A 57,671-nucleotide genomic window follows, 5' to 3' on the forward strand; every position below is an offset into this window, starting at 1 on the left:
GCCGAAACCAGGTTCTTCTTCAGGAAGGCTGTTCCAAGTCCGCATACGTTGTTGATCACCGGGATGCGCAGCATGGCAGCGGCAAGGGTACCGTATACATTGGGCTTGATGGTGTAGTGGAGGATAACATCGGGCCTTACTTTCCGGTAGACGGAGAACAGCTCCAGGATCAGCCCGGAGTCTTTGATGGGGTTGGCGCCGCGGCTATCCATCTTGATGGGATGATGAATGAATCCCGCTTCGGTCAGGTACCGGGTATAATTGTCCAGGGGCGCAATGGTATGGATCTCATGGCCCTGCGCCTGCAACTCACTCAACAGGTTCATCCGGAAATTATAGATATTCCAGGACGTGTTCAAAACAACTGCAATTTTCATAAGGTCTCCTCCTTAGATTGTCAGTTGTTCAAAAAGACAACCATTTCCAATAAATGGTCATTTTTATGGTATAAGCCGACAATAGCAGGCATAAAAGTATCCAAACGATTCTAATATTGGAAACCTTATCCCAATTTTGTACGTTACCTAAGCCACTTTTAAAGAATTCGTATCTTAGACGCACTGAATGCAGGATAATCAACACAAAGCAGTTCTCGTAGCATTGGGCAGCCCGCGGGGAGCCACAGAAACCCAGGAACACCTGGATGAGCTGGCGTTTCTGGCTGAAACCGCAGGTATTGTCACGGCTGGCCAGTTCGTTCAGAACCTGCCGCACCCTGATTCCCGGTCGTTTGTTGGTAAAGGCAAGCTGGAGGAGGTCAAGCAGTTTGTAGTGGCTAACAAGATCACCCATGTGATCTTCGATGAAGACCTGACCCCATCGCAGCTGCGCAACCTGGAACGCGAGTTCAACCCCAAAGAACAGGAAAACGCTGTGGTGAAGGTTTATGACCGGAGCTTGCTGATACTCGATATCTTTTTATGGCGGGCGCAAACAGCACAGGCGCGGACCCAGGTGGAGCTGGCCCGCAATCAGTATCTTTTACCCCGCCTTACCCGCATGTGGACTCACCTTGAACGGCAGCGCGGTGGAACAGGCACACGGGGTGGAGCCGGTGAACGCGAAATCGAGACTGACCGCCGCAACATCCGCCACCAGATCTCTATCCTGAAGGAAAAGCTCGAAAAAATAGAAAAACAGCGTGAAACGCAGCGAAAATCAAGGAGTAACGTTGTGCGGGTGGCGTTGGTGGGATACACCAACGTAGGTAAATCCACCCTCATGAACCTGCTCTCGAAGTCAGAGGTGCTGGCCGAAAATAAACTTTTTGCTACCGTGGATGCTACGGTGCGCAAGGTTTCGCTGAACGATATTCCCTTCCTGCTTTCCGATACGGTTGGTTTTATCCGCAAGCTGCCCCACCACCTTATCGAGTCGTTCAAGTCGACCCTTGACGAGGTGCGCGAAGCCGATGTGCTGCTGCACGTGGTGGATGTAGGCCATCCTTTTCACGACAACCAGATAGAAGTGGTGAACAAGACCTTGGCCGATATAGGCGCCAACCACATCCCTACCATCCTTGTACTCAACAAGATAGACCTGTATAAACAGCAGCATCCCGACGCCAACCTTGATGAAATGAAGGGATATTACCGGCAGCATGGATTTGAAAAGATCGTTTTTGTTTCGGCTACCGCGCGCGAGAATATAGACCAGCTGAAGAACATGCTTTTTGACGAGGTGAGAACAAAACACCTGATGATCTACCCGCACTACCTTCAGAACGGATATTCGTTGCCTTCTCCTGAGTGGGAAGAGAACTCTTCAATTGAATCATAAAAGTATTTTTTTAACTTTGCAGCCCTGCATCCTAACCCATTTTGGGAAAAGACGCATGGTCCCGTAGTTCAATGGATAGAATAGAAGTTTCCTAAACTTTTGATACAGGTTCGATTCCTGTCGGGACTACTTGCAAATTTTAACCCTTTGTAATCCAATTGATTGCAAAGGTTTTTTCTTTTTTTACGGACGTATTTGCGTACAGTTTTCCTGCCTTCCTGTCTTTTTCATTCTTCAATCTTTAATAGACCATTACAACTATGAAAATGACAAGAAGTCAATCCATTCAACGCAAACTTCCAGGCGCGTCTTCTCAGGAGTGAGCTTTATTTAAAACCTTTACAATTTCTAGCCAGGAAGCCCGGACATCCAAAACTTCTTTCCAGACCCAAAATTAATATTATGACAATTTTAAGACGCGGTTTTGAGTTGCTTAAAACGAGGCCATTATCTGATGCATTGAATATTGAAGCGCTCGAATCAGCGCATAGAATTAATGTTCCTTTAAAATATAAACTCTTTTCGCAACTTTTCTATCTCCAGTTAACCGACAAAGGCGACATGCTGGATGGAGGGAGGCTAATATCGAGAATTCTATACATGCCTGAGAAGAATCCAGTTGGAGATGAGATCTTTTTTGATGAATTGTTTCCACTGGACTTTAGCCTCACGACCTATCGGGAGAATGAATTTTGGGCTTCAAAAGGCTTAACACAAATCGGTGGCGGTCCACCGGATGGGGGAATTTTGCTGCGCGCGGAGGGAAAAGATCGTGATGCCATTTTCTATAACTATGGTCATAAGTATGTTAAGCTAGCCAATGATGTGTTTGATTTTTTCAGGGACGTTGTCGTTTATTATTCGGAAGATGATCATATTACGAAAAAGGTCAACACTGAAGATCTCTTCAAAAAATGGGGCGAGGATTTTTGGCGACTTGGAAATAGTAAAATTCACAGTCGTCATGAAAGGTACAATCAAGATTGGTCACAGAATGAATTGCTTTGATTCGATTGCGTCATATCGAATGTAGACTTCAGTATATGAAAAAGGCTCATACTTTTTTTACTATTCACGGCCCCTCACAACAGGCACCCATGCGCAGTGGCTGCTTGGTGTGAACGTTTCAGGCCAACCTTCTTGTAACGCCAATCTTAAAAACAACTCAATACGGATGTGGTTGATGGCGATTTTATTGTGAACACGATCATAATACATTAGCGATGAATTTTTACAGTCTTAAGTTAAAACTATGGGATGACTCGGAAATTGATCGTAAGTCAGAGAGCCCGCGCGTTTACCCTCAGGCTAATGGTGGGAAGATATTCAATGCGCGAGGTTTTCTAGGCATTAACGGTAAAATCCACATGACAGATTATGTTGACGAGACACCTGTGTTTGATTATTTTTATCTCTATAACTTAAGCAGTCAACGGGAAGACGACTGGATTTTACTGGATGCATACGCCTTCGCGGGACAGAACTACCCTCTTATACGAGGTTTTCTAATATCGGAAAAGTTCAGGCAGGTGCTTCTTAGTTGCAAGATTGCCGACCCTTCTCGGTTTTATAAATCTAAACTAATGTACAAGGGAGAGAAGATTGATTATTACATTTTTCATTTGGCTCAGGACGAATGGATGAATTTCCACTCTCATGAATCTGCTTTTTATTTTGACGACAAAAGAATAGATGTTCTCATCGACAGCAATGCAAGTTTAAAAAACCTAATAAGTGATGCTAAAAATCAGCAAAAAGACTTGTCTATGAACTTGGTACTGAAAGACTATGCAGATATTTTCTTTTTTTCACAGTTTAACTACGTGGTGTCTGAAATGTTGAAACAAAAGATGGAAAGTGAGGGGCTAAAAGGCATCTCATTTACATATCTCGAGAATGTAAATTTCCAGTTTAAATTCTCTGCGTAAAAGCAATTTTACTTTATGAGTTGGATAAATCCTGATAGTGGCAGTTTAATCAATACGGACGATGCTATTTCATTCGCCGAAAAAAACCATCTGGCGAGCGTTGGCAACTCGGATGGAGCATACTTCACTAATGGGAAGATTTTAATCCATCTTTACGAGGAGAAAAGCTACCTTCATGCGGACTATTATGATCTTAAAAATTCCCGGTGGCAACGAGAATTGCAAACGGAGATCGTCGAATTGGAAATTCCCAATATTGAGAAAAGAAGAGAGCTTGTCGCGAGTTTTGCCTCGCCCGGTGGCGTTCTGTCACGGAGTTCAATGCAACGATTTCGATTTATTCTTTACGCAATAGATAGATTTATGCAAGACTTTTTGTCGGGTGACTTCACACGTTATGAAAGTTTTTTCAAATCGCTAAAAGGGAAACAGAAAGAGCAAATTGAAAAAATTGCAGCAAATACACGGTATGCATAATTCATTTTCGCTGTGGATACGAGTTCACGCCATTGACTGACAGACCCTTTGGTACTAAGAACAAGCGAATAAACACATGACCCTCTCTTGTCGAAGCTTCGTTAATTTCCCGCGCATTCTTGTAACGAACCTTCTATAAAAAGGCCCATTACCCTGATCCCGGTCACCTTAGCGATTGCCCTCTCAACCGCCACAGCTCAGCATTACACCCTCGAAGGTGAAATGCATTGCTTGAACAACGTTGGAATTGTGTCTAAAGGGGGGACTGTCAGAGATGACGCCAACCGTGTCAATGGAAAATGTCTGCCGGGGCCGTATTTCATTTCGCTGAGTTTAATAATCACTCAAGCGTTGAGACATTGGGCACTCATTCCTTTAGCTCACCCGGGCGTCTGTATTTGTTTTCTATCAAATTCAACACTCTCTTCAGCTCCACGCACAGGTCATCAAAACTATTAGGCTTCGTCATGAAATGGTCCGCTCCCAGCATGAGGGTAACATTTTTGTCCTCTGCATCACCTGATGTTGTGTACATCACAACAGGTATCGATCTTGTTTTTTCCCGGCCTTTTAATGCGCGCAGACAATCAACCCCTGTCATTCGCGGCATATTATAATCGAGAAAGATCACATCCGGGTTTCGAGTATTTGTTTTTAGTATTCGGAGTGCCTCGTCTCCGTCCGTTGCAAAATTAAGTTCCACATGTGGATAACACTTTAAAATTGCTTCTTGAAAAATTTCTCGATCGTCCTGATCGTCATCGATCATAAAAATGATTCTGACCATGCTAATGCATTTAGTTTCAGCTTAATCTAAAGCTATTGGCCAGAATGGAATATCACGGGACGAATTGGCAACTCAAATGGACTATGGTGTTGCCACTAGGTAGAATAAGATTCGTTGAGGCATGTCAAATTTACAAAAAAGATCCGACAATTCTTACCGGGAGACGGCAAATCTTGGCGCGGTCAAATGCAACACTATTCAGCAACAGTCCATGTTGATAGTGCTTATTGAAAATTTCCTGACAGCGATGGATATAGAATGATGATGCTTGTTGGGGAAAACGAACGCGACAGCAATCCTGGAATTTTATCCATGGTGGAAGCGTAAGAGACTGTGTGCCTCCGTGCTTGAACCACTAGCAGCAGATCATCTTTTTGAATTTTTTCTTTGAGTGAAAACAAGTCCGTACGGTTTTCCAATTGCGAGTAACTAATTTGTCGCGGTTTATCTGCATATAATTGATTTAGTGACGCCAGTGTTTTAGAAGATGTGAAGATTTCTAGATCAGCGCCTGCAAACCCGGCAAATTGAACTATGGAATCCATCCACTTCTGGAATCCTTTTTCCCTCTCTGCATTGGACCAAGCAATACACCCGATAGGATAAGTCCTACGATGCCGGGTATTTTTATTTTCGAAAAGAGAATAGGACTTATTAAGATGACCAGAAGAACTACAGAAAAGACAAGTACCGGATCAGTTAAGGGGATCTTAAAGAAATGCATATCAGTTCATGTTTAATTATACTTTAATTACACGGCTTGGCAGCTATCGTGACTTTGACTGGCGCATGTCAATATATGGCTCACTCGGGACGCGTATTTTTCTCTGGCGTAGAAGGATCAATCTGTTTATTTTGATATTCTTCGAATTTGGGACTGACGCGATCTTGCTTCTCGAATAACAATGAAGACGTAAGAATAAAATCCGCTGTTGTACGGTTGCAGGCCATCGGGATATTCCAAACTGCTGCAATGCGGAGCAATGCCTTCACATCCGGGTCGTGAGGCATTGGCTCCAGCGGATCCCAGAAGAAAATCAAAATATCTATTTTCCCTTCCGCTATCAGGGCGCCAATTTGTTGATCGCCACCAAGCGGACCACTTTGCAGTTTCACGACCTTCTGCTTAAGTCTCTCTTCTACACTTTCGCCAGTTGTGCCTGTGGCGTATAATTCGAATTGAGCCATCTTTTTCTTGTTACTTGTTACCCATTCGAGAAGCTCTTCCTTCTTATTGTCATGGGCTATCAGTGCTATTTTCTTTTCCATAATGGTGATGTTTGCGTTAGATATCTGGCGGGCAGCCGCTCTTCTCTCAAGCCTGTGATATCGTAGTTGCTAATTGCATACCGATTTATGAATGTTATCAATTGAAAGAACAGTAGAATTTTGTTCCTCATCACGAGAAACTGCTTCCCCGAAAAAGGGGCCTTACTGTAAGGCATGATTTGAGATGACTTTGAGAATTCAATTAGTCATTCGGTAAGATTTTACCGACCGGACTTACAATCAATCACAATTAACATGGATGCTACTGAAATTCTTGGCCTAGCGGCAGGTGCGCTTACGACTTTCTCTTTGTTACCTCAGGTCATCAAAATATATAAAAGCAGTTCGGCTAAAGACCTCTCTCTAAAAACGTTTCTCTTATTATGGTCAGGCGCGTTGCTCTGGACTATCTATGGTACCATTGAAAAAGATATTCCCGTAATGGTAGCAAACGTATTGACATTGATACTGGCAAGTACCCTTTTGTTTTTTAAGTTTAGATATAGAAACCAATGAGGCAACAAACTAACGGGCAGGCTAACAAGGAACGGACTGGCTGGTGTTCATGACGATAAATATCTCAGCAAGGGATCAACGCCAGAAATTTTCCTCCCTCATCAAAGCGGGGATTGCTAATGCCTGCACTCGATAGTGCGGTCAAACGCTTTATTGCCGAACGGGAGCAAAAAAATGTTATGACATCTCTCTTATAAGAGTAAATGCCAACATAACTATTCTCTATACAAAGCCGGTTGTTTCAACGTGTATCAATTAGTTAAAAGATTGCCTGAATTCCAGCGGCGATAGTCTGGTTTTAATTTTGAACAGTTTGCTGAATGATTGTGAATGCTCGAATCCCAGTTCATACGCTATTTCGCTTACCGATAAGCTAGTGGTTGATAACATCTCTTTTGCCTTTTCAATAAGCTTATCGTGGATGTGCTGTTGTGCATTTTTGCCTGTAAGAACGCGCAGCAAATCACTGAGATAGCTGGGGGAGATGTTCAGTTGATCTGCAAGGTATTGAACGGTGGGTATCCCATGACTTGCCGATTTTTCACTGTCGAAATGTTGATTGAGGAGATCTTCGAGCTTTTGAAGCAGATCGTTGCTGGCTGCCTTTCGCGTAATGAACTGGCGTTTATAAAAACGGTTTGCGTAGTTCAGCAATAGCTCAAGCTGTGAAACAACAACGTCCTGGCTGAAATCATCGATCCTGCTGTTCAGCTCCGATTCAATCATCTCAAAAATTGAAATGATGATCTCCTTCTCCTCTTCAGAAAGATATAAGGCCTCATTAGCCGAATAGGAGAAGAATCCATATTGTTTGATTCTTTTGGCTAAAGAATGACCCAACAGAAAATCCGGGTGGATGAGCACCGTGTACAAGGAACATGTTCCAGTTACTTCTCCTCCCTCGTTATGATTGCCGATGACCTGGTTCGGGGCAGCGAACAACAAACCGCCTTCATCAAAATCATAGTAACCCTGGCCATATTTCAATTTGCCGGTCCGTTTCGGTTTGTATGAGATCTTATAAAAGTTCAGAACGTGCGAGCCAGAAGGACGCATGATCTGGGTTGGCGTTTTGGTGTTATTTATTAAACTGATCAGCGGATGCTTCGGCGCAGGCAGGCCAAGCGACCGATGCGCTTCTGATAATGAGGCGAATGTTAGGGGAGTATTCGCAGTTTGTTTCATATTCGGCGGTTGGGATAAGATAATTGATTTCGCAGGTTCCGAAATCAATTATCCAGTGTAAACCAATTTTAACTGTTGCCGGTTCCAGATCCGGCCTACCCCTGTGCGGCGTTAGAGGCTTCCTGCCACAACTCCCAGGTAGCTAATCGTTCGGCATAAGCTGCACGCACCCATAGTAAGCTTTGGTTTCCAAGGAAGAAACGAAGCGGTGGCTGGGCGGAATCCACTATCTTGAATATAGCAGCCGGTGTTGCTTTCGGATCGCCTCTCTCGAGCGTGCTTACGCCTTGCATAACCTGTGCTTTAAAATCACTGTAGATATCGAGGCCTTGTGCAAATTTCAGGGAACCCTGGCTTCCAAACTCGGTGGCGTAGGCGCCTGGTTCGACAATGGTCACGTTGATCCCGAACGGCTTAACTTCTGCAGCCAGACTTTCATGGATAGCCTCAAAAGCCCACTTGGAGGAGCAGTAGTAACCGATGACAGGCATGGTTACATGACCGAGACTGCTCGACACTCCGAGTATGTGTCCGCCACCCTGCGTTCTCAGCAGTGGCAACGCGGCCTTGATCACGGAAAGGGTACCAAATATATTGGTGTCATACAATGCCCGGACATCGTCAGCACTGGCTTCTTCAATCGTTCCCACCAATGAATAGCCCGCATTGTTCACGATCACATCGATCCTGCCGAAGTGCGCATGCGCTTGCTGCACGGCTTTCACTGCCTGCTCAGGTTGGGTCACGTCCAACTCCAGGGTTAGAACCTGTGAGCCATACTTTTCACTGAGGTCAGCGATGCTTGACAGGCTTCGCGCTGTAGCTGCAACTTTGTCGCCACGCTCAAGTGCCGCATTTGCCCAAATGCGCCCGAAGCCTCGTGAACTTCCGGTAATAAACCATACCTTATTTGCCTTCGCTGTAGTTGAGGCTGTTTGATTCGTTGATTTTTCATTCTGGTCTGTCGTCATGATCTTGATATTTATTGAGATCAAAGGTCATGCGTGATGAAAATCCTCCTGTAGTCTAATTGAGGGTTGTTGTATCCAAAATGAGTTTTATGGGCTTATCATTTCGGAGGAACAATGGGCATAGTCAGGCAATTCCGTCATCACACCCGTAAGATTATGATGATGAGCTTCTCCGAAAATAGGAATGACACTTTTGCCTCACGTTTAAACTTTTACGCGGATGCTGTTTGCCTGTGTTGCACTGTTGCATAGGCTACGCCGAAGTTGTCGTTCACTATATCAAGCTGCATTTCTTTCAAGGCTACCCGTATCAAAGCCATGTGATGGATGGCATGTTCGGTGTTGTAAAAAACTTCCCTGTGAAACCAGGTTTCCAGTGTATGCGTGCCCTGGCTTGTGGCTACCTGTAGCTGTAATTTTTTTTCTGGTTTATTAATGGATTGAAAGAGATCATTCAGCTGCTGCAGCGCAAAGCTTCTGCTGTTTTCCATTCGCTCATCCCTCTTACGTTTATCATAGTTCAACACACCTGTTTGGTAGGCGAGTATCAAACATTGCCCCAGCTCTATCACGTGCCTTACGTGTTGCCCGATGGTGGCGTGGTTCAACATGGACGACCTACAGGTGTACTGTTCGTCATTCAACCGGTAAAGCAGGTCTCGCAGACAGCACAATTGTTCTGTTAATGAATGTATCATAAGAAATATAGGCGTACTATTTGGGGAAAAGTTTGGCTTTTAAAACCGATAGCTGGTGCCTGTGCATGATCAGGAGTAGTATCGACGCAAGGAATATGACTGTAGCATAAGCGAATAACAAACCGCCGTCACCCTGTACTTCTATGCCGAGCACGAAGGCGTGCGTTGCTATCGCGCCTGCCATCATGCAGGTTGCCATCAATGCGCCCAGGGCTACCGTAGCCGGCAGCAGCAATAATACCGACGAGATCAGCTCTGCTACACCCGTTCCTATTCTGCCCCATGGTTCCGCTCCCACCTGGCTGAAGATAAACACTGACTCAGGCTGTGCGGTGAATTTGAAATATAAGGTTTGCAGCATGAGTATCGCTGCGATAAGCCTGAGTGCAATTGAAATGATTGAATTCATACGCATAAAAGATCATTGTATTACTTAAAAATAGTAGCCCAGTTTTTTTCGGCTTTTGCCTTCAGAGCAAGCTCGTCTTTGTTCCATTTAGGCAGTGTGTTGTTGAAAAGACTGTTATAAAACAGATACAGCTTGCCATTGACGATCTTAAAGGTTTCAGGATCGATTTCTACCTTCTCGCCGGTTGCTCCCATGGCATAGGCGCACCAGCCACCATACTGCGGTTCGTATTTTTGAGGCTCTTTTTCGAACAACGCTTTGTTGGCAGCAGAGGAAAAATAATAAACCACATTATTAGTACTGGCGGCAAACTCCTTCTTGCCTTTCACAGCTTCGCTTTTCGTGAAATACGCCACAGGATCATAACCCTGTATGGCAAGCCCTTCGTCAAGGTTGAAGTGTTTGCCGGGAAGCGAAGGTTGCGCCCAGGCACTGGTGGAAAATAATAGTAAGGCGATACACAGCTTGGTTTTCATTTTCGACTGGATTTTGATAGAAATAATTTGATTTCGGTGGACAAAGAGACAGGCGTAATGTTAAGATCTACCCGTCTGGTATCATTGTGAATTTTTCAGTGCTGGCCAGTATTGGTTGGCAAGGTTGATGTGTTTGGCGGTGTCACGGCGCCACAGTTGCATCACCTTCGTATTGTAGTTGAGGTACAACTTATCACCCGAGATCGTAAAGGCTTTTGGATCTGTAGGCGATTTATGATTTTCACTTGCACCATAGGCGCACCAGCCTCCGTATTGTGGTGCGTATTTTTCCGGATCTTTTTTAAAGAGGTCCAGGTGCGACTGCGAGCTGAAAAGCCATTGCGCATTGTTCCATTGATAGGAGAAGGCTTCACTGCCTTTCACCGCACTGTTCTGCATAAAATAGGCTACCGCATCATAGCCACTGATGGCTGTCCCTTGCTCACAGTAGTAGGGGGAAGTTTGTGCCTTCGCCAGGGAGGAGATCAGGAACAGCACTGCAATACCGATTGTCTTCTTCATAAGATGGATTACGATTGTTTCCCTCTTAGACGGGCAGTAATGGAGTCCTTACAAAATTTTTGAAAATTATTTTCTGTGCTGATCGATTTGCGCCTGCAGGTTATTTTTTACCTGGTCAGGCAGGGTATGGGTCGGATTTTCATGCTCCTGCCCGGTGATATTTGCCAGGAGGATGTCTATTTCTTTCGATTGCTTTATAAAGCGTCTGCAGGAATTGCAATAGAGGTTATGATAGAAGAGCTGCAGCTCCTCCCACAACGAGGCTGTGCCGTCATTTTTCTTCAAGCCAAGCAGCGTAGCTTTTTTGCAGTTGAAGACAACCTTCCTAAACAGATAGATACCCATTATCGCTCTTCCAAAAACCAGTTCTTTTCCAGGCAACTGCGCATCAGCACCTTGGCCCGGTGCACCATTACCCAATAGTTAGACGATGAGAGATCCAATTCCTTACAAATTTTCTCAGTATCTTCTTCGTCTATATATTTTGCCACAAAAGCCGGTATCAGCCTGGGTGGCATTTTATCGATGCAATACTGCAAGATCTTATAAAACTCTTTTCTCTTCATAGCCGCATCGGCGCTTTCGGCCCATGCCCGGGGAGCAGTATCCTGCCGCCAATGTCCGTAACTATCAACCGCTGAGTCGAAGAAAGCCGCGTGAAACGACGCCTCTGTATCAGCCAGGTAATCGCTGGCGTTTTTTAATACATCTTTCTTCCTATAAAAATCAATTACCTTGTTTCGAAGTATGGCTGTCAGCCAGGTCTTTTCCGAAGAAAGTCCATTGAAGGTGTCCTTCGCTTTGACGGCCGAAAGAAATGTTTCCTGTACCAGGTCTTGCGATGTTTCACGGCTGCCTGTCTTCATCATCGCCAGTGAATAAAGGTAGTCGCCATATAAGATGACCCATTTTTCGGGTTGTAGAGAAAATGCTTCCATGCAGGTAAGGGACTCGGGGATTGTTTCTCCTAACGATCAGAAATATAAATCATTTTCGAGATAGCATACAAAACAATCCGGCGAGCCTGATACGAGAGGCCAAACAGGATACTTTCTCTGTGTCATTTTATTTTTTCTTCCAGCCAGCCTTTTATATCGATATAATCCTGTGTTTGCCTGGAATCCGGTGGGCAAATATCAGCAAATGCTTTTTTGAAAATTGCCCGATATTCATCCGGATAAGCGTGGCTAAGCTTTGCAAACAAATTCAGCAACTTTTCACCGGCACCGATCGCTGCGTTTTTTTTCTTGAGAAACCTGCGGCAACTATCTACGGCATACCTGAGCACAATAATGTTGTTAAGCTCAAAATGTACGATAAGATTAAGAATGCGGGCGTAGGATTGAATATCCTCTCTTATACTGCCAAAGTTGGAGTTTATTATTTCATTTAACCAGCGCAGCGACTTTGTGTAATCCTTTTTCAGGAAGAATATATTCGCAAATTGATAGTAGAATAACAGGATATAGTCAGCGGGTATCGCCTTGCGTCGTTTTTCAATGAATTGCTGAATTTCATCCATCAACGCAATTCCCTTTTCCAGTTGCCTCGAATCGCGATACATTTCAAGCTCCACATTGAATGTTCTCAGCCAGAGACGCACGGTAAACCTGCTTTCATTTTTCAGCTTGTACTTCGATGGCACTTCACGGATCTTATAAATTAACGCCCCGATCTCATCCCATTTTTTACCTGAAAGAAGCAATCCTATCTTATTGCCGATGGCCGTCACAAAAGAGTGAGGATCTTCCCTGATGCGGTCGGGCTCCTTTTCCAGGAGCTTGATGAGTGCGGAAATGTGCTTTTCTGCTTTTTTAATGTCTCCCTTAATAAAATGGCGCGCATACAATATATGGTAGTGTAGTACCTGCGACTGAAGTGCATAAACATTGCTTTTTGTTTGGGCAAGCTCGTTTATGAAATTATCGTCATTAACAAGGTTGCCGATAGAAATGGTATGTTGCCAGTAAGTATTAAGCACTTTCATTTGTTCAATCGCTTCCTTCTCTTTTACCAGCAAAGCCTGAATGTCTTTTCGGCCACCCGTAACAGCAAGGGCCAGTTTTCTTTTCCAGAAGAAGACCTCGGTCAGCAGCGATAGCTTTTCGTATTTACTTGCGAGCGCTTCTGCTTTTTGTATTTTATAATAGCAGAGATCATAGAGCTCTTTGTCGAAGAGCAGCTCAATGTCTTTTAACAGGTCGAGGAGTTTGGAATGAACAGAAGCATCTGAATGATAATTTTTCAGCGCCTTGAGGATAAGCTCTGTCAGGTAGATCTTGGTAACGTGAAGCTGCGATAGGAATTTTTTTTCTTTGAATTTTTTCCGGATCTCCGCTTCATCATATTCTTCTTGCGCCTCGATCGCGTCAAACAGCTGGAGATAATTGGCATCCCTGCCGCTGATGCCTGCATAGATCCTCAGATACCGTTTTTCGCTCTTTGAAAGTGATTTAATGAGCAAAAACAGGTTGCCTTTTTTGACCATTGAATTTTACGTATTTATTGTAAAAACATCAAAATTTATGTCTAAGCTAATCATTCTGAATTTTAGAAGTCTACGTTTTTAAAAATTTTAAGATAGGATACCACGGTTCGTGCTGATACTTTTGTTCAGGCACAAGAAATCATTCACCTTAAAAATTACGATTATGGCTAACGTGATCACCTGGTTTGAAATACCAGCAAAAAATTTCGAGCGAGCCTGCACATTTTACAGCCAGGTATTGGGAGGAGACATACACAAAATGGATTCTCCGAGAGGTCTTAACTACGGTTTCCTTCCCGGCTTTGCGCAGAATGAGGTGGGAGGAGCAATAGTGCAAGGCGAAGGATATGAGCCTTCCGGCAAAGGAAGTGTAGTCTATCTGAATGGAGGAAAGGATCTAAGCATCGCCCTGGCGAAGGTAGAGAAAGCCGGCGGAAAAATTCTGATGCCGAAAACTTCCATCGGTGAGAACGGATTTATGGCTCATTTTACCGACACCGAAGGCAACCGGGTGGCGCTGCATTCGATGAGTTAAGATCTTGGCGGGGGAAGAAATTTCTCCCGCTTTTTTTCTGAGCAATGAACTTCTTATTTACTTTGATCTCTATGGCGTACGATGAGCATCTTGCCGCGCGTGTAAAGAAAGTCCTCAAAGAAAAACGCGTCCGCTTTGAAGAAAAGAAGATGATGGGAGGCCTTTGTTTTATGGTGGCGGATAAGATGTGCATGGGCGTTGAAAAAGACAAGCTCATGGCCCGTATCGATCCGGATATTTATGAGAAGGCATTAAAGAAAAAAGGCTGTCGCGAAATGGACTTCACCGGTCGCCCGATGAAGGGATATGTCTTTGTTGATCCGGCCGGTATTGACATGGACAAAGACCTTGAATACTGGATCCAGTTGTGTCTTGACTTCAACCCGAAGGCAAAATCAAGCAAGAAAAAATAAGTGAATGCAAATAGGACCCTTCAATTCTGAAAGGTCCTGTTGTTACTGGTAAAAGCTTATTTCCCTTTCTTGGGGACCTGGGATTATTTCGTAGTCGCCTCAATTTGTGCGATCTTTTTCCAGCAGATCCTTCAGGCGTTTAAGGTCTTTCCGGTTTGCGGTTTTCATGGCAAGCTCCATGATAGGTGTAATCCATTTTGCAAAGCCTGAAGGTGTTCCCCGGTTACGGAGCACCATGCGCGTTTGGCTGTCAGAGATCTTTTGCCAATGATAGGTAGTCTCCATCGGAAAGGGACCGTTGGCTGTGCGCATGACAAAGTTTTTATTAGGACTGAATTCCGTGACCTCGTACGTATACACCAGCTTTTTTCCGAGAAATGCAGCCATAAACTCCACTTGTGTGCCCACTACTAACGGTTTGGGTGTTTTCCACGCAACTGATTTTATATTCACATACCACTTTGTAGCATTGTCCGGGTCCGAAGCGAATGCTGCCACTGCTTCAACCGGACGGTTGATGATAATTTCAGTGGAAACGTCTACGGATCTCATGAATGTTGATTTTAGATTTACGATCTCAAATCACGTACCATCATCGTAGCTCCCTCCGCCAGTTCAGCTGCTCATTTGCCTTTGTTATTTATAGTTGCCAGGAAAGTCGCGAATCTGTCAAAAGTAGATCCCCAGCCGTTGTAGAATCCCATTTTTTCTTGTTGTATCTTATATTCTTCGGTGGGATGAATTACACTAAAAACAAAGTTGGTCCTGTTTCCATTTTTCTCAAACAGTGCGTGGATCTCAACTCCTTCTGTCATCGGGCGGAAGTTTGCGGAGGTGACGATCTTTTGAAATTTCACTATTTCCGAGTACTGCCCTTCGGAAATAAATTCTCCGCCGTTGGGCATCGGCATCACATACTTCCATTTACCGCCCACTTTGAAATTGTGTTCTACCACGGTTAGCGACATTCCTTTCGGTGCCCACCAGTGCGCTATGTGCTCAGGTTGTGTCCATGCTTCCCAAACCAATTCAATCGGTGCATCAAAGGTTTTCTTTAATGAAAGTGTCCGTTTTGCGAGATCATTTTCTGCCATGTTTTTTTCGTTTAGATTTTAACTGATACAAATACTTTTCGAAAGACTCTATTTTCTCTACCCAGAGATCCTCATACTTGCCTATCCAATCCGAGACCTGTTTAAGACGATCTGGCTGAATTTTACAGAAGCGCTCCCGGCCCACTTGCTCAATGTGAATGATCCCACATTCATTCAGAATTCTGATGTGGTTGGATACCGCGGGCCTGGTAATATCGAAATGCTCTGCAATAGCGTTCAGGTTCATAGACTGCTGTGCCAGCAAATCGATGATCTCTCTCCTGGTAGGATCGGCAATAGCCTGAAAAACGTCGCGTCTCGTTTCCATAAATAGGTAAACATATGTTTACACAAATTTAAATGTAAACACTTGTTTACGCAATATTTAATACAGGAATTTTCACAGATTTTAAAGAGATTGCGTTTTATGAGCGCACGACCTATAAAGCCGCTGGTGGATAAAAAATACAAGCTTGAGAAGTTTCCGGGTAAAGGAGGCTGGACCTTTGCCCGTATCCCGGAGGTATTGCAAGACAAACACAGTCCATTTGGATGGGTAAAGGTTCGCGTCATCATCGATGGCTTTGAGATCAAAAAGTATCGCTTAATGCCAATGGGAGATGGTAAGCTGTTTCTGCCTGTTCGTGCAGACATCCGTAAAAAAATCGGTAAGAAGGAAGGAGATGTAGTCCATGTAGTTCTTTACCCGGACAACGAGCCACTGGAAGTGCCGGAAGAAATGATGTTGTGCTTAAGGGATGAACCAGCCGCGTTAAAGTTTTTTACTTCGCTTTCAGAAGACGAAATGTCATCATATATCAAATGGGTTTATGCTGCCAAAAGCGAAAAGGCAAAAGTTGACAGGCTGGCCACCACAATAAACCGGTTGGTGGACAGAAAGAAGTTTAACGAGAAGCTAAAACCTTAAACAGCCCTGGAGGGGAGTTTAGCGAGCAACATCTCACTAAGCCTGGCAGCTTGCTGCGCAAATAAAAAAGCCACCGCTGCTGCGATGGCTTTTCCGGACGTATCATTACGCGATTTTGATGGGTTTTCTGGTTTGAACGTTTAGTTCAAACTGTGCAGAACGCCAATACTGCTTGATGAATACAATTTAGCTTACAACCTCCCAGGTTGTTTTTGTATTGGCAACTACCTGAATAGACCCATTCGAGCTTATTTGCACATTTTTCAGCGTATACAGCCCCGATTTGTAACCTGAAGGAACGGTGAGTCCTTCTACTACAACGTTGGCAGGAATTTCTCCTCCATCACCCGGTGTTGTGGTTTCAAGCACGTCGAGTGTTTGCATCGGGCAGAAGTACAAAGCCATCTTGCCGTGAACTGCTTCCAATCGAACAGGTGAAATGCTTGCTGTAACAGTTTCTCCATGTGATAGTTTTTTCTCTGCCATTTTCTCTCTTAAAACATGAGGCTGCGCCGAAGATGTAGTGAACACCTCCGTAGATGTAGATGCTTCCGTTTTTTCCGAACCGCCACCTTTGGAGCTAAAGAAGTTAGCGAAAAGGTGAAATCTTTCTCTGTTCATGACCCATAAATTTTTTAACATTTTTTAAATAACCGACACGCTCAAAAACAATTCCGCCCAAAACCTGTTGGCAAGTTTTGGACAGCCCGAATGGACCACACTTTGATAAAAAACAACTGGGATTTCAGGAAGGTTTTCTCAAAACTTATGCCATGCACCCAGATAATGCCGGTATTCGACAAGTGGCACTTTTTAACCTTCGAACGCATTGAATCACTCAAAGTGTCGAACGAAAAATTTTAAAACAGACATCAAAACGATGCATGAGATTTTAGAAGTCATTACAAATGTTGTTTATACTTTGATAAGTGTCTTCATTTTGCTTTGCGTCTATCCAGCGCGAAAGTGAGAGATCAGATTGCATTCAGGCCTTTGTTTCCACAATGAAAATCAGTTTCGTAACTTTTGTCTGTAACAGGAGTATTTACTGGTTTACTGAAACAGCCATTTTAAACGTCGGAACTTATGTACAAAAGCTACCTTAAAATTGCCTGGAGAAATCTTCTCAAGAACAAGGTTTACTCCTTTATCAACGTCGGGGGTCTGGCTGTGGGAATGGCCGTGACAACATTGATCGCCTTGTGGGTTTATGACGAGCTGGCCTACGATCAATATCATCAAAACTACTCACGCATTGCGCAGGTGATGCAGCATCAGACCATTAATGGGGAAATCGGAACGCAGGAAGCCAACCCGGCGCAGATGGCGGAAGAGATCCGCAGCCTCTATGGAAATGATTTTACCTATGTGTTGCAAGCGTCGTGGAATTATAACCACACACTGACCTACGGTAATGCAATGTTCCTGAAACCTGGAAGTTATTTCGAGCCGGAGGTTACTGAAATGCTGACCCTGAAAATGATCCATGGCACGCGGGGCGGATTGAAAGACATGAACTCCATTCTTCTTTCGGAATCGGTTGCCGCAACCTATTTCGGTACCGATGATCCTATCGGGAAAATGATGCGGATCGACAACGAAGTGGATGTAAAAGTAACCGGCGTTTACGAAGACCTGCCTCACAATACCACTTTCTCTGAAATGAAGTTTATTCTCCCATGGTCATTGTACCTGAACCAGAACAAGTGGGTGCGGGAGATGAGCGATCCCTGGGGAAGCAACTACACCCGAACATTCGCGCAGATTGCGGAACATGCAGACATAGAACAGCTCTCAGCCAAGATCAGGGATGTGAAGATCAACAAGGTTTCTGAAGCCGAGAAGCGGTATAAGGCGGTTGTGTTCCTTCATCCCATGCGCAAATGGCATTTGTATTCTGATTTTAAAGACGGCGTGAACGCAGGCGGTCGCATCGACAACGTCTGGTTGTTCGGTACCATCGGATGTTTTGTGCTGATCCTCGCCTGCATCAACTTCATGAACCTGAGCACCGCCCGCTCCGAAAAAAGAGCCAAAGAGGTAGGCATTCGGAAAACCATCGGCTCTATTCGTCGCCAACTGATCGCGCAGTTCTTCAGCGAATCAGTGCTCATTGCTGCGCTTGCCTTTCTGCTCTCTGTCGGGCTGGTGCTTCTGATCATACCGTACTTTAATTCGGTAGCGGATAAAGAAATAACATTGCCCTGGAACGATCTCCGGTTCTGGCTCACGGGTATTGGGTTCAGCCTGGTAACAGGAATGATCGCGGGTTGTTATCCTGCTTTGTTCCTGTCGTCGTTCCAGCCGGTGAAAGCCCTGAAGGGAACGTTTCATGTCGGCGCTCATGCTTCGCTGCCCCGCAAGGTGCTGGTGGTGCTGCAGTTCACCATTTCCACCACGCTCATTATCGGCACCATCGTGGTTTACAAACAAATTCATCACGCACAGAACAGGCCCATCGGTTACAGCAAGGACGGCCTGATCAGCATCGGTGTTTCGGATGAAGTGCACCGGCATTTCGAAGCGGTGCGGTCGGAGTTGATCAATGCAGGCGCCATCGTAGAAATGGCCGAGGCGGGAAGCCCGACAACCGATGTGTGGAACACCAATGGTGGTTTTGACTGGGAAGGTAAGGACCCGGGCCTCGGTGTCGATTTTCCGAATAATGCCGTGAGCTACGATTATGGCAAGACCATCGGCTGGCAGCTCGCCGAAGGCCGCGACTTTTCACGCGATCATGCTTCTGATTCTTCAGCTTTTATCCTGAATGAGTCGGCGGTGAAGTTCATAGGGTTGAAAGATCCGATCGGTAAAATCATTCGCTGGGAGGGACAACCCTACACGGTTATTGGTGTGGTGAAAGACCTGCTGGTGCAATCGCCGTATGCGCCGGTGATGCCTTCGCTGTGGCATCTTTCGCCCCGGCAGGAAAATGTGTTTTTGCTGAGGATCAATCCCACGGCGAACGTGCACGATGCGCTTACCACGATCGAGCAATTGTTCAGGAAGACCAATCCCGCATCGCCATTCGAAGCAACCTTTATCGATGCGGAGTATGCCCGGAAATTCGGAAATGAAAAACGCATCGGCGAGCTGTCTACCTTCTTTGCGACCCTGGCTGTTTTTATCTCCTGCCTCGGACTGTTCGGGCTGGCTTCTTTTGTGGCGGAGCAGCGGACCAAAGAGATCGGCATCAGAAAGGTTCTCGGTGCATCGGTGGCCAACCTGTGGAGAATGTTATCGCAGGACTTCGTCGTACTGGTCATGATCTCCAGCGTGATGGCCATACCCATCGCATATTATCTTGTGGATCGCTGGCTGCAACAGTATGAGTACCGGACGGAGCCCTCGTGGTGGGTGTTCATGTTATCGGTGCTGGGCGCTGTTGTGATCACGCTGCTCACGGTCAGCTACCAGGCCATCAGAGCCTCGCTTATGAACCCGGTGAAAAGTTTGAGAACGGAATGAAATGCAAAAAAATGCAGTTCACGCAAAGGGCGCCAAGAAGCGCAAAGGCCGCAAAGATTTTAGTGTAAAGGCCTCTAGTGGTGTTGAACCGGTATCCTGAGCGTGGAATGGGGAGTTGGGTTTGTGCGAGCGAAGGATCCAGTGATCGCTGGCTGCGTACTTAATGACGGTGACGGAAAACCTTTGCGCTCTCTGAGGTTTCTTTGCGTTATTGAATTTTTCGAAAAAAACTTTCGGCAGGTTTGTCCAATTATGCTGGGCCCGGTCATTATTGGGCTGTAAAGCATACATTCGAAACCTTTAAAACGAAAGAAAATGAAAAACTTCATGTTATTGTTCCGGCAGCCAAGCTACGATTACAGCAGCGTATCACCGAAGGAGATGGAGGCGCTCACCAAGAAATGGAAAGACTGGGCAGGAGGCATTGCTGCGCAGGGAAGACTGGTGAGCCCTGGTCCAAGGCTGGCTATGGAAGGTAAGGTGCTGAAAGCCGGCGGCGTGATCACAGATGGTCCTTTTGTTGAGATCCGGGAGCGGTTGGGCAGCTTTCTTATTGTAAAAGCCGAAAGCCTGGAGGAAGCTACCACGCTGGCACACGGATGTCCTGCCGTAGATTCCAACGGAAGTGTTGAGATCAGGCCTATCTTTGAATAAGCGATCACAAACAAAATGAACAACCCGCTCTGGATACAGGAGCGGGTTTCTGCCGTTGACTATGGAGCACGAATCTTTAAAACATTTATTTCAGCAGGAGTTTTCCAGGATGGTGGCTGTGATCAGCAGGCGCTTCGGATTGCAGCACATCGAGATCGCGGAAGACATTGTCAGCGAAACTTTTTTGCAGGCCTCGGAAAGCTGGGGCATCAAAGGCATACCCGAGAATCCCACCGCCTGGCTTTATGCCGTAGCGAAACAAAAAACGTTGTATCATTTCAGGCGCAGCAGGATCTTCGAAGAGAAAGTGATCCCGGCGATCACTTCGGAAGTGGAAAGGAATGAGGAAACGGCCCTGGATTTTTCTACGCAGAACATCCGGGACAGCCAGCTGCAGATGCTCTTCGCCATTTGTAACCCCGCCATTGCCAGTGAAGCGCAGATAGGACTGGCGTTGCGTATCCTTTGTGGTTTTGGCATCGATGAAATTGCCGACGCCTTTCTTTCCAACAAAGAAACCATCAACAAAAGACTGTTCAGGGCCAGGGAGAAGCTGCGCACGGAGAACATCAGCATGGAGCTGCCGCCCGAAAGTGAGATCGCCGGCAGGCTCGACAACGTTCTGCATATCATCTACCTGCTTTTCAGCGAAGGCTATTATTCCAAAACCCAGGACCAGATCCTGCGAAAGGACCTGTGCATCGAAGCGTTGCGCCTCGGCCTGATGCTGACCGAGTACGAAAAGACCAATCTTCCCAGGACCAATGCGCTCATCGCCCTTATGTGTTTTCATGCTTCGCGATTCGATGCCCGCCTGACGAACGGAGATGCGCTGGTACTATATGAACAGCAAAACGAAGCGTTGTGGGATCCAACCCTGATCAAACAAGGCATGCATTTTCTCGACGTTTCGGCACAGGGTGATGAAGTCAGCTCCTACCATCTCGAAGCCAGGATCGCCTGCTGGCACTGTATGAAAAAAGACACTCCTGAGAAGTGGCAGGACATCCTTCAGCTGTATGACGAGCTTCTGCGGGTTAACTATTCACCCAGCGTTGCGCTGAACAGGATCTTTGCCTTGTATAAGGTGAAAGGGCCACAGGCAGCGTTGACCGAAGCGTTGGCGCTGCGCATGGAAGACAATCATTTTTATTTTCTGCTGCTGGGTGAGCTCTACAGGCACCTTGATAAAACGAAGGCACGATCCAGCTTTCAAACAGCGCATAATCTGGCCAGGACACAAACCGAAAAACAAGGCATCCAGGAGAAGATCCATAGCCTTTGATAAAAATATTTTGTTCCGGTGGTCCAATTTCACCGGGGTCAGTACTCATAGGGATGTAATTCAGAAAGTTTAACCATTAAGAAACAAAACCATGGATACGTTACTTCCTCCCATTGAGAAACCCGCTGGCCTGATCATGAAGCTTGCTTATTTCTTCACACGCCGGCAGTTCGGCAAGGTGCTGATGCCGCTGAAAGTGCATTCAGTAAGGCTGCCCGCCGCTTTTGGTATGTTCTATGGCAAGGTGTCGCAACTCGATAAAAAACTGACGTTGCGTGCAGAAACAGCGTTGCTCATCCGCGTGCAGGTGGCGCGCATCAACATCTGCCTCTTTTGTATGGATGCCTCCCGCCGTGCCGCCATCGACGCCTCGATGCGCGAGGATAAATTCGATGCGCTGGATCAATACAGCACCAGCGCGCTTTTTACCGAGGCCGAACGTGTTGCGCTCGACTATGTGACCCTGCTGACGAAAGAAAAAAGAGTAGACCCAGATACCTTTGCCCGTTTGTCACGTCACTATTCCGAACGCGAAATATGTGAGATCGTGTGGCTGGTGGGCAGCGAGCACCTGTACAACATGACCAACATCGCGCTCAATATCCATTCGGACATGCTCTGTGATCTCAGCAAAAGGAGGTAGCCAGTTGCCGGTTACCAGTTGCCGGGTAGCCGGTTGGTGTGTGTGAATGTCAACGTTCAGTGCCAGCACAAGCTTTGGAAAAAGCGAATAAACTTCTCACTTTTGAACTTAGCTAACTGGTAACTGATAACCTCTCATTTAAATGGAACCATCTATAAAATTCATCGGCAGAATTCATTCACCTTTCAAAAGAATAGAAGACTGTCCGCTGCAGGAACATGAAAATGCTCCGGAAGCATCCATCACCATCTTTCCTGACTTTGCAGAAGGTATCAAAGACATCAAAGCCGGTGACCAGCTCGTATTGCTGACGTGGCTCCACGCGGCAGACAGAACAGTAATAAAATGTATACCACGCCGGAACTACGATGCGCCGCAGATCGGTGTGTTCTCGACAAGGTCACCCGACAGGCCCAACCCGATAGGCATGCATACCGTCAAGGTGCTTTCGATCGCTGCTGATGGCATAAAGGTGTCGAACCTTGAAGTTCTTGATCAGACACCGCTGGTCGATATCAAACCTGTGATCAAAGGATGACATCCTTCAAAAGCATGTCATCTCTGTTATGCGATCTCTTTCACGGCATCAATGAACCGGGCGATCTCTTCTTCCGTATTGTAATAGTTGGGTGAAGCGCGGATGGCCCATGCTGCTTTTTTCTCATCGAAGTCGATGACGGCAAAATTTCTGTAGCTAGGCACTACATTGATCCGGCGTTTCAGCAGCTGTTGTGTAAGATACACTGGCTCCGAGCCTTCCACGGTGAAGGTGACCAGTCCGCCAACTTCTGGACCTCTGTCGAGCACCCGCACTTTGTCAATGCCGGCAAGTTCTCCGCGCATGCGATCCGATAATGTTTTCACGCGTTGCCAGATCCTGTCTTCGCCTATACCGAGACAATATTCGATGGCAACCCTGGTTCCCTGCACAATGGCATACGCAAATTCCCAGTCTTCGAACCTGGTGGCATCTTCCCTGGGTTTGTATAAATCCTTTTCAACCCACTCTGCGCCGCGCATGTCGATGAAGAGCGGTTCCAGTCCCGCCTGCAACGCTTTGTCTGAGATGTAAAGGAAGCCGGAGCCACGTGGTCCCCGGAGAAATTTGCGGCTTGTGACGCTGAGAAAATCGCACTTCAACGCCTGTACATCGAGGTTCATTTGCCCCAGTGATTGGCAGGCGTCGAGAAGGTACCAAGTTTCATAACGGCTGGCGATCTCACCGATCTGCTGCACCGGTTGAACGAGGCCGGAGTTGGTAGGAATGTGGGTGATGGAAAGCAACCTGGGCCGAAGCGTCTTGAGCTTGTGGTCGAGGTCATTCAGGTCAACGCCACCAGAAGCGTCATTTCTAACACGCTCTATTCTGACACCGAATCTTTTACTGCACGAGAGGAACTGGATCTGGTTCGAGATAAAATCATCATTGGAAGTGAGGATCACGTCACCTGCCTTGAACGGGATAGACGACAAAGCCCTTGTGTAAGAATCCGTGGCGCTGGCTGTGAAGGCGATGTTGGTGGCCTTGCAGTTCAGAAGCCTGGCGGCCTGCGTGTAAAATGCTTTGACCTCCGCTGCCTTGAACGCCGAGGCTTCGTAGCCACCGATGCGCGCTTCGAGCCTGATGTGGTCCAGCATCGCATGGGTTACCGGATTGGGCATGAGTCCGGCGCCTGCGTTATTGAGGTGGATCACGTTTGCGCATCCTTCCGTATCGTTCCGGAACGCGAGGATCTCTTCCGCTGAAAATGGCTGAGGGCGCTTCGGCCCGGCTTCATTTGTTGTTTTCGTCATGCTTGATAAATTTTTACACGGCAAAACTACAGCAGGCTCCGTGCAGGAAAGATGCAAATGCGATCTGAAAACACTTTTTTGCCCTATTTTTGATTTTTAAACGCATAAAAGCTGCATGAGCATAGACCAGTTCGATAAACACTTACTCCGCCTGCTGCAACAGAACAACAGGCTCACCTCAGATGAGCTTGCCGAAGCGGTGGGACTCAGCGCGTCTGCCGTGCAACGAAGGCTGAAGCGGCTCAGGGATGAAAAGATCATCGAAGCCGACGTCTCCATTGTATCTCCTGCTGTTGCCGGCATCGGCATCACCTGCATTGTGGATGTGGTGCTGGAGCGGGGAAACTCCCAGGCCATCGAAAAATTCAAATCTTCCATGCTGCAGCGCAGTGAAGTGATGCAATGTTACTATGTTACGGGCAGCTACGACTTTGTGATGATCGTGAACGCACAAAACATGCAGCACTATGAAGCATTCTCAAAAGAATGGCTCATGGACAATCCCAACGTCAAACATTTTTATACGCACGTGGTAATGGACAAGGTAAAAGTGGGCTATAGCGCTGCCATCTAACTGCCTCGCATGCGCCCATGTTGCGCCCCCATGTGGTGTTCTTCACCAACATGCTTCTGTGCCAGTGTTGGGTGCCGTTGTTGGTGTTCTTCACCAACAACATCCCCAATAACCCCGCTTTTTTTAACACCCCCATGCAACCCCGGCAGGGGTACAATCGTCTAATACATAATTCTCTTATGTATTTAGGTTTTTATGCGTAATTTCGCCCGTACAGCAAGTTTATGGCTCATTTGAATGCCGAGCATATCGATTATATCATCAAGGACCTGACCTACCGGGGTATTGTGCTCGAGGGGCTCAGCGATGAGATGACCGATCACGTTTGCTCAGCGGTGGAGGCGGAGATGGATCAAGGAAAACGTTTTATAGATGCCTACCATACTGTATTGAGATCTTTCGGCAGCACCTCGGGCCTGCGCAATATCCAGCATCATACCCTTCGATCAGAAAATCAAAAGACGAATATCATGTTAAGGAATTACCTCACCATTGCGTGGCGCAACCTTCGCAAGCACAGCTTTTATTCATTCATCAATATTGCCGGCCTTGCCATCGGTGTGGCTGCGTGTCTTATCATCGTTCTCTTTATTAAAGACGAGCTTCGTTATGACCATTACAACGTGAAGGCCGACCGTATTTACCGGGTGCATACGGCTGTCAGGTTTGGCGGCAATCATTTCAACATGAATTACAGGAGCGCTCCCGAGGCCCAAACGCTGATGCAGGAGTACCCGGAAATCGAATCGGCGGTGCGCTTCAGGAGTCTCGGCTCTTACCTGGTGAAGCCCGAGGGAGGTACAACGAACGTGAAGGAAAAAAACGTGGTCTGGGCAGACAGCACCTTCTTCAAGATCTTTTCAGTGCCTGTTCTGGAAGGTGATCCTGCCACAGCGCTGAAAGAGCCCGCCAGCATCGCCATCAGCAAAAAGATGGCCGACAAATATTTTCCCGGCACAAGTGCGTTGGGCCAGTCCATGATCCTCGATAACAAGTATCACGCAAAGGTCACTGCGGTATATGAGAACATTCCCGTGGCGTCGCATTTCCATTTCGATATTCTTATTTCGATGGTGGGTAACTGGCCCGTTGCCCGCGAAGCGCAGTCCACGTCGTTTTTGATGGAGAACTTCAGTACGTATCTTTTATTGAAAGAAGGTGCCAGCGCCAGCGACCTGGAACAAAAGCTACCCACCTTCCTTGAAAAGCACATGGGACCGGAGTTTGCGCAGGCAATGGGTGGCGACTTCACCATGGAAAAATTCAAGGCAGCCGGCAATCAATATGAGTTGAGCCTTATGCCGTTGAAAGATATTCATCTTTATTCAGACGTCAGGGGAGAGTTCGAGCCCAATGGCAGCATCACGTACGTGTATCTTTTTGGTGCTGTGGCAACGTTGATCCTGATCATTGCCTGCATCAATTTTATGAACCTCAGCACGGCCCGGTCTGCTAACCGCGCAAAAGAGGTGGGCATGCGCAAGGTGATGGGCTCGCTTCGTTCGCACCTTGTACGCCAGTTTCTCACGGAGTCGATACTGGTCACGTTGTTTTCTTTTGTGCTGGCGTTAGGCCTGGCGGGATTGTTTTTGCCCCTATTCAACAACCTTTCGCTCAGACAACTGCAGCTGCCCTTTAACGATCCACTTTTTTACCTGGTACTTCTTGCGGCATCCGTGATCATCGGTCTGATGGCCGGCGTGTATCCATCGTTCTTTCTCTCTGCATTCAAGCCCGTCAATGTGCTCAAGGGCGCCGCGGCCTCCGGCATGAAGAGCGGTTTTATCCGGAGCGCGCTGGTGGTGTTCCAGTTCGTGATCTCTGTATTCCTGATCATTGCCACCATAGCAGTAAACCGTCAGCTCAACTACATCCAGCATAAAAAGCTCGGCTTCGAAAAAGACCAGGTCATCACCATTCACGATGGTTATGCCTTGCGGCCGAACAATGTTGAAGCATTTAAAAATGAAGTGCTCAAGATCAGCGCTGTTGAAAGTGGAACCATCTCGGGCTTTGTGCCCGTTGAAAGTGATTGGTCGTGGCGAAGCACCAGCACGTTCTGGCGAACCGGCGCACAACCCGGTGCCGAAAACATGGTGAGCTTTCAGCGCTGGCAGGTGGATCATGATTATGTGAAAACGTTCCGGCTCAACATTACAATGGGGCGCGATTTTTCTGCCGTATCCCGCGCTGATTCCAACGCCGTGATCCTGAATAAAACGGCAGTGACGATGCTGGAGTTGGGCGATGACCCGATCGGGAAACAGATCAGCGAGTTCACGGGCAATGGTCAGCCCCTTGACCGCGACCACCTGCTCACCTGGACCGTGGTGGGCGTTGTTGACGACTTTCATTTCTCTTCCATGAAGAACAGCATTACGGCACTCGGACTGTTCCTGCAAAAAAGTGACGGCAGCCTGAGCTTCCGCTTCAAGCCTGAAAGCACGAATGAAGTTGTTCAGTCCATTGAAAAAATCTGGAAACACCTGGCACCGGGACAACCTTTCCAGTATTCTTTTCTCGACGAGGATTTTGAAAGCATGTACCGTGCCGAGCAGCGCCTTGCACAGACCTTCGCACTGTTTGCTGTGCTCGCCATCATTATTGCCTGCCTGGGCCTGTTTGCGCTGACGGCTTTTACGGCTCAACAACGTACCAAAGAGATCGGTATCCGCAAAGTGCTGGGCGCCTCTGTTGGCAGCATCGTTCTGCTGTTGTCCAAAGACTTCGGCAAGCTGATCGTCATTGCCTTCGCCCTGGCGGCACCGTTGGCCTGGTATGCCGTTGACTGGTGGCTGCAAAGTTATACGTACAAAACTGAGATCGGAGTATTCGTTTACCTGCTGGCCGGAGCCCTGGCGCTTATCATTGCGCTGTTCACCATGAGCTACCAGTCCATGCGCGCCGCCAGCGCAGATCCTGTAAGGTCACTGCGAAGTGAATAACCCGCGCCGTTGTTGGTGCGCCAATGCGCCAATGTTCGTGTTCGTGTGCCGTTGTTGGTGTGCCGTTGTTGGTGTTCTTCACCAACAACCAACATCCCAAGCTCCAACGCCCTATTTCTTCCAAAGCTTACCATTAACCACCCGGCCAATGACCTCTTCGTGGTAGTTGCGGCTGATGGGAATGCGGAACGATTGAATGATGATCTCGTTGTTCTCTATCGACTCTATTTTTGAAACGGCCACAATGAACGATTTGTGCACGCGGATGAAGGCCTGCTTATCCAGCTTTTCCTCTACATTCTTCAGGTAGAGCAGCGTCATGTATTTCCCTTTGGTGGTGTACAGCGTGATGTAGTTCTGCATGGCCTGTACGTAGAGGATGTCATCGAAATAGATGCGTTCATATTTGTAATCGCACTTGATAAAAAAATGATCTGCCTCCGTTTTAGGTTGCGCTGTTGCCGATCTCATGAGCAGCTGGTGATAATCTTTGGCTTTGCTCACGCCTTTGAAAAAACGGTTGAACGTGATGGGCTTCACCATGTAGTCGAGCACGTCGAGCTGGAATCCTTCCAGGGCGTAGCTGGGATAGGCGGTGGTGATGATGACCATGGGCGGGTTTTGTGCCATTTTCAGGAACTCGATGCCGTTGATCACAGGCATCTGGATGTCGAGGAAGACCAGGTCAACCTGCTGTTCGTGCAGCAATGACGTAAGCTCCACGGGGTTGCTACCGGTTCCTACAAGCTGCAGGAAATCGACTTCCTTTACATAGTTGGCTATACATTCCCTGGCCAACGGCTCATCGTCTATGATAACACATTTTAGCATTGTCCTGGATTTATGTCACACCTCAATCGACACCGGTTCCGGCGTGCTGATCCTGCTCAGCTGTAGCTGAAGCGTTACCCTGAACTGGTCGCTGTCGCGCTGGATCTTCAAATCGTGCTTGCCCGGATAGATCAGGTCTAGCCGTCGTTGTACGTTTTTCAACCCGATGCCACCGTGATGAATCAGCTCCCTGGATTGGTATTGTGCCGAGATGCTGTTGGTAATATCGAGGTGCAGGCTGTGATGATCGAAGCGCAGGTCCATCCTGATCCAGTTGGCCTGATCCTTTCGTTGCGATACGTGTTTGAAGGCATTCTCGATGAATGGGATCAAGACAAAAGGTGCAATGGCCAGGTCGCCCGCGGGATGCTGGCTGATGTCAAGGGTCATCTCCACGTGGTTGTGATCCTGCCGCAGCTTTTGCAGCTCGATAAAGTTCTCCAGGTACGTGAGCTCCTGCGAGAGCGGGATCTGCTGCTCGTTGCATTCATAGAGCTGGTACCGCAGCAGGTCAGAGAATTTGGCAAGCGACTCCGAGGCCATCGAAGGATTTTTGTGGATGAGTACGAAGATGGAATTGATGGTGTTGAAAAGAAAATGCGGATTGAATTGTGACCGCAGAAATTTCAGCTCTGTTTCCAGTTTTTCTTTTTCCAGCAGCTGCTCTTTCCTTTTCGCTTGTATCCAGTTCTTCGTCAGCTTGATGCTCATGGCCAGTGTGGTGCTTGCCACGGTGGAGGGAAACGTGTTGATCTTGAAAAAACGCACATACTGCCCTGGGTCTGCCTGGTAGAGATTCTGCATGGTGTCGCCCGCCACCCAGGCACTGACATAATACCCTGGCACGATGAGCGCCGCCGTGCAGAGGATGGTGAGGATCAGCAGGCCGATGTAACGCACATAGTAACCTTTCTCCAGGAAGCGTGGCATCAAAAAGTAGAGGTTGAAATACACGCCGATGGCCTGAAAGATCACATAGAAGCAATTCTTGATGGCATAAGGTGAAAAGAAGGCGTTATGCAATGCCATCCACGCGCTGCCGATGGTGAGGCTCCACCACAGATAATGGTAAACAAACCAGAAAGGAATGTGATAGAGCTTGTATTTAAACAGCCAGTTGTATTTTGACGGTTGTACAGGTAATGCGCCTGGTGTTACAGAATTTCCGGAATTCATAGCGAGCCCCACCCACTAAAGGTAGTCAAATTCCGGCAGGCGGCGCTGGTCCGAAATATAGCCTGTGCTAAAAAATTGCTCAAACTCCGGAGAAAGTTGACAACGGGATTGGTCTCAGATCCTGGAAGGAGCCATGCCATACATCTTTTTAAAAGCAAATGAAAAATGTGACAGGTCCTGGAATCCCACCTCCATGTACACTTCTGCGGGTGCTACACCTTTTTCCTTGATCAGGTAGTGCGCCTCCTGTAACCGCCGTTGCTGCAACCAGCGGCTGGGGGAGACGTGAAAGATCTTTTCAAAATCGCGTTTGAAAGTGGCGAGGCTTCTTCCCGTGAGGTAAGCAAACCTTTTCAGCTCTACATTGAAGTGAAAGTTTTTGTGCATGAAGGCTTCCAGGTCAATTTTACCGGGATCGCTGAAATCGAAAAGAACATCCTTGAGCTCTGGCGCTGTCTGCAGCAGGATCAGGACCGCTTCGCGCAGCTTGAGTGCTATCAGCTTGTCGTTTCCGGGCAGGGTCAGCGCATCATACGGCGCCAGCGAATTCATGTAGTGCTGATAGAGCGCCTCTGGTTTGAGCAATACCACGGCGTCGCCATGCTGCTGCTTTTCCGCCTTGTAGTTGTATTCCATGCTCACGTCGCGCAGTGTCTCCTGGTCGAGGTACACCGAAACGGTTTTGAACTCGCCATGCTCAGGCGGCTGCTTCACAAATTTTACGAGGTGATTCCGTTTGTTCAGCCTGAAGTCTCCCGGATTGAAGAGATAGGTTTTCTGACCATCACTCATGGTGATCGATCCGGAGATCTGGTAGCTGAACACATGATCCTGAACAAATTGCTCGCCTTCCCTGCTTCTGCTAACGTAACAGGAGTACTGAATCTTGCGCGAAGTTTTTTCTTCTTTTTCCAACATCCGATGCAAATCTATTGAAAAGTAAAAACAGTTGAGGAGCCAATCATCCCTTCGAGGTTTTAAAGCTCAAAGGGATGAAAGCCCAATACCACCGCTGCTTCCAATGCCATATTGATTTATAGGGTCACAATCCGCCGTTGCTCCTCATGGTGGTGAGTTTTTTTCCTGCTTCTGTTTCCAGGAAATTGACGGCCTCGTCGTGATCGGTGGAGATGCTGACGGGCATCCATTTTTCAAACTCAGCTTTCCTGGCAAGATCAGCCTGCTTCAGGATGCCCACCGCTTCGCTGCCCAGCACGAGATGCGTGGGAGGCTCAGGATGCTCAACAAGATCTATCATCACCTTCGCGGCCTTGTTGGGATCGCCCATGGGTACGAACTGGTCTCCCTTGAGAAAAGTGGTTGCCCAGTCTACCGTTGTTTCATATCCCTCTACTTTTGGCGCAAACGTCATGGATGCGCCCGCCCAATCCGTGCGGAAGCCACCGGGCTCTACACTCGTTACAAGAATGCCGAGTGGTGCTACTTCTTTTGCCAGCGCTTCGCTGAATCCGCCCAGTCCGAATTTGGCAGCCTGGTATATGCTCAGCGCCATGCTGCCAACCCTGCCACCGATCGAGCTGATCTGCAGGATCCGACCCGAACGCTGCTGGCGCATGTAAGGCAACACGGCACGGGTAACTTCTATCGGCGCGTAAAGATTTGTTTCAAGCTGGCTGCGCACCTGCTCGTCAGTGAAAGCTTCCGCGGCGCCGGAGATCCCGAAACCAGCATTGTTCACCAATACATCGATGCGCCCGAAATGTTTTACCGCGCTTGCAACGGCGGCAGCGATCTGTGCTTTGTCGGTCACATCCAATGTTATCGGATAGATCTGATCAGGATACCGTGCTATGAGATCTTTTAATTGTTCAGGCTTGCGCGCTGTTGCCGCTACCTTGTGTCCATGGGCGAGTACATTTTCCGCCAGGCTCCGTCCCAATCCGCGGGAGCTGCCTGTGATAAACCAAACTTTTGTCATTGTTTCTTGTATTTAAAACCTGTGACAAACTTCGGCTGATTTTGCCCTGGCAACTTTGTTAAAAAGCTCAAAGTTGGTTTGTTAAAAAGCTCACTTCCGTGGATTTGAAGCTAGCCCCACTCGATGGTGAAAACGCTTCCCTTTCCTTCTTCGGCATGAACGCGGATGCTGCCGCCGTGAAGTTTCATGATCTGCCGGGAGAGACTTAGGCCGATGCCGCTGCCTTTCACTTTTGTGGTGAAGAACGGGATGAAGATCTTCGGTAAGATCTCAGGGTCGATGCCAGCACCGTTATCTGATACCGAGATGCTCACCTTGTTATGCGACCGGGTTCCGATGTCGATGGTAATTTTACCAGCGCCATCGTGTGTCACTGCCTCCATGGCATTTTTGATCAGGTTGATCAGCACCTGCTCCATTAACGCAGCATCGGCACGGGCGAAGATGGGTGCATGCGACCAGTTTACCTTGAGGGTGATCTGGCGTTGTTGCAGGTCGACCGCAAGCAGGTCAACAATACGGGTGACCAGGGTGATGATGTCGGTCGACTCAGGCTTTACCTCCGGCGGTGTAGCGTATGCCTTATAGGCTTTTACGAATTTCAGCAATCCTTCGCTGCGTGAGATGATCGTAGCAAGGCTGCTGTACACATCTTCTCGGTTCTCTTCCGTGAGCGTAGCCAGGTCTTTCCGTTCCCCGTCGGCATCATTCAGTATCGACTGCAGGGCCTGTGTGAGTGAAACAATGGGCGTCACGCTGTTCATGATCTCGTGCGTAAGCACCCTGATGAGCTGGTACCATGCCTCGATCTCTTTTGCTTCGAGCTCGCTGTTCAGGTTCTGCAGCAGCACAATGTTCACAGGCCTGTCCTGTAACACGATCTTTTTCGATTGTATGCCCAGCTGCAGCTGCTCTTCTCCCATGAAAACCTTCAACACCTTGCGCTCGTCGGGCAGGATCTGTTTTACGGCTTCGTATAACCTTGTATCAATTTTTTTGAAATGTTCGATGTGTGAAAAGGAGGGAAGGTTCAGCAATCGTTTTGCCGTGGGGTTCTGCATGAGCATCTTTCCTTCGTTGTCAAAGCTGAGGATCGCCACATCGATGTGCTCGTTCAGCGTGAGCAGATATTGATAATGCAACTCCTTTTCAAGATTCAGCCTGGCGAATTCCTGGATCATGTCATTCATGGCCTCACTGAGCTGCTCATGAGGTTTTCCACGATTGCCCGACGTGTATGAACCTGTGAACGCGCCCTGGCGGATCGACAGGAGAAAATGAGTGAGGTCTTTGTTGGATTTTTCGATATAGCGCACCAGGCTGATCACGGTAGCGAGCAACATCAGCGCCAACGCAACGGATGCGAAGAACATGGGCTGCCATAGGGTGACGAAGGCCAGCAACAGAGCCAACACCACGATCGCCAGTACGCGCAGGAGAATGTTCAGGCGGAAGTTCTTGCGGATCATCAGCTGATGTCTTTTTCAAGCCCATATTTCGTCAGCTTCCGGTACAACGTGGTGCGCCCGACACCCAACGCCCTGGCTACCTTGCTCATGTTGCCCTGGTATTGCTGGATGGCGGTGATGATGGCGTTTCGTTCCATGTCATCGAGGCTGAGCGGCTCCTGCTTCGCCGTGAGGGCTGGTGCACCTTTCCTGGATGCAAACAGGAAGTCGTTTTTCTTCAGCACCGTGTGTTCGCTCATGATCACAGCCCGCTCGATGGCGTGCTGCAGCTCGCGTACGTTGCCGGGCCACGCATAGTCCTGCAAGTACTTTATAGTATCGTCACCCAGTGTTTTTTCCTTCCGGTATTTGGCCGTGTACATCTGGAGAAAGTGCTGTGCCAGTAGCGGAATGTCATCGGTGCGCATGCGCAGTGGCGGCAACGTGATCTCTACCGTATTGATCCTGTAAAGCAGGTCTTCGCGAAATTGTCCGGCGGCGACAGCTTCGTGGATCACCAGGTTGGTGGCGCAGATCAGCCGTACATTTACTGCTACCGGTTTGTTACTGCCCAGTGGGATCACTTCACGATTCTGCAATACGGAAAGCAGCTTCGCCTGCAGTGGAAGCGGAAGGTTACCCACTTCATCGAGGAAGAGCGTGCCGCCATTCGCCAGCTCGATCCTGCCGATGCGGTCTTCCCGCGCGTCGGTGAAAGCTCCTTTTTTATAACCGAACAGCTCAGACTCAAACAGGCTATGGGCCAGCGATCCGGCGTCCACTTTAATAAAAGCCTCATCTTTCCGTTTCGACTGTTGATGAATGAGCTTGGCGATGAGCTCCTTGCCGGTTCCATTCTCACCCAACAGCAACACGTTCGCATCCGTCTCAGCCACTTTCTGCGCGGCATTCAACACGGCCTTCATAAGCGATGAACGTCCTACCAGATCCGACTCAGGTGCCTGCATGATCCGGCTGTATTGCGACTGCCGGCTTTTCAGATGGCCAAGCTCCTTTTTTGTTACAGCGTGCTGGTAGGAGGCGGTGACAGTTGCCTCCAGTTTTTCATTGTCCCAGGGTTTTACGATGAAGTCAGCGGCACCTTCTTTCATGGCTTCCACGGCCAGCTTGATATCGCCATAGGCAGTGATCATTACCACGCGCTGGTCAGGATTGATGGAGAGGATCTGCTTCAACCAGGCCAGGCCTTCGTTGCCGCTGGTTTTGCCGGAGGAATAATTCATGTCCAGCAAGATCACATCATAGTGGTGTTGCTGAAGCAGGAAATTCAGCTTCTGCGGATTGCTCTCCGTCTCCACCGATGCGAAGGTTTGCCTCAGCACCACGCGGGCGGCCGTAAGTATATCCGGATCGTCGTCAACGACCAGTATCCTGGCAGGCAGTTTTTTCATTTGTTACAGAAAGGTATTGTGTTTCATAGTGAAACACAAAAGTGTTCCGTCAGGGAACAACAAGACGGTACACTTTAAATTCAAGTGATTGAATTTCATACCTTTATCGGTGATGGATCACGTTTTGCCACAGGCATTCGAAATCATGTGGTCTTATGTTTAAAAACTATCTGAAAATCGGGCTCCGGAACCTGTTGAAGAACCGGCTGTTCACTGTCATCAACATCAGTGGCATGGCGATCAGCATCGCCTCGTTCCTGATCATTGCACTGTTCATCTGGGATGAATGGAAGTTCGACAAGCACATCGAAGACGTATCACTGAAGTACCGTATTTATAACGAGCTGTTCTCAGAAGACGGCCGCGTGAGAAAAGGGGCCATGGTGCCGCCCATGATCGCGCCCACGCTCGCGGCAGAATACCCCGAAGTGGAGTCCTACTTCAGGTTCCTCAATTTCAACTACCCGGTGCTGTTTGAAGTGGGATCGAAAAAGATGACAGAAGACAAAGGTGGTTATGCCGATCCAACCGTGTTCGATATGTTCAGCCTGAAGCTTGTGGAGGGAGATCGTAAAACAGCGCTGAAAGACCTTAATACGGTGGCGATCAACACCACGCTGAAGCGGAAATATTTCGGTGATAAGCCGGCACTGGGAGAGAGCATCGAGATCTTCGACGTGAACTATAAGGTTACCGCGGTATACGAAGATTTTCCGCTCCACTCGCATCTTCAGCTCAACTACCTGCTTTCGATGGAAACTGTCAACCAGCAAATCCCCGAACGTATGAAGCGCTGGGGCTGGAATCAGTTCCATACGTATATCAAGCTGAAGCCCGGAGCGGATGCGTCGCAGCTGGAGGGCAAGCTGAAGGCTTTTGCTGAACGTCACGCCTGGCCCGAAACGAAACCCAACGGCAGCTATTATATTCCACACCTCATGCCCATGGAACAGATCCACCTGCATGCCGGTGACCAGGTATGGGATATCGCCGTGCGTGGCAGCGCCCAGACCAACTACATCCTTACGGCTACTGCCATTTTTATTCTTGTGATCGCCATCCTCAATTTCATCAACCTCTCAACCGCGCGTGCCGTGAGCCGTGTTAAAGAAGTGGGCGTAAGAAAAGTGGTGGGTGCATTGCGGACACAGCTCATCTGGCAATTCATCAGCGAGTCCATGATCATTGCGTTCATCGCCTTGCTCATTGGCGGTTTGCTCACCGAGCTCACGTTGCCAGCGTTGAATTCATTCACCGATAAGCGCATCCCTACTGGTATATTTCTGGATCCGTTGCTTCTGCTCATCATCGTTGTGTTTGCCATGCTGGTGGGCATTGCAGCAGGCGCGTACCCTGCGTTCTACATCTCTTCCTCCAGGCCGGCACAGATTCTCACGAACAAACAGCATGGACGCTCCGGAAAATTTTTACTGCGGAAGGGGCTGGTGGTAGTGCAGTTCATCCTGTCGTTCTTTCTCATCATCGCTTCGCTTGTGGTCTCGCAGCAGCACACGTACATGCGTACGATGGATATGGGCTTCGATAAAGACAACCTGCTGGTGATCAGGATCCGGGGCAACGAGATGCAGCGTAACCTTGCCGCGGCCAAGCAGGCATTTTCAGATCACCCGAACATCATCAGCGCCACCATGGGTTATGGTTTGCCGGGCGAAGCCTATGCCGGTGACGGCATCAAAGACAAGGAAACAAACAAGGACTGGCCCATCTCCATGCTCACGGTTGACCACGACTATATCAAAACGTTGGGCATTGACCTCATTGCCGGCCGCGATTTCTCAGAGGACCTGCCGTCTGACGAACGAAGTGCTTTTATCTTAAGCGAAGCCGCTGCAAAAATGCTGGGACACGCCAATCCCGCTGACGCGCTGGAGCACCCGCTGGCATGGAACAGGTGGGATGCTCCGGATTCTTTGAAAGAAGGAAAAGTGATCGGCATCGTAAAAGATTTTCACCTCAACAGCCTGCGTGAGAATATCCTGCCCGTGGTGCTCCACGTTTACCCGTTCGCGTATTCATCGATGACGTTCCGGATCAAACCCGATAACCTGCCGGCCACCATTGCCCACCTAGAGTCGACCTGGAAAAGGTTCAATTCGGAGTGGCCCTTCGAATATAAGTTCCTGGATGATAACTTCGACAAGCTTTACAAGTCAGAAGAAAAGCTGGCCACGTTGTTCACCTTCTTTACGGCCTTCACCATTTTTGTGGCCTGCCTGGGATTGTTCGGCCTGGTGGTGTACAGCACTACCCAGAAATACAGGGAGATCAGCATCCGCAAAGTACTGGGCGCCGAAGAATCAACGCTCGTGGTGCACCTTGCCAGGACCTATGCGCTGCTTCTCGCCATCGCTTTTGTTGTGGCCATACCCTTCAGCTACTATGCAGCCCACACATGGCTTCAGAAATTTGCTTACCGCATCGATATCACGCCGGTGTTATTTGTAAAGGCAGCACTCTTCATCATGGTGATGTCACTGGTGACGGTGGGGATCCAATCATTCAAAGCAGCAAGAGCGAATCCGGTGGATGCTTTGAAGGAACAGTAAGAATTAGAAGCCAGGAGCCAGGAGTCAGAAGTCAGTAGCATACGGTGTTAGAAAGTGAATTCTGACCCGCGAACCTATTACAGTGTTGCATCCCGACCGATAACCGTTGTGATTTCACACGACATCCTTCTGGCTCCTGGCTTCTGACTCCTGACTTCTAGTTTCTTTGCCTTCATTTTTTAAGAGTGACTCAAGGCATAGGTCCACGTCGGGCAATCTGCGTGGTTCACAACATCTTCTGCGATGCTGCCGGAGAAAAAATGCGCCAGTCCTTTCCGGCCGTGCGTTGCCATGGCAATCATGTCGGCTTTAATATCCTGGGTGAACTCCATGATGGTATTTTGCCTGTCGGTGCCGATCACGATGTTCAGCGTATAATTTTCAAATTCGTAGTACCTGGCGTATTCTTCCAGGGCGGATCTTACGTCATGGTCCGGCTGCAGGTCGATGGCGGTGTTCACATACAGGATGTGCAGCCTGGCATCCAGGAACCGTTGAAGTGTTTTGATCTTGCTGACAAAATCGTGCTGGTGCAGGTCGGGTACTGTAGGCACCACAATGTTGCGAAGTGAAGAAACGGTGATGGGTGTTTTGATGGCCAGCACCGGTACGTGAGAGAAGCGTACAATTCTTTCGGTGTTCGATCCTACAAACATCTCTTTCAAACCGCTGGCACCGTGTGTGCCCATCACCACCAGGTCGATCTCGTTATCGTCGATGAACTGGGTGATGGTTTCTGTGATCGGGCCATGATCTGTGAAGAAGCCCACGTTCGGAAGATCGGTGGGGTGGGCGTGGATCATGGCTTCAAAACTTTTCCGGGCTTCTTTCTCCAGGTCTTCCATGGCCGAAGCATTGAAGACATAGGGCTGTGCAACAAACGTGGTCTCGTAGGCCGGCGCATATTCAATGGTGTGCAGCACGAGAACTTCGCCTTTGCTCATCGTGGCGATCTCTGCGGCCAGCTCGAAAGCTTGTGTAGCGGTGCCGGAGAAATCGCACGGAACAAGAATCTTTTTCATCGAATTACATTTGATGTGAAGAACGTTCAACGGTACAGAATGATCAGACCTGCTGCTGGCGCTTGCAGATCCACCGGGACAATAACCTTGCGGATCGGAAAATCAAGGAAGACTCCGCTGAATGGATAACAAATATTATAGGCTTGTTGTTCGCTGGTTGGGAGAGTCCACGGTCCACAGTCGACGGTCCACAGCAGGACAGTGTTAAGTTATATTTGCCTGCTGGTCTGATTGTACAAGGGCACGATATACGAATACAATGAGTGTTATTCACACCATACGGCCGTGGACTGTGGTCCGTGGACCGTCGACTACTTCTCTCACATCATCGTATGGCATGCATCGGCGCAGGCTTCACACACCGAGGCGCAATGTTTACAATGTTCCTGGTTGTGCTTGTGGCATTCTTCGGCACACATCCGGCACATTTTTTCACATACCAGCATATAGTCTTCTGCTATTTCTGACTGGCGTTGCAGAAGTCTTGCGGCCTGAAGGCAAATATCTGCGCAGTCGCGGGTGAGCTCGATGCAGCGCGCCATCAGGGTAATGTTGTCTTCGTTCAGGCACGCTGTTTCACAGTCTTCACAGGTGAGTGAACAATCGATAAGTTTTTGCTGCAGTTCGCGGTGGGATGCAAGCTTGCTGGTTTCAGTCATTACATGGGTTGCCATAATTCCTTGGTTTGTCACCGGAAGCAAAATAATAATGCCTTACCGTCTATTGTTCAATCGGGTACATTTTTACACAAATAACCGGCCGTACAGCGAATGAACGACTTCTGTTTTCCTCGCCCGTAAGGCATGACGTTTTAAAATAATGTTGTGAATAAAAACACAGAAACATGAAACGTAACATCAGCATTCATATTTTCTTTCTGGCTGCGCTCAGCATTGCAACACTCAGTGCTTCGGCCCAGGAAGAACAGAAGAGACGCGATGACAATGCGATCAACACAAGAAAAAAAACTCCTGAAAAGATCATCGAACATATTGTTGGCACCTGGGAAGTAGAAGGGATCTACAAAGGCAAAAAGGATATCTCGAATACAGATACCGTTGGCGCCAACCAGACCATCACATTCGACAGGGAAGCAAAATATGTGAGCTACTCCGCCAACGAGAAGATCGACAGTGGTACCTACAGACTGAATGAGAACCACTCGATCCTGTACCTGGAAAGCGCCACAGGACAGGAACCCAGCGAATGGAGGGTGTCATTCAGCAACAACGGCATGACACTGCAGCCACGCGAGACCTACCCGCACGCAGAAAGCTTCCGGTACATTTACACACGCAAATCGAACGAAGGAAAGATCGAGAATTAGAAATTCAGTCCACAGTCGACGGTCCACAGTCCACGGCAGTGTAGTGTGCGTTGAGGGAACATAGCCATTATTAGATGACAACACCTTACGGCTGTGGACTGTCGACTGTGGACCGTGGACTCCTCTTACAGGTCGTAGACGAATTTAAGGTACCATCTCTTCACTGAATCCGATGTGGCGCTGAAGATAATGAAAAGCGCACCTGCCATCAGGATCTCGGCGCTGCCCAGGTGCCAGCTCAGCAGGGCCGTTACAAAAAACAAACGAAGGTATTCCAGGTAATAGATCCAGCGGCGTTGCTCCAGCAAGGCGCCACAGTTGACCAGCGTGGTAATGATGAGCAGGGTGGCGAAAACCTTATCGGCCAGGTCCGCATAATCGATGAACAATATCAGCGAGAAAAGGCCCGCGATGGTAAAGATCATCTGCAGGGTCAGGTACGCCTTGAACCGCAGCGTGGACTTCGCCTGCGTTTTGTACGGCAGAAATTTCCTTTCCAGCACTTTTCTCACCTGCTGATCGAGGTCTTCCGGTTTTCCGAACACTACCCGGAATTTTTCGCTGAAGGTCTCAGCTTTTCGGAAGGCCGCGAACATTTCCATAAAATAATGAAAGTGCTGCCACATGAAGCTGTAACTTTTCAGGGGATGTGTCAATCCGTAATCGGGCTGTTCCTCTTCACGCTGAAATGTTCCGAACAGCTTATCCCAGAAGATGAACAGGTCTCCATAGTTCTTGTTGAGATATTTTTCATTGGAAGCGTGATGTACCCGGTGGTGCGACGGCGTGATCAGCACATGTTCAAACCACCCCAGCTTTCCGATCACCTGCGTATGGGTGAAAAAAGAATATGTGCCGTGGATCACAAGGATGCTGATGACCATGGCCGGATGAAAACCCAGCAGCGGAAGAATGCACCAGAAGGCATTTCTGAGGAACGCCTGGATAATGGTAATGCGGGCCGAGACCGTGTAGTTGAAATCTTCGCTCTGGTGATGAACGATGTGGGCAGCCCAGAAAAGATTGATCTCATGGCTGAGGCGATGATACCAGTACCAGATCAGGTCTGTGGCCAGCAACAGGATGATCCACATCCAAAAGGTGGCCGGGATCTCGAACAATGCAAACGCATCATATATATAATAGAAAAGCCCATAGAAGCTGGCCGACACAAAAAGATTCATCAACCTTTCGGCAATGCCAATGCTGATGTTGGCAACAGAGCTTTCAAATGTAAACAGGTTTCTTTTTTTTCTGACCGAAGCGATATACTCAAGTCCCAGAAAAATGAAAAAAGCAGGGATAGCAAGCGCGGTCCAGTTCAATGCCATGCGCAGTCTCTAGTTAAGGTTCGCGCGCTAAGATATTAATATAATGTCTATAGAACAAGTAGATTTAATGGTTGCCGGTTGCCAGTTCCCGGTTGCCAGTTTCGGCGCGTGTAAACTTACACTTAACGTCTTCGGTCAAGTTAAACGATATCGAAGCTAATCCTCCCCCCAAATCGGAGGAGGACCGTGTAACTTAGTCTGCCCTGAACTGGTAACCGGCAACTGGCAACCTCGTTAACCGGTAACCGGCAACTATTTCACCCCGGGTTGTGACAGCTTAAAACCACTCCGTTCTTTTTCGGTTTTCACGATCGTGCGCACATCTTCCAGCAGTTTTTTGGCGTCGTAGATGATGCCGTCTTTGATGGTGTATTTGATGCCGCGGGTACGCACTACGTTGTTATCGTCCGTTAACCTGATGGCGCCGGTGCCATACAACACCTGGAGGTTTTGCAAAGGATTCTCTTCTACGATCACAAAGTCGGCGAGCTTACCGACCTCCACCGAGCCGAGGTCTTTTTCTTTTCCCAGTGCCTGGGCGCCGAACAAGGTTGCCGAGCGGATCACTTCCAGCGGATGGAAGCCGGCTTCGCGCAGCAGCTCGAGCTCGCGGATGTAGGCGAATCCGTAAAGCTGAAAGATAAAGCCTGAGTCGGAACCTGTGGTCACCCTTCCACCCCTGTTCTTATACTCGTTCACAAAGGTCATCCACAGGCGGTAGTTCTCTTTCCATTCCACCTCTTCTTCCGTTCCCCAGGCATGCCAGTACGATCCGTGAGAGATCTTGCTCGGTTGATAGAATGCCCAGAGCTTCGGAAGTGTATAGTCCTCATGCCACTCGGCCCTGCGCGCACGGTGAAGGTCGCGGCTCGCCTCATAGATATTAAAAGTAGGATCGATGGTGAAGTCCAGGGCCAGCAGCTCGTTCATCACTTTGTTCCAGTGCTCCGAGTAGGGCGGGGCTGCCTGTTTCCAGAGCTTGCCGGCTTCCCGGAAACGGTGCTGCTCGTTCTGGTAATTATAATCGAGCGGGTAATCCTGAATGGTACGATTGGTGAACAGCGCTTCGGGCAGTCCATACCAGTGCTCCATGGAAGTAAGGCCGGCGCGTGCGGAGTGCAGCACGTTCCAGCGGGCCACATCTGTTTGTGCGTGGTGGCAGGCGGAGCGCAGGCCGAGCTTTTTATTTTCGCGCAAAGCGGCATCCATCACTTCGGGTGGAGCGCCAAAGAACTTGATGCCGTCGGCTCCTTTTTTTGCATTCTCGTTGACCCAGGCTTTTGCCTGATCGGCCGTGGAGATGCGCGAGGTGCTTCCCTGTCCGAAAACCGTGTAAGCAAAGATCCTGGGCGCAGTGATCTGATTTTTTTCACTTTTCTGCTTTTGATCCATCACCCAGTCGAGGCCATTGCCTGCGGAAGGTTCGCGGATGGTGGTGATGCCGTGGGCCATCCAGAGTTTGAAAACATATTCTGCATCAGGAGCCTGGTTGCCGCCGATGTGCCCATGCATGTCTATAAAACCAGGCATCAGGTACAAACCTTCGGCATTCAGCTCCCGGCCACCCGGTTCCAGCTTGGGCCGCCGGTCGGGATTGATGGAAACACCCGGAAATCCAACCGATTGGATCTGAACGATGCGATTTTGTTTGATAACGATGTCCGTGGGACCAACTGGGGGTGCTCCGGTGCCGTCGATGAGCATCACGCCGCGGATAATGAGTTGACTGTAAGGACCTTCGCCCTCTTTGATCTCGGGCGCTTTTTTGATTTGCGCCAGGCCGGACAGCGATCCTATACATAAGAGCAGGGTAATAAGCGTATAAACTTTCTTCATAGGTTAAGGGAATTCAACCAAAGTATAGACTTCTTCCCAAACGTCAACCTGATCTCTTATCAGCGGTCGAAGCCTGCCCTGACCGTAACAACTGCAATTCGGAATTATATTCTGGATGTTATGAGTGTTTCAGAATAAACACCAAGTGTGTCTCCGGTGTGTGAAATAAGGTTTTAAGTATTGCCCAGTTTTTGAAAACTTCACAATAAAATCACGTTTTCAGGTCAAAATTAATCCTACCTACAACGATTTCGTTAATTTTTATTTAAAAGTGGTTTCTTTTTTACCCTATTGTTAAAAAATTGTATCAAAAATCAGACACGACAAGTAAAAATTTAACCTTAAAACTAGACAACTATGAAAAAAGCACTTGTACCATTTATCTTGCTCATTGCAGTAAGTGTGCTGGCACTGTTCATCCCGGCAGTGCCCACCACCATCGTAACAGATGGTATCAATTCCGGTGATGTGGCCTGGATGCTGGCTGCTACGGCGCTGGTATTGTTGATGACGCCCGGACTGGCCTATTTCTATGGTGGCATGATCGACACCAAGAACATCATTTCAACCATGCTTCAGAGCTTTATTGCCATGGGCGTGATCAGCGTGGTATGGATCGTAGTAGGCTTCAGCCTCGCCTTCGGTGAATCGAAGGGCGGATTTATCGGTGATCCTTCTACATTCTTCATGTTCCAAAACGTGCTTGACGGCAAACCCTGGTCGCTGGCCCCCACCATTCCCCTGGTGCTGTTCGCCTTCTTCCAGTTGAAATTCGCCATCATTACGCCTGCCCTGATCACCGGTACTTTTGCTGAAAGGATCAGATTCAAATCCTATATCATTTTCCTCGTACTGTTCTCATTGCTGATCTATGCTCCCCTGGCGCACTGGACATGGCATCCTGACGGCTTCCTTTTCAAGTTAGGTGTGCTTGACTTCGCCGGTGGAACAGTTGTACACATGTCTGCAGGTTTTGCAGCGCTGGCAGCAGCGATCTATCTGAGAAACAAGTCAGAGCAGAAAGTAGCGATCTCGCCTGCCAACATTCCTTTCGTGCTCTTGGGCACAGGTCTTCTGTGGTTCGGCTGGTTCGGCTTCAACGCCGGTAGCGCACTGGGCGCAGGTCCTTTGGCAGCATCTGCTTTTGCCACTACAAATACTGCATCCGCCGCAGCAGGTCTCTGCTGGGTACTGTTCGATACTGTAAGAGGTAAAAAACCGTCGGCCCTTGGCTTCTGTATCGGTGCCGTTGTAGGTCTCGTAGCCATTACACCCGCTGCCGGTTTTGTAACCATCCCTTCAAGCTTGTTCATCGGAACGGTTGCCGCCATCATCAGCAACGTAGTGGTACACTGGAAATCTAAAACTACACTCGAAGATACACTCGACGTATTCCCTTGCCACGGCGTGGGTGGTGCTGTAGGTATGGTGATGACCGGTCTGCTGGCCAACACCGCGGTGAACGGTGCTAACACTACCGGCAATGGTCTGCTGTTCGGTGAGTTCGGGCTCTTCAAAGTGCACATGATCGCCCTGGTGATCGTGATCGCTTACACTTTCGTGGGATCCCTGATCATCCTGAAAGTGACAGACCTGATCTCTTCGCTGAAAGTAAGTGCCGAAGAAAAGAAAGTTGGCCAGGATTACAGCCAGCATGGTGAGAACCTGACACCCTTCGACATGTCGACAGCAAAAGAAGCGATATAAAATCAAAATGCCCGGGAGTGTACTGCTTCCGGGCATCTTCAAAAAACTTACTGATTTTCACTAAAGCAGCCCGGGGAGTATGCGACACCCCACCGGACCAACTCTAGCTTATTGTTAATTAAAACACGGAACAAAAATATGAAAACTAACTACATATGCAGCGGACTTATACTCGGAGCACTGTTCGTTTCCACAGCCGGCTTTAGCCAGCAACAAGAGCCTGTGCTTGCTTCAGCAGTAACGCCTACGGAAAAAGCGCCGAAAGACGGCACTGTGCAGGCAGAAGGTGAAGAGAAGAAAGAAGACGAGAAAACGTTCACGTTGTCAGGGTCAATCGATACGTATGCCAGAACCTCGTTCGGCACCATGAATCCTTACAGCACCAGTCCCTACGCTCCCTCCACTTCATTTTCCGACCTGAAAGGTTTCGGGTTGGGCATGGTGAACCTGGTGGCCAGCTATGGCGGTGAAAAGGCGGGTTTTACTGCTGACGTTGTGTTTGGTCCAAGAGGAAAAGCTGCCGTGTTCGGAACAGCTTCAGGCCAGGCCATCATCAACCAGATGTATGCTTACTATAAGCTTTCCGATAAGGTGACTTTGAACCTCGGTCAGTTCAATACGTTCCTCGGTTACGAGGTGATCTCTCCGGCCGTTAACTTCCACTACTCCACATCTTACCTGTTCTCATGGGGACCTTTCAATCACACAGGTCTCAGGGCAGACTTCGATCTCGGTGGCGGATTGGTAGCGAAGCTGGCGATCATGAACCCTACCGATATCGTTGAATTCAACCCGGTGAATACTTACACCCTTGGCGCCCAGATCGGACACACCAGCGATGCCGGTGGTATCTGGCTGAACTTCCTTTACGGCGACCAGGATGGAAAGCTTGACACCAACGACAGCCCTTATGTGCTCGACGAAGATGGCGACCCCATATTGGTGGGTGGTAACCCGGTGTTTGTAACGTCAAAAGGATCTTTATTCCAGGCAGACCTCACCACAGGATGGAACCTGGGCGAGAAATTCTACCTCGGTGTAAACACTTCTTACCAGACCGTTGCTGCCGGCGAACAATTCGTAGCGGCGGATGACATCCAGGATTCTGACGGCGATGCCACTTCATTCATGGGTGTTGCGCTTTATCCTAAGGTGACACTTTCGGAAAGTTTCGCGATCGGATTAAGGGCTGAATACTTCGGCGTCTCAAAAGGACACCTCAGTATCTTCGGCACCGATTCTGGCGGCGATGGCAGCGTGACCGAATTCACCCTGACCGGTAACTATAAGGTTGGCGGACTTACGCTGATCCCCGAATTCCGTATCGATCAAACCTCTGAGGATTCTTTTCTTGACGCTGATGGAAAGGCCACGAACATGATGCCGAGCTTAAGTCTGGCCGCTGTGTACAAATTTTAAACTAATCAACGCTAAAAACTAAACTCCTTATGTCTACAAAATCAAAAACAAAACTCGAATACATCTGGCTTGACGGTTATAAGCCCACCCAGAGCTTGCGCAGCAAAACGAAGGTCGTGAGAGACTTCGGAGGCTCGCTGGAAGACTGCCCCATGTGGTCGTTTGACGGAAGCTCTACAGAGCAGGCCCCGGGCGGATCATCAGACTGTCTGCTGCAGCCTGTGGCGCTCTTCCCCGATCCTGCCAGGACCAACGCATACCTGGTAATGTGCGAGGTGCTGAGTCCCGACGGAACGCCGCACCCTACCAACGGCCGCGCTACGATCGACGATGATGACAATGATTTCTGGTTCGGCTTCGAGCAGGAATACTTCCTGTGGGTGCCTGAAACCAACAAGCCGCTGGGATTCCCTGCACAAGGTTATCCCGCTCCGCAGGGTCAGTACTACTGCTCTGTGGGCGCGAAAAACGCTTTCGGAAGGCATATCGTTGAAGAGCACCTTGACTACTGCCTCGCCGCAGGCATCAATGTGGAAGGTATCAACGCTGAAGTGGCTACGGGCCAGTGGGAGTTCCAGGTGTTTTCCAAAGGCGCTAAAGCTGCCGGAGACCAGGTATGGGTTGCCCGCTACCTGCTGGAAAGAACCGCAGAGAAATACAATGTGGCCATTAACTGGCACTGCAAGCCCCTGGGCGCTACCGATTGGAACGGATCAGGCATGCACGCCAACTTCTCCAATTCACTGCTGAGGACCGCCGGATCCAAAGAAGTGTACGAAACAGTATGTAAGGCTTTTTCTCCTCTGGTGAAAGAGCATATCGAGGTGTACGGAGCTGATAACCACCTGCGCCTCACCGGTAAACACGAAACACAATCTATCGACAAGTTCTCGTTCGGTGTATCTGACCGCGGCGCGTCGATCAGAATTCCTATCGCTACAGTTGAGAACGGGTGGAAAGGATGGCTGGAAGACCGCAGGCCGAACTCTGCGGCCGATCCATACAAAGTTGCAGCCCGCATCATAAAGACAGTTAAGACAGTGCCGGCGTACGCTACGGTGAACGGACGGTAAACTTTAGGCGTCTGGTTGTTTAGTGGGAGTCGGGTGGAAACACCTGGCTCCTTTTTTTTTGAGCTGATTTTATTCGCTATTGAATGGAACTTTATATTATTTTGATAAAAATTTAAAATAAAGATCAAACCATGATCCATCCTGATACCGAGCTCCGGTTTATCAACGATAAAATCGGACACGGAGTGGTAGCGACCAAATTCATCCCGAAAGGAACAATCACCTGGGTACTTGACAAACTAGACAGAGTCTTCACTCCTGACCAGATCCGGCAAATGGACAAAATGTACCAGGAAGTCATGGACAAATACACGTATCGCAATCCGGAAGGCAACTACGTGTTCTGCTGGGATAACGCCCGTTTTATCAACCACAGCGCCAACGCCAACTGTATCACCACTGCCTACGAATTTGAGATCGCTATCCGCGATATCCAGCCCGGTGAAGAGCTTACGGATGACTACGGCTACCTGAACCTCGACGAGCCCTTTGAAGTGGTGCCCGAGCCCGGCAGCAACCGGAACGTTGTCTATCCCGATGACCTGCTCCGGTATTACCCGGTATGGGACGAGAAGCTGCTCAACGCATTTCCCAACCTCCTGCAGGTGAACCAGCCCCTTTTCCACATCCTCAACAAAACGGTGCAGCAAAAAGCCACCAGCATTGCCAGGGGTGAAAAGAAAATGGACTCAATCCTGAATTGTTACTACAAGAATGGAACCGTCATTGAAGGCATGGATGTGTCTTTGCGGTCTCCGAAGATTGCTTACCCTTACTAGGTACGATCCCGATAGCTATCGGGAACGAAATACGAGGTACGTTTAGCGTACCTCGTATTTTTTTGCCTATTGCTTCCCGATATCGGGATTGCCTGTTGCTTTTTGCCTACCGCCTACTAAATAGTGGCCATCTTCGTTCCGATGAAGCGTAGCAGGTCTTCTTCTACCTTCTCCGGGTCCTGCCACAGGTTGCGGCTGAACACGAAGCACGAGTCCCAGTTCTTCTGCTCGAAAAGCGCAGGGGCGTAGGCGAACGAGTCCTTCACCGAGAGGCTCGAGAGGTAGTGAGCGTCGTCTGTGCGCACCATACCCAGGTAGTTGTTGCCTTTGTCTTTCACGTACAGGTCGGCCAGGGGCAGCGTATCCACTTCGAACTGGAGCAGGTCGGCAAACTTCTGCTCACCCCACTGCTTGAGCTTGTTGTTGAGGTACCAGGTAGACTGCTGCCGCACGGGCATGGTCTGCTGGGGCCTGAACCTGCGCTGATGCACATCGCGGGCAAACTCCAGGTATTTCTTCAGCAGCTTCGGCCCTTCGTTCTTCAGGTCTTCCGTGCGCAGGTCTTCCGGCTCGATGCTGCAGATAAGAATGATCTTTTCGCGCGCCCTCGTCACCGCCACGTTCAACCGGTTCTCGCCACCGGCCATGCTCAGGCTGCCGAACTGCATGTTCATTTTTTTCTTTCCGTCGCGGGCATAACCCACCGAGAAGATGATGATATCTTTTTCGTCGCCCTGAACATTCTCGATGTTCTTCACAAATAGTGTGGGCGGAATTTTCCTTCCCGATTTGGAAAGGATGTCTTCCAGCATATCGAGGATCAACACCTGCTGCGGGGCGTTGAAGGTAACAATGCCTATTTCCTTTTCGGGATGATCGTGTAGCAGTTCGATCACACGCTCCACCACCAGGCTTGCTTCCACCGGGTTTGTGCTGTTCTCCCACACACCGTCTACTTTGCAGAATTCGATGCCGGGCAGCTGCTGGTTGATGATGTTCCGGTCTGGCAGCAACTGCAACCTTCCTTCGTAGAAGTGACGGTTCGAAAAATCGATCAGGTCCAGCGAACGGCTGCGGTAGTGCGCCTGCAAGTGCATGGTAGGCAGGTAACGCTCCGCCAGCGCCAGCAGTGAATCCACTTCCACATCCGGGTTGTCGGCATCCTCATCTTCCCAGCGGATCTGGTACATTTCACTGGGCCTCAGCTGCATGTCATCACCCGCCACCAGAAGCTGCTTGCCCCTGTACATGGCCGGAATGCCACGCTCTGAAAAACACTGCGACGCCTCATCGAAGATCACCAGGTCGAAAACTTCCTTCATCGGGAAGATGGCCGACACAGATTCGGGAGAGGCCATCCAGCATGGCAGCAGGTTCAGGAACTCTTCCTCAAAATCAGATACCACTTTTCGCAACGACCAGATCTTCTTCTTCTTGGTAAGCTGGTGATACAGGTCGCGATACGTTACGCGGTTGTTCAGGCGGTTGTATTCCACTCTTTCATAAATACGCTCCCTTGCGCGCAGCAACAGGATGTCACTGCTCAGGCGCTGCTTCTCTTCCACCAGCCTCACCAGCTCGTGGTGCTGCTCCTGCATCTTACGTGAAGAGACGGAGCGCAGGTCGGGATATTTGGCTTCGATGTGCTCGATCCAGGCAAGCCTGAGACTGTTCTGCAGCAACGCTTCCTGTTTGGGCGCATCCCATCCCACGGCTTCATGAAGGCGGCCGATCACATCACGTTCGTACGGCAGCAGGTTCTCTTTCAGCCTGTCGAACTCGCAGAGGCTGTCGAAGTCTTTGCGCAGCGTTTTCAGGAATGCCTTCTCGAGACTGGTATCGTGGATGAAGACCCTGAGCTGGTAAGGGGTCAAATATTCCTGCCACGCATTTTTCTTTTCAGGAATGCTTCCGCTGATGGACAGGCACTCTTTCATCAGCGCGTTGAAATCGTTACGGTTGAATTTTTTAGGGTTCACCGCTTCCCTGATCTCGCGCAGTGAATTGAGAATGATCTTGGCGCGGATGGCAAGCTTCTGTCTGGTGAACCAGGTCTTGAGCTGTGAGTGATCGTAGTCCAGCGGCATGTCGATCAACCACGGTTTCTTCTTCAGCGACGTAAGGTGATGCTCGAGGTTGAGCCTGTTGTCGATCTTCTGCTCCAGTATTTCCATACCCGTACCGTTGTGCGGCAGGTCGTTGGCCTTCAGCACGCGGTGCAGCGTCATCTTCTCTTTGGAGAATAATTTCCAGCGGAGCAGGCGGAAGATATTTTTGCGCGCATCCATTCTGCGTTGCAATACTTCCTGGAAGTTGCCCAGCTGATCGGAGGGCAGCGACACTTCAGGCCCGGGTCCCTGGAAACAATTCATGAGCACGCGCTCCACGTTGGAGAACCACAACAGGCTGGTCTCATCGTCAGTCTCTTCTGCCATGGCGAGAAAATACTGGTAGATGGTCTCATTCTTCAGCAAGGCGATCATGCCCAGAATGTCGTCTTCGCGTTTGTAAAGCGAGTGCGCATCCTCCAGGTTCAATGGTATGCCCAGCAGATCTCTGAATTGTGTTTCGATCTGCTTCTGAAAGGCCGGAACATCGGCGATGATCTTTTCCATGGCCTTGAGATCGCTCAGCCCGAAATTGGAGAACGACTTGCGCTCTCTCCACAGGTAGTCGGCGCCACCGAAAGTATCTTCATACGTGATGTACTGCCTCAGCTTCCGCAGAAAATCAGGCAGCTGGGGAAATGTGAAGTGCTGGTACTCCTGGCGGATGTTGATGGTCTCGCCCTGGAGATCAGACGTCAGGTACAGCTCCTTGATGCTGAGCCCGCACTCCTTGTCATCGAACAGGTTCTTCTTAAAAGTCTCCAGGTCTTCCGTGATGTGGTCGATGGAACGGCACACCTGGAAGAACCGGCGCTCGGTCTGGATCACATCAACGCTGCGGTTGGCGGCCCTGTAGGTCTCGATGTTGTCGATCTGCCGCGCGGCTTTTGTAAATACGGTTTTGCGATCGTTCCGGAAGTCGTGGACAAGTCCTACGAAATCGCCGAGGTCTTTCTTTTTCAGACGACTGTAAACCACATCCAGTGCCGCGCGTTTCTGGCACACCAGCAGCGCTTTTTTACCTGAAGCAATGGCATCGGCCATCAGGTTGCAGATGAGCTGCGACTTGCCGGTGCCGGGAGGGCCCTGCACCACGATGGACTTACCGTTCTTCACAGCCCTGATGGCGTTCTCCTGGTACGCATCGAGCTGAAAAGGTGTATAGATCTTTTCCTCTTTTACCGATTGAGCAACGGTGTCGGGCTGCTCATCGGTCTTCACATTCTTGTTGAGAAAAAACTCTTCGAGGTCTGCAATGGAGTTGCTCTCGATCAGGTGAAGATAGTCAGGCACCAGCTGCGAGCCTGCCTGCGGAAAAATGCCCAGCACGGCTTCGGGGAAAAGTTTCATTTCTCCGTTGCGGTGTGTTTTGTCGAACTCGTCTTTCTTGTATTCTTTGAAAGCGATCAGCTCATCGCGGAAATTATCCGTGTTGAAATTGATCTCCAGCTTTTCTTTGAGAAGCTGATAGAGCTGTGTTCTGAACACCGTGCTGTCGATGTTGAAATCTTCGAAGTTGGTCTCCAGCAGCTCTTCTTCCAGCTTCACCTTGTTGTAATAGGAGTATGCCAGCAGGAACGATTTGTTGAAAGTAACACCTGCCTGTGGCCGCACGTGCAGCACCCAGTTGTTATTTTCCTGTACAATAGTAACCGGAAAGAACAGGAGCGGGCAACGCACCGGCGTTCCGTCTGTGAATTTTCCGCGCACGAAAGGCCAGCCCACGTGAAGGTCATAAGATCCACGCTCCTCGAAGAGGAACTGGTCGGCGCGCTGAAGTTTTTTGATCTGCTTGCTCACCTCGTTGCTGGCTTCCACGCGACTGTCGAGCACCGTGCAAAGTTTAATGTTGCGCGATGCGATCAGCGACCTGATCACTTCAAACGATTGAGAAGGATTCATGAAATCAATGTCATGCAGGTCCATCAGCTGTTCTGCAGACAGTCTCAGCAATAGCAGCGAGCGGTTGTTGCCCGATAAATTGGTGAGCCTGCGCAGATAGGTACGTAAGATGTTCTTAATGGAATTCGTCACACCACTTGGATTTAAATTGATTCTAATAAAAGGATTGGGCGCCTATTCGTTTACCGTTAAATATGGCAATAATTTGTCGATGTCTTCAGGTTTCAGAAGACCTAGTTTACGAAGATCGTCAACGCGGGAAAAATTCCCATGCTGAAATCGGTAAGCAACGATGGCGCTGGCCATGGATCTCTTGATGTAGGGATGGGCGGAAAGCTCACTTTCATCAGCTTCATTCATATTCATTTGTTTTGGAATAAAATCCTTCGTTATAAAAGCCACTTCGAACAACCGTCTCACAACAGCAGAATCGAGGCCATAGACTTCGTTCAACTGCTCACGCTTCACAAATCCGCCCAGTTTTTCTCTGAACCGCACAATGCGCAGAGACAGGGCAGGACCGATACCATAAATTGTCTTTAGTTGTGCCGTATCCGCGATATTCAGGTCGAACAAACCAGGAACACGCGTTTTCCGATGCTTTTTAACAGTAGAATTCTTATCCTCAAATTTTCTTTCTTTCTTTTCCGGCAGACTGATATACGTATAAAGTCGAAAATAGAACGTGGAGTCAAGTCCGTAAATTTTCATCAAATCACGTTTCACGCTGAATTGCCCACCTTTTTGCCGATAACTTGCAATACGCGTCGACAGAATTTCTGAAAATCCTAACGCTCTGAGCTCTTTCAGGCTGGCTTTGTTGGGATCGAACGCAAACAACACAGGAGTTCCGATCTTTGCCGTATCAGTGTCGTTGTTTTGCCACAACGTGACAAGGCTGTCCAGCATTTTACGCTCAGCTGCGAAATTCTGAGGTTGCTCCAGCATCCACCTATGATATAAAGGTTGTGCCAATACGATCATCAATGCCAGCGGAAGCAGGATGATGAATCCATTCACTTCACGCGCCGAGAATCCGAATGCATCGCGGATCCATTTTCTGAGTATGTTCATACGAGAGGGTTCGAACAGTAATGAAGTTAGCGTTATCATATGTGAAATGAAAGATCACATTGATGATAGCATGAGAAGTGGAACAACTGTATGGCTAGGTGCAGGAACTTATCTTTTTTAATCGATATCCTGAGTGGCGCCTGTGGGTGGGTATGAGCGAACGAAGGATCCCCATATAACAAAGTGCAAGCGCTCAATGCAGATGTACGAATCAAAGTGCGCAGTAACGATCCGGGGATCCTTCGTTCGCACCGGCCATCGCGCTGTCATCACTCAGGATACCGGTAGAAGGGGGCGGAGCAGAAAAGAATGCTGGTTTATAATCGACTCCATAAGCTTGAGCACTTCAAATGCTTGTTCGTGTAAGCCATTGCATGCCGCCATTAGGACATCGGCAAAAGGGGTGAATTTCAAGGGAAATCAGAACTAAAAACAACCTGCTTTCGTAATAGAAGAAGCCATGGTATAATCCCTTATTTATACTGATTCTAAATTACAGTTTAAGTGATTTTTGTCATGTACGGTTTTTTGCCGCGGCTTACTTTTGCATTTCAAGATGACTGCGAATTTCAAATTATTAGCGCTAACCTATAAAACAGCTCCTTTATCCATCCGGGAACAGGTATCCCTGAATGAGGCAGGGGCCAAGCAGCTGCTTAACTTTTTGCGCGAATTTACCCCCGCTACCGATGTTTTAGTGGTTTCTACGTGCAACAGAACCGAGATCTACTACACGGCAGAACAAGACCTTGCTTCCACCATTTTTAAAGGACTTTCACTGATCAAGCAGCCGGCAGAAGGTTTTGAGCAACATTTTGCACGATACGAGGGCCAGCCGGCCATTGCCCATTTATTTGACGTAGCCATAGGCCTCGATGCCCAGGTGATCGGCGACCTGCAGATCTCCGGCCAGGTTAAAAACGCTTACCAGTGGAGCGCCGATGAGAACATGGCAGGCCCATTTTTACATCGGCTCATGCACACCATCTTCTTTGCCAACAAACGGGTTGTGCAAGAGACTGCTTTCCGTGATGGCGCTGCTTCGCTTTCTTATGCCGCCAAAGAGCTGGCAGAAGACCTTACCGCAGGTGTGAAGAACCCGAAGGCACTTGTGGTGGGCGTTGGTGAGATCGGCCAGGATGTTTGCCTGAATCTTATCAACTCGAATTTTAAAGAAGTAACGATCCTGAACCGCACCATCGAGAAGGCCGAAAAGCTTGCCGCTAAATGCGGATTCAGCTTTAAAGCGATCGAACAGCTGCACGACGAAGTAGCGAAAGCCGATGTCATCATCAGCTCGGTATCAGGCAACGAGCCGCTGATCAGCGCGGCCCTGGTAAAAGATATCAACCTCATCTCACACAAATATTTCATCGACCTTTCCATTCCGAGAAGTATAGACCCGGCCATCGAAGAGATCCCGGGAGCGATCGTTTATAACCTTGACGATATCCAGGAAAAAACGAACGAAGCCGTGGAGAGACGCAAGGCAGCCGTGCCCCAGGTACAGGCCATCCTGAAAGAAGCCATGGCAGAGTTCGAAGACTGGTCGAAGGAAATGATCATTTCGCCCACTATCCAGAAGCTGAAGAACTCGCTCGAGCAGATCCGCAAAGAAGAGCTGGCGCGTTTTATTAAAAATGCCAAACCCGAAGAAGCGGAGAAGCTTGAAGAAATGAGCCGTTCACTGATGCAGAAGATCCTGAAGTATCCGGTGCTGCAGCTCAAGGCCGCCTGTAAAAGAGGCGATGCTGAATCAGTATCGGAGCTGCTCCACGACCTTTTCAACCTCGAAAAGCAGTCGACCAAAAAATAATCACGATCTCAGCGATCCGGGACAAACCCCGAATTTTTTTCTGAACGCCGTTGAAAAATGGTTGGGATTCCTGTATCCTACTTCGCGTGAGACCTCATTTACAAACATGCCCGTGTCTATCAACAGGTGCCGCGCATGGTTCATCCGCAGGTCGAAAATAAAATCGAAGATCGTTTGCCCGAAAAGCTCCCTGAATTGTTTCTTCAGCTTGAACTCGTTGATGCCGAACGTGGTCGACAATGACTGCAGTGAATGGTCGTGGTGAAAGGTGACCAGCAGGTGTTCGCGCAGCTGCTCAAGCACATCCTTATCCCTTCTGTTGATACGCACAGCCTGTACGTTGCTGCCGCGCTGGTAGTGTTCCAGCTGCAGGGCGAGCAGCTCGAGTACTTTCGCCTCCAGGAAGAGTTTGCGTACGGTGCCGGAGAGCGGACAGTTGATGATCGCTTCTATGGCCTGACGTATTGCGGGACTGCGCAGTCCATCGCCGCTATACAACATTTCTTTCCTGAGAAGCTTTTCGCGTAATGTGTCAGACCAATTTTCTGAGGGACATAGGAGGGAGGAGAAGTAATCAGTGCATACCTGAAAATGCGCAACCCGGATATTTTTATGGACCACCAGCTCATAATTTGTTTCAGGTATGTATATGAAGTGATGTGCTCCTGCACCAAGCTCGGTTAACAATCCTACCTCGTGGAAATTGGTGCCAACACGCCCCTGAATGGGCATGCAGACATTGACAACACCCGGCAACGCATCATGCTGAACCTGGATCTTGCAATCACGCTCGAACGTTGTGCGGATCTCTCTGACGCTGAAGGTATCCAGGTCCAGGGTCCGTTCTTCGTACTTTCCGATCGACTCACAATCTGAAGCCCAGGCTTTGAACCCATAAGCTTCTTCCGGCCCTGATAACGGATATGATTGCTGAAGAATTTCCTGGTATTGAAGGAGAGCGGGACTGGACATAAACTCCGTTTTGCGTATGCAATGCTCCGTTTAACGAAGTCCGGTGCTGAAGGTTTGATCGTATACGGTCTAAATCAGTTAAAACAACCTATGCTAAAAAAAATCTTGAAAGTTGTCGGTATCATTTTGGGTGTTCTGGTGCTTTTGGTGGCCGGATTTTATACGAAAGTATATTTCAGTGTGAAGGAGCGAATGAACAAGGTTTATGCTGTCACGCCTCAGGAAATTACCGTAGACGCCACAGACTCGGTGCTCATTGCCACGGGCCAGCGCTACGTACGCTCGAAGGGCTGCAAAGATTGTCATGGCGATGATCTTGGTGGCAAAGTGTTTATTGATGATCCTGCGTTAGGGCTGCTCATTGCACGCAACCTCACAAAAGGAGAAGGCGGACTTCCGGATGATTATGACACCCGCGATTGGGTGCTGGCACTGAAGCACGGCATCAGGCGCGATGGCAAACCGCTGCTGTTTATGCCTTCGCACGAATATGCGCAGCTCACGGAGTGGGATATGAAAGCCCTGATCGCTTATTGTTCACAGCTGCCGAAGATAGACCGTGAGCTTCCGCAGAGCGATGTGGGTCCCCTTGGCAAGATCCTGACGGACCTTGGCAAACTTCCCCTGTTGCCGGCGGAGATGATCGACCACAACAAAACGCTGGTGAAGGAGATCAAAGCCGAAGCCACGGCGGCGTATGGCAAATATCTCGCTACGGCGTGCCAGGGATGCCATCGTGAGAACATGAAAGGTGGCGAACCTGTGGCGCCCGGATTCCCGCCGGTTGCCGATATCAGCGCGAGCGGAAACCCTGGTAAGTGGACGGCCGAGCAGTTCATGGAAACCCTGCGCACCGGTAAAACGCCGGAAGGCAAGACCCTGAAACAGGAAGAGATGCCCTGGTCTATGACCAAAGCTTACACAGATGTGGAGCTGCGGGCGCTGCATCTTTACCTGAATACATTGTAAACAAGCCCGCCCCGTGCGGCCGTCATTCTGAATGATGGCAGGTGCGATGGCTGGCGCGAGTGAAGAATCCCCAGATAGCGAAGTGCAAATTGTAAGACACGTGCTAGAATCAGGTACGCAGTACGCTTCCGGGGATCCTTCGCTCGCACATGCCAGCACACTACTCACCGCTCAGGATATCGGTTTTATGAAAAGAATGTAATTTTCTTTCCCTACCTTCGACTAATCTTTCAAGTATCTCTTCTTTTTGGTGATAGGCGAAGAAAAACGATTCATTAACCTGATCAATGAGCATCAGGGTCTGATCTACAAGGTTTGCATCATGTATGAGAATGACCCGGACGCCCGGAACGACCTGTTTCAGGAAATTGTACTTCAGCTCTGGAAATCGTTTTCCACCTTCCGCGGTGAGGCCAAGATCACTACATGGATGTATCGCATTGCCCTGAACACCGCCATTTCCGGATACCGGAAACAAACGCGGAACCTCAGAACAGAAGACCTTCAGGAATTGCACTTCAACATTTCGGAGCATGCGGCCAGTGACGACCGTGAGGAAGATATTCAGAAGCTTCAGTGGGCGATCCGCCAGCTTTCTGAAATTGAACGGGCAATGATCATGATGGCGCTTGAAGAAGTACCCTATGACGAGATCGCAGAGACCATTGGGATCACCCAAAATAACGTGCGGGTCAGGATGAACCGGATCCGTGAAAAACTAAGAAAACTGATGTGTGCCGATAGCCATGGAATTAGATGAACTAAAACACATTTGGAAAAAAACGGATGTTGACTTTCATCCCAAGGGAGAAGCGGAGTTAGCATCGATGCTCAAGGGCAACAGCAAGTCTATCATTGATAAGCTCAAACGCAGTGTGTGGCTCGAGCTGGTCTTTACGCTCATTGCGAGCATTGTGCTGCTGGTCTATGCGCTGAATCTTCCCAGCGGGGCGCTGAAATGGATCTCGGTGTCCATCCTGGCGATCTTCGCGGTCTACCCCGTTTATTATATCAAAAAACTGATGCTGCTCCACCGGTTCGAGGGTGCCTCCGATAACCTGAAAGCCAACCTTGAACAGCTCATTGAAAGCCTTACACTGTACCTGCGGTTCTACAAACGCAGTT

The 57,671-nt window shown here is 48.8% G+C and carries 56 protein-coding genes and 1 tRNA gene (1 of these 57 running past the window's edge); 26 read left to right on the forward strand and 31 right to left on the reverse strand.

The window, feature by feature from the left end:
• Positions 1-377 (reverse strand): glycosyltransferase (locus KK083_RS26345; protein WP_317195249.1); only part of this gene is annotated, 377 nt, incomplete at its 3' end.
• Between the two features lie 187 nt (positions 378-564).
• On the opposite strand from KK083_RS26345, the gene hflX reads away from it, so the two are divergent.
• From hflX to KK083_RS26370, 5 genes are all read left to right on the forward strand, one after another.
• A complete protein-coding gene (hflX, locus tag KK083_RS26350; protein ID WP_254169069.1) occupies positions 565-1,779 on the forward strand; it encodes a GTPase HflX in 1,215 nt (404 codons plus the stop codon).
• A gap of 57 nt (positions 1,780-1,836) precedes the next feature.
• Positions 1,837-1,908: transfer RNA gene (locus tag KK083_RS26355), tRNA-Arg, on the forward strand.
• Between the two features lie 273 nt (positions 1,909-2,181).
• On the forward strand, positions 2,182-2,787 hold the full coding sequence (locus KK083_RS26360; protein ID WP_254169071.1) for a hypothetical protein: 606 nt from the start codon (positions 2,182-2,184) through the stop codon (positions 2,785-2,787).
• Between the two features lie 215 nt (positions 2,788-3,002).
• A complete protein-coding gene (locus tag KK083_RS26365; protein ID WP_254169073.1) occupies positions 3,003-3,707 on the forward strand; it encodes a hypothetical protein in 705 nt (234 codons plus the stop codon).
• Between the two features lie 15 nt (positions 3,708-3,722).
• Complete coding sequence (locus KK083_RS26370; RefSeq protein ID WP_254169075.1) at positions 3,723-4,184, forward strand: hypothetical protein; 462 nt, start codon at positions 3,723-3,725, stop codon at positions 4,182-4,184.
• Positions 4,185-4,551: 367 nt separating this feature from the next.
• Here KK083_RS26370 and KK083_RS26375 read toward each other — a convergent pair whose 3' ends face one another.
• The 3 genes from KK083_RS26375 to KK083_RS26385 all read right to left on the reverse strand — a co-directional run bounded on the left by KK083_RS26375 (position 4,552) and on the right by KK083_RS26385 (position 6,240).
• A complete protein-coding gene (locus KK083_RS26375; RefSeq protein ID WP_254169077.1) occupies positions 4,552-4,971 on the reverse strand; it encodes a response regulator in 420 nt (139 codons plus the stop codon).
• Between the two features lie 224 nt (positions 4,972-5,195).
• The gene (locus KK083_RS26380; protein WP_254169079.1) at positions 5,196-5,516 is read right to left on the reverse strand and encodes a hypothetical protein; all 321 of its coding nucleotides are present in this window, start codon (positions 5,514-5,516) and stop codon (positions 5,196-5,198) included.
• Between the two features lie 259 nt (positions 5,517-5,775).
• The gene (locus KK083_RS26385; protein WP_254169081.1) at positions 5,776-6,240 is read right to left on the reverse strand and encodes a methylglyoxal synthase; all 465 of its coding nucleotides are present in this window, start codon (positions 6,238-6,240) and stop codon (positions 5,776-5,778) included.
• A 255-nt stretch (positions 6,241-6,495) separates the two neighbouring features.
• Here KK083_RS26385 and KK083_RS26390 point away from each other — a divergent pair, with 255 nt between their 5' ends.
• Positions 6,496-6,756, forward strand: a complete 261-nt coding sequence (locus KK083_RS26390; RefSeq protein ID WP_254169083.1) for a SemiSWEET family sugar transporter — start codon at positions 6,496-6,498, stop codon at positions 6,754-6,756.
• A 255-nt stretch (positions 6,757-7,011) separates the two neighbouring features.
• On the opposite strand, the gene KK083_RS26395 is transcribed toward KK083_RS26390, so the two are convergent.
• From KK083_RS26395 to KK083_RS26435, 9 genes are all read right to left on the reverse strand, one after another.
• Positions 7,012-7,941, reverse strand: a complete 930-nt coding sequence (locus tag KK083_RS26395) for a helix-turn-helix domain-containing protein (RefSeq protein ID WP_254169085.1) — start codon at positions 7,939-7,941, stop codon at positions 7,012-7,014.
• Positions 7,942-8,036: 95 nt separating this feature from the next.
• The gene (locus KK083_RS26400) at positions 8,037-8,912 is read right to left on the reverse strand and encodes an SDR family NAD(P)-dependent oxidoreductase (protein WP_254169087.1); all 876 of its coding nucleotides are present in this window, start codon (positions 8,910-8,912) and stop codon (positions 8,037-8,039) included.
• Positions 8,913-9,124: 212 nt separating this feature from the next.
• A complete protein-coding gene (locus tag KK083_RS26405) occupies positions 9,125-9,610 on the reverse strand; it encodes a DinB family protein (RefSeq protein ID WP_254169089.1) in 486 nt (161 codons plus the stop codon).
• Between the two features lie 16 nt (positions 9,611-9,626).
• Complete coding sequence (locus tag KK083_RS26410) at positions 9,627-10,019, reverse strand: DoxX family protein (RefSeq protein WP_317195250.1); 393 nt, start codon at positions 10,017-10,019, stop codon at positions 9,627-9,629.
• Positions 10,020-10,039: 20 nt separating this feature from the next.
• Positions 10,040-10,495 (reverse strand): YHS domain-containing (seleno)protein, encoded by a 456-nt coding sequence (locus KK083_RS26415; protein WP_254169093.1) that lies wholly within the window; start codon positions 10,493-10,495, stop codon positions 10,040-10,042.
• A gap of 81 nt (positions 10,496-10,576) precedes the next feature.
• Complete coding sequence (locus KK083_RS26420; RefSeq protein WP_254169095.1) at positions 10,577-11,017, reverse strand: YHS domain-containing (seleno)protein; 441 nt, start codon at positions 11,015-11,017, stop codon at positions 10,577-10,579.
• A 66-nt stretch (positions 11,018-11,083) separates the two neighbouring features.
• Complete coding sequence (locus KK083_RS26425; RefSeq protein ID WP_254169097.1) at positions 11,084-11,302, reverse strand: hypothetical protein; 219 nt, start codon at positions 11,300-11,302, stop codon at positions 11,084-11,086.
• Positions 11,303-11,361: 59 nt separating this feature from the next.
• Positions 11,362-11,955, reverse strand: a complete 594-nt coding sequence (locus KK083_RS26430) for a sigma-70 family RNA polymerase sigma factor (protein WP_254169099.1) — start codon at positions 11,953-11,955, stop codon at positions 11,362-11,364.
• Between the two features lie 122 nt (positions 11,956-12,077).
• Complete coding sequence (locus KK083_RS26435) at positions 12,078-13,505, reverse strand: hypothetical protein (protein WP_254169101.1); 1,428 nt, start codon at positions 13,503-13,505, stop codon at positions 12,078-12,080.
• A gap of 163 nt (positions 13,506-13,668) precedes the next feature.
• Here KK083_RS26435 and KK083_RS26440 point away from each other — a divergent pair, with 163 nt between their 5' ends.
• Positions 13,669-14,040 carry a VOC family protein gene (locus KK083_RS26440; protein ID WP_254169103.1) on the forward strand — a complete coding sequence of 124 codons (372 nt, stop codon included), beginning with the start codon at positions 13,669-13,671 and terminating at the stop codon, positions 14,038-14,040.
• A 71-nt stretch (positions 14,041-14,111) separates the two neighbouring features.
• Positions 14,112-14,453: a TfoX/Sxy family protein gene (locus KK083_RS26445; RefSeq protein WP_254169105.1), complete on the forward strand. Its 342-nt coding sequence runs from the start codon at positions 14,112-14,114 to the stop codon at positions 14,451-14,453.
• Positions 14,454-14,552: 99 nt separating this feature from the next.
• On the opposite strand, the gene KK083_RS26450 is transcribed toward KK083_RS26445, so the two are convergent.
• From KK083_RS26450 to KK083_RS26460, 3 genes are all read right to left on the reverse strand, one after another.
• Positions 14,553-15,005, reverse strand: coding sequence for an SRPBCC family protein (locus tag KK083_RS26450; RefSeq protein ID WP_254169106.1), 453 nt, complete (start codon positions 15,003-15,005; stop codon positions 14,553-14,555).
• A gap of 71 nt (positions 15,006-15,076) precedes the next feature.
• Positions 15,077-15,547, reverse strand: coding sequence for an SRPBCC domain-containing protein (locus tag KK083_RS26455; protein WP_254169107.1), 471 nt, complete (start codon positions 15,545-15,547; stop codon positions 15,077-15,079).
• Positions 15,534-15,875, reverse strand: a complete 342-nt coding sequence (locus KK083_RS26460) for an ArsR/SmtB family transcription factor (RefSeq protein ID WP_254169108.1) — start codon at positions 15,873-15,875, stop codon at positions 15,534-15,536. Before KK083_RS26460 ends, KK083_RS26455 begins: the two co-directional genes overlap by 14 nt.
• Positions 15,876-15,974: 99 nt before the next feature.
• Between KK083_RS26460 and KK083_RS26465 the strand changes: the two genes are divergently transcribed.
• Entirely contained in the window at positions 15,975-16,475 is a 501-nt protein-coding gene (locus tag KK083_RS26465; RefSeq protein ID WP_254169109.1) for a YdeI/OmpD-associated family protein, read from the forward strand.
• A 186-nt stretch (positions 16,476-16,661) separates the two neighbouring features.
• On the opposite strand, the gene KK083_RS26470 is transcribed toward KK083_RS26465, so the two are convergent.
• Entirely contained in the window at positions 16,662-17,096 is a 435-nt protein-coding gene (locus KK083_RS26470) for a hypothetical protein (RefSeq protein ID WP_254169110.1), read from the reverse strand.
• Positions 17,097-17,561: 465 nt separating this feature from the next.
• Between KK083_RS26470 and KK083_RS26475 the strand changes: the two genes are divergently transcribed.
• The 5 genes from KK083_RS26475 to tsaA all read left to right on the forward strand — a co-directional run bounded on the left by KK083_RS26475 (position 17,562) and on the right by tsaA (position 23,063).
• Positions 17,562-19,943: an ABC transporter permease gene (locus KK083_RS26475; RefSeq protein WP_254169111.1), complete on the forward strand. Its 2,382-nt coding sequence runs from the start codon at positions 17,562-17,564 to the stop codon at positions 19,941-19,943.
• 315 nt (positions 19,944-20,258) lie between these two features.
• Positions 20,259-20,597, forward strand: a complete 339-nt coding sequence (locus KK083_RS26480; protein WP_254169113.1) for a YciI family protein — start codon at positions 20,259-20,261, stop codon at positions 20,595-20,597.
• Between the two features lie 61 nt (positions 20,598-20,658).
• Positions 20,659-21,882 carry an RNA polymerase sigma factor gene (locus KK083_RS26485; RefSeq protein WP_254169115.1) on the forward strand — a complete coding sequence of 408 codons (1,224 nt, stop codon included), beginning with the start codon at positions 20,659-20,661 and terminating at the stop codon, positions 21,880-21,882.
• Positions 21,883-21,973: 91 nt separating this feature from the next.
• Positions 21,974-22,525, forward strand: a complete 552-nt coding sequence (locus KK083_RS26490) for a carboxymuconolactone decarboxylase family protein (RefSeq protein ID WP_254169117.1) — start codon at positions 21,974-21,976, stop codon at positions 22,523-22,525.
• A 142-nt stretch (positions 22,526-22,667) separates the two neighbouring features.
• On the forward strand, positions 22,668-23,063 hold the full coding sequence (tsaA, locus tag KK083_RS26495) for a tRNA (N6-threonylcarbamoyladenosine(37)-N6)-methyltransferase TrmO (protein ID WP_254169119.1): 396 nt from the start codon (positions 22,668-22,670) through the stop codon (positions 23,061-23,063).
• Positions 23,064-23,089: 26 nt separating this feature from the next.
• Here the strand turns inward: tsaA and KK083_RS26500 are convergent, their stop codons facing one another.
• Positions 23,090-24,319, reverse strand: a complete 1,230-nt coding sequence (locus tag KK083_RS26500; RefSeq protein ID WP_254169121.1) for an aminotransferase class V-fold PLP-dependent enzyme — start codon at positions 24,317-24,319, stop codon at positions 23,090-23,092.
• Positions 24,320-24,434: 115 nt separating this feature from the next.
• On the opposite strand from KK083_RS26500, the gene KK083_RS26505 reads away from it, so the two are divergent.
• Positions 24,435-24,893 carry an Lrp/AsnC family transcriptional regulator gene (locus KK083_RS26505; RefSeq protein WP_254169123.1) on the forward strand — a complete coding sequence of 153 codons (459 nt, stop codon included), beginning with the start codon at positions 24,435-24,437 and terminating at the stop codon, positions 24,891-24,893.
• A gap of 224 nt (positions 24,894-25,117) precedes the next feature.
• The gene (locus KK083_RS26510; protein WP_254169125.1) at positions 25,118-27,838 is read left to right on the forward strand and encodes an ABC transporter permease; all 2,721 of its coding nucleotides are present in this window, start codon (positions 25,118-25,120) and stop codon (positions 27,836-27,838) included.
• Between the two features lie 111 nt (positions 27,839-27,949).
• Here KK083_RS26510 and KK083_RS26515 read toward each other — a convergent pair whose 3' ends face one another.
• The 6 genes from KK083_RS26515 to KK083_RS26540 all read right to left on the reverse strand — a co-directional run bounded on the left by KK083_RS26515 (position 27,950) and on the right by KK083_RS26540 (position 34,644).
• Positions 27,950-28,669, reverse strand: coding sequence for a LytR/AlgR family response regulator transcription factor (locus KK083_RS26515; RefSeq protein ID WP_254169127.1), 720 nt, complete (start codon positions 28,667-28,669; stop codon positions 27,950-27,952).
• A gap of 15 nt (positions 28,670-28,684) precedes the next feature.
• Entirely contained in the window at positions 28,685-29,845 is a 1,161-nt protein-coding gene (locus KK083_RS26520; protein ID WP_254169129.1) for a sensor histidine kinase, read from the reverse strand.
• Positions 29,846-29,959: 114 nt separating this feature from the next.
• Positions 29,960-30,763 (reverse strand): helix-turn-helix domain-containing protein, encoded by an 804-nt coding sequence (locus tag KK083_RS26525; RefSeq protein ID WP_254169131.1) that lies wholly within the window; start codon positions 30,761-30,763, stop codon positions 29,960-29,962.
• Positions 30,764-30,887: 124 nt separating this feature from the next.
• Positions 30,888-31,784 (reverse strand): oxidoreductase, encoded by an 897-nt coding sequence (locus KK083_RS26530; RefSeq protein WP_254169133.1) that lies wholly within the window; start codon positions 31,782-31,784, stop codon positions 30,888-30,890.
• Between the two features lie 110 nt (positions 31,785-31,894).
• Complete coding sequence (locus KK083_RS26535; RefSeq protein ID WP_254169135.1) at positions 31,895-33,253, reverse strand: sensor histidine kinase; 1,359 nt, start codon at positions 33,251-33,253, stop codon at positions 31,895-31,897.
• Entirely contained in the window at positions 33,253-34,644 is a 1,392-nt protein-coding gene (locus KK083_RS26540) for a sigma-54-dependent transcriptional regulator (protein ID WP_254169137.1), read from the reverse strand. The genes KK083_RS26535 and KK083_RS26540 overlap by 1 nt, the downstream gene beginning before the upstream one ends.
• Before the next feature lie 155 nt (positions 34,645-34,799).
• Between KK083_RS26540 and KK083_RS26545 the strand changes: the two genes are divergently transcribed.
• Positions 34,800-37,211: an ABC transporter permease gene (locus tag KK083_RS26545; protein WP_254169139.1), complete on the forward strand. Its 2,412-nt coding sequence runs from the start codon at positions 34,800-34,802 to the stop codon at positions 37,209-37,211.
• A 179-nt stretch (positions 37,212-37,390) separates the two neighbouring features.
• Here the strand turns inward: KK083_RS26545 and KK083_RS26550 are convergent, their stop codons facing one another.
• Together KK083_RS26550 and KK083_RS26555 are read right to left on the reverse strand one after the other, a co-directional pair.
• On the reverse strand, positions 37,391-38,233 hold the full coding sequence (locus KK083_RS26550; RefSeq protein WP_254169141.1) for a universal stress protein: 843 nt from the start codon (positions 38,231-38,233) through the stop codon (positions 37,391-37,393).
• A 320-nt stretch (positions 38,234-38,553) separates the two neighbouring features.
• Positions 38,554-38,907: a four-helix bundle copper-binding protein gene (locus KK083_RS26555; RefSeq protein WP_254169143.1), complete on the reverse strand. Its 354-nt coding sequence runs from the start codon at positions 38,905-38,907 to the stop codon at positions 38,554-38,556.
• 170 nt (positions 38,908-39,077) lie between these two features.
• Here KK083_RS26555 and KK083_RS26560 point away from each other — a divergent pair, with 170 nt between their 5' ends.
• Positions 39,078-39,560 (forward strand): lipocalin family protein, encoded by a 483-nt coding sequence (locus tag KK083_RS26560; RefSeq protein WP_254169145.1) that lies wholly within the window; start codon positions 39,078-39,080, stop codon positions 39,558-39,560.
• Between the two features lie 125 nt (positions 39,561-39,685).
• Here KK083_RS26560 and KK083_RS26565 read toward each other — a convergent pair whose 3' ends face one another.
• Both KK083_RS26565 and KK083_RS26570 read right to left on the reverse strand, forming a co-directional pair.
• Positions 39,686-40,891 carry a sterol desaturase family protein gene (locus tag KK083_RS26565; RefSeq protein WP_254169147.1) on the reverse strand — a complete coding sequence of 402 codons (1,206 nt, stop codon included), beginning with the start codon at positions 40,889-40,891 and terminating at the stop codon, positions 39,686-39,688.
• A gap of 252 nt (positions 40,892-41,143) precedes the next feature.
• Entirely contained in the window at positions 41,144-42,727 is a 1,584-nt protein-coding gene (locus tag KK083_RS26570; protein ID WP_254169149.1) for an amidohydrolase family protein, read from the reverse strand.
• A gap of 357 nt (positions 42,728-43,084) precedes the next feature.
• Between KK083_RS26570 and KK083_RS26575 the strand changes: the two genes are divergently transcribed.
• The 4 genes from KK083_RS26575 (at position 43,085) to KK083_RS26590 (ending at position 47,705) form a co-directional block, all read left to right on the forward strand.
• Positions 43,085-44,434 carry an ammonium transporter gene (locus KK083_RS26575; RefSeq protein ID WP_254169151.1) on the forward strand — a complete coding sequence of 450 codons (1,350 nt, stop codon included), beginning with the start codon at positions 43,085-43,087 and terminating at the stop codon, positions 44,432-44,434.
• 138 nt (positions 44,435-44,572) lie between these two features.
• The gene (locus KK083_RS26580; RefSeq protein ID WP_254169153.1) at positions 44,573-45,853 is read left to right on the forward strand and encodes an outer membrane beta-barrel protein; all 1,281 of its coding nucleotides are present in this window, start codon (positions 44,573-44,575) and stop codon (positions 45,851-45,853) included.
• A 29-nt stretch (positions 45,854-45,882) separates the two neighbouring features.
• Positions 45,883-46,926 (forward strand): glutamine synthetase beta-grasp domain-containing protein, encoded by a 1,044-nt coding sequence (locus KK083_RS26585; protein WP_254169155.1) that lies wholly within the window; start codon positions 45,883-45,885, stop codon positions 46,924-46,926.
• Between the two features lie 131 nt (positions 46,927-47,057).
• The gene (locus KK083_RS26590; protein WP_254169157.1) at positions 47,058-47,705 is read left to right on the forward strand and encodes an SET domain-containing protein; all 648 of its coding nucleotides are present in this window, start codon (positions 47,058-47,060) and stop codon (positions 47,703-47,705) included.
• Positions 47,706-47,821: 116 nt separating this feature from the next.
• Here KK083_RS26590 and KK083_RS26595 read toward each other — a convergent pair whose 3' ends face one another.
• A complete protein-coding gene (locus KK083_RS26595; protein WP_254169158.1) occupies positions 47,822-51,847 on the reverse strand; it encodes a DEAD/DEAH box helicase in 4,026 nt (1,341 codons plus the stop codon).
• 42 nt (positions 51,848-51,889) lie between these two features.
• Positions 51,890-52,789: a ComEA family DNA-binding protein gene (locus KK083_RS26600; protein ID WP_254169160.1), complete on the reverse strand. Its 900-nt coding sequence runs from the start codon at positions 52,787-52,789 to the stop codon at positions 51,890-51,892.
• A 556-nt stretch (positions 52,790-53,345) separates the two neighbouring features.
• Between KK083_RS26600 and hemA the strand changes: the two genes are divergently transcribed.
• Positions 53,346-54,605, forward strand: coding sequence for a glutamyl-tRNA reductase (gene hemA, locus KK083_RS26605; RefSeq protein WP_254169162.1), 1,260 nt, complete (start codon positions 53,346-53,348; stop codon positions 54,603-54,605).
• On the opposite strand, the gene KK083_RS26610 is transcribed toward hemA, so the two are convergent.
• A complete protein-coding gene (locus KK083_RS26610) occupies positions 54,606-55,577 on the reverse strand; it encodes a helix-turn-helix transcriptional regulator (RefSeq protein ID WP_254169164.1) in 972 nt (323 codons plus the stop codon).
• A 90-nt stretch (positions 55,578-55,667) separates the two neighbouring features.
• Between KK083_RS26610 and KK083_RS26615 the strand changes: the two genes are divergently transcribed.
• The 3 genes from KK083_RS26615 to KK083_RS26625 all read left to right on the forward strand — a co-directional run.
• On the forward strand, positions 55,668-56,546 hold the full coding sequence (locus KK083_RS26615) for a c-type cytochrome (protein WP_254169166.1): 879 nt from the start codon (positions 55,668-55,670) through the stop codon (positions 56,544-56,546).
• 250 nt (positions 56,547-56,796) lie between these two features.
• Positions 56,797-57,306, forward strand: coding sequence for an RNA polymerase sigma factor (locus KK083_RS26620; RefSeq protein WP_254169168.1), 510 nt, complete (start codon positions 56,797-56,799; stop codon positions 57,304-57,306).
• A protein-coding gene (locus KK083_RS26625; protein ID WP_254169170.1) for a hypothetical protein crosses the window boundary here: on the forward strand, positions 57,293-57,671 show its 5' portion. 254 nt of this gene lie beyond the right edge of the window; 379 of the gene's 633 nt are visible here — the first part of the coding sequence; its start codon is at positions 57,293-57,295; its stop codon lies beyond the right edge, outside the window. Before KK083_RS26620 ends, KK083_RS26625 begins: the two co-directional genes overlap by 14 nt.

Origin of the sequence: Chryseosolibacter histidinae (genome assembly GCF_018598225.1) — a bacterium.
Lineage (GTDB): Bacteria > Bacteroidota > Bacteroidia > Cytophagales > Cyclobacteriaceae > Chryseosolibacter > Chryseosolibacter histidini.

Bases quoted from the DNA above. Each gene is read 5' to 3' on its own strand.
- hflX (WP_254169069.1), top strand. From the start codon at position 565: ATGCAGGATAATCAACACAAAGCAGTTCTCGTAGCATTGGGCAGCCCG.
- KK083_RS26360 (WP_254169071.1), top strand. From the start codon at position 2,182: ATGACAATTTTAAGACGCGGTTTTGAGTTGCTTAAAACGAGGCCATTA.
- KK083_RS26365 (WP_254169073.1), top strand. From the start codon at position 3,003: ATGAATTTTTACAGTCTTAAGTTAAAACTATGGGATGACTCGGAAATT.
- KK083_RS26370 (WP_254169075.1), top strand. From the start codon at position 3,723: ATGAGTTGGATAAATCCTGATAGTGGCAGTTTAATCAATACGGACGAT.
- KK083_RS26375 (WP_254169077.1), bottom strand. From the start codon at position 4,971: ATGGTCAGAATCATTTTTATGATCGATGACGATCAGGACGATCGAGAA.
- KK083_RS26380 (WP_254169079.1), bottom strand. From the start codon at position 5,516: ATGGATTCCATAGTTCAATTTGCCGGGTTTGCAGGCGCTGATCTAGAA.
- KK083_RS26385 (WP_254169081.1), bottom strand. From the start codon at position 6,240: ATGGAAAAGAAAATAGCACTGATAGCCCATGACAATAAGAAGGAAGAG.
- KK083_RS26390 (WP_254169083.1), top strand. From the start codon at position 6,496: ATGGATGCTACTGAAATTCTTGGCCTAGCGGCAGGTGCGCTTACGACT.
- KK083_RS26395 (WP_254169085.1), bottom strand. From the start codon at position 7,941: ATGAAACAAACTGCGAATACTCCCCTAACATTCGCCTCATTATCAGAA.
- KK083_RS26400 (WP_254169087.1), bottom strand. From the start codon at position 8,912: ATGACGACAGACCAGAATGAAAAATCAACGAATCAAACAGCCTCAACT.
- KK083_RS26405 (WP_254169089.1), bottom strand. From the start codon at position 9,610: ATGATACATTCATTAACAGAACAATTGTGCTGTCTGCGAGACCTGCTT.
- KK083_RS26410 (WP_317195250.1), bottom strand. From the start codon at position 10,019: ATGAATTCAATCATTTCAATTGCACTCAGGCTTATCGCAGCGATACTC.
- KK083_RS26415 (WP_254169093.1), bottom strand. From the start codon at position 10,495: ATGAAAACCAAGCTGTGTATCGCCTTACTATTATTTTCCACCAGTGCC.
- KK083_RS26420 (WP_254169095.1), bottom strand. From the start codon at position 11,017: ATGAAGAAGACAATCGGTATTGCAGTGCTGTTCCTGATCTCCTCCCTG.
- KK083_RS26430 (WP_254169099.1), bottom strand. From the start codon at position 11,955: ATGGAAGCATTTTCTCTACAACCCGAAAAATGGGTCATCTTATATGGC.
- KK083_RS26435 (WP_254169101.1), bottom strand. From the start codon at position 13,505: ATGGTCAAAAAAGGCAACCTGTTTTTGCTCATTAAATCACTTTCAAAG.
- KK083_RS26440 (WP_254169103.1), top strand. From the start codon at position 13,669: ATGGCTAACGTGATCACCTGGTTTGAAATACCAGCAAAAAATTTCGAG.
- KK083_RS26445 (WP_254169105.1), top strand. From the start codon at position 14,112: ATGGCGTACGATGAGCATCTTGCCGCGCGTGTAAAGAAAGTCCTCAAA.
- KK083_RS26450 (WP_254169106.1), bottom strand. From the start codon at position 15,005: ATGAGATCCGTAGACGTTTCCACTGAAATTATCATCAACCGTCCGGTT.
- KK083_RS26455 (WP_254169107.1), bottom strand. From the start codon at position 15,547: ATGGCAGAAAATGATCTCGCAAAACGGACACTTTCATTAAAGAAAACC.
- KK083_RS26460 (WP_254169108.1), bottom strand. From the start codon at position 15,875: ATGGAAACGAGACGCGACGTTTTTCAGGCTATTGCCGATCCTACCAGG.
- KK083_RS26465 (WP_254169109.1), top strand. From the start codon at position 15,975: ATGAGCGCACGACCTATAAAGCCGCTGGTGGATAAAAAATACAAGCTT.
- KK083_RS26470 (WP_254169110.1), bottom strand. From the start codon at position 17,096: ATGAACAGAGAAAGATTTCACCTTTTCGCTAACTTCTTTAGCTCCAAA.
- KK083_RS26475 (WP_254169111.1), top strand. From the start codon at position 17,562: ATGTACAAAAGCTACCTTAAAATTGCCTGGAGAAATCTTCTCAAGAAC.
- KK083_RS26480 (WP_254169113.1), top strand. From the start codon at position 20,259: ATGAAAAACTTCATGTTATTGTTCCGGCAGCCAAGCTACGATTACAGC.
- KK083_RS26485 (WP_254169115.1), top strand. From the start codon at position 20,659: ATGGAGCACGAATCTTTAAAACATTTATTTCAGCAGGAGTTTTCCAGG.
- KK083_RS26490 (WP_254169117.1), top strand. From the start codon at position 21,974: ATGGATACGTTACTTCCTCCCATTGAGAAACCCGCTGGCCTGATCATG.
- tsaA (WP_254169119.1), top strand. From the start codon at position 22,668: ATGGAACCATCTATAAAATTCATCGGCAGAATTCATTCACCTTTCAAA.
- KK083_RS26500 (WP_254169121.1), bottom strand. From the start codon at position 24,319: ATGACGAAAACAACAAATGAAGCCGGGCCGAAGCGCCCTCAGCCATTT.
- KK083_RS26505 (WP_254169123.1), top strand. From the start codon at position 24,435: ATGAGCATAGACCAGTTCGATAAACACTTACTCCGCCTGCTGCAACAG.
- KK083_RS26510 (WP_254169125.1), top strand. From the start codon at position 25,118: ATGGCTCATTTGAATGCCGAGCATATCGATTATATCATCAAGGACCTG.
- KK083_RS26515 (WP_254169127.1), bottom strand. From the start codon at position 28,669: ATGCTAAAATGTGTTATCATAGACGATGAGCCGTTGGCCAGGGAATGT.
- KK083_RS26520 (WP_254169129.1), bottom strand. From the start codon at position 29,845: ATGAATTCCGGAAATTCTGTAACACCAGGCGCATTACCTGTACAACCG.
- KK083_RS26525 (WP_254169131.1), bottom strand. From the start codon at position 30,763: ATGTTGGAAAAAGAAGAAAAAACTTCGCGCAAGATTCAGTACTCCTGT.
- KK083_RS26530 (WP_254169133.1), bottom strand. From the start codon at position 31,784: ATGACAAAAGTTTGGTTTATCACAGGCAGCTCCCGCGGATTGGGACGG.
- KK083_RS26535 (WP_254169135.1), bottom strand. From the start codon at position 33,253: ATGATCCGCAAGAACTTCCGCCTGAACATTCTCCTGCGCGTACTGGCG.
- KK083_RS26540 (WP_254169137.1), bottom strand. From the start codon at position 34,644: ATGAAAAAACTGCCTGCCAGGATACTGGTCGTTGACGACGATCCGGAT.
- KK083_RS26545 (WP_254169139.1), top strand. From the start codon at position 34,800: ATGTTTAAAAACTATCTGAAAATCGGGCTCCGGAACCTGTTGAAGAAC.
- KK083_RS26550 (WP_254169141.1), bottom strand. From the start codon at position 38,233: ATGAAAAAGATTCTTGTTCCGTGCGATTTCTCCGGCACCGCTACACAA.
- KK083_RS26555 (WP_254169143.1), bottom strand. From the start codon at position 38,907: ATGGCAACCCATGTAATGACTGAAACCAGCAAGCTTGCATCCCACCGC.
- KK083_RS26560 (WP_254169145.1), top strand. From the start codon at position 39,078: ATGAAACGTAACATCAGCATTCATATTTTCTTTCTGGCTGCGCTCAGC.
- KK083_RS26565 (WP_254169147.1), bottom strand. From the start codon at position 40,891: ATGGCATTGAACTGGACCGCGCTTGCTATCCCTGCTTTTTTCATTTTT.
- KK083_RS26570 (WP_254169149.1), bottom strand. From the start codon at position 42,727: ATGAAGAAAGTTTATACGCTTATTACCCTGCTCTTATGTATAGGATCG.
- KK083_RS26575 (WP_254169151.1), top strand. From the start codon at position 43,085: ATGAAAAAAGCACTTGTACCATTTATCTTGCTCATTGCAGTAAGTGTG.
- KK083_RS26580 (WP_254169153.1), top strand. From the start codon at position 44,573: ATGAAAACTAACTACATATGCAGCGGACTTATACTCGGAGCACTGTTC.
- KK083_RS26585 (WP_254169155.1), top strand. From the start codon at position 45,883: ATGTCTACAAAATCAAAAACAAAACTCGAATACATCTGGCTTGACGGT.
- KK083_RS26590 (WP_254169157.1), top strand. From the start codon at position 47,058: ATGATCCATCCTGATACCGAGCTCCGGTTTATCAACGATAAAATCGGA.
- KK083_RS26600 (WP_254169160.1), bottom strand. From the start codon at position 52,789: ATGAACATACTCAGAAAATGGATCCGCGATGCATTCGGATTCTCGGCG.
- hemA (WP_254169162.1), top strand. From the start codon at position 53,346: ATGACTGCGAATTTCAAATTATTAGCGCTAACCTATAAAACAGCTCCT.
- KK083_RS26610 (WP_254169164.1), bottom strand. From the start codon at position 55,577: ATGTCCAGTCCCGCTCTCCTTCAATACCAGGAAATTCTTCAGCAATCA.
- KK083_RS26615 (WP_254169166.1), top strand. From the start codon at position 55,668: ATGCTAAAAAAAATCTTGAAAGTTGTCGGTATCATTTTGGGTGTTCTG.